This is a genomic window from Collinsella aerofaciens, from assembly GCF_015561195.1.
Classification (GTDB): Bacteria; Actinomycetota; Coriobacteriia; order Coriobacteriales; family Coriobacteriaceae; genus Collinsella; species Collinsella aerofaciens_AC.
In genome coordinates this window covers 57,672-115,342 of record NZ_JADMSU010000004.1, presented here as the reverse complement: position 1 = coordinate 115,342, position 57,671 = coordinate 57,672, and the positions used below count along the sequence as shown (strand labels likewise).

The 57,671-nt window shown below is 61.4% G+C and carries 42 protein-coding genes and 1 tRNA gene (2 of these 43 cut by a window edge); 33 read left to right on the top strand and 10 right to left on the bottom strand.

Annotation, left to right across the window (positions count from 1 at the left end; all coding sequences use genetic code 11):
- Positions 1 to 133: the 5' portion of an aminoacyl-tRNA hydrolase gene (pth, locus tag I2H81_RS05530; protein ID WP_006235792.1), read on the bottom strand. Its footprint begins 497 nt before the window's first position; only the first 133 of its 630 coding nucleotides appear in the window; its start codon is at positions 131 to 133; the stop codon falls past the left edge of the window.
- Between the two features lie 351 nt (positions 134 to 484).
- Positions 485 to 1,501, bottom strand: a complete 1,017-nt coding sequence (locus tag I2H81_RS05525; RefSeq protein WP_229108091.1) for an endonuclease domain-containing protein — start codon at positions 1,499 to 1,501, stop codon at positions 485 to 487.
- A gap of 266 nt (positions 1,502 to 1,767) precedes the next feature.
- Between I2H81_RS05525 and I2H81_RS05520 the strand changes: the two genes are divergently transcribed.
- Positions 1,768 to 1,971, top strand: a complete 204-nt coding sequence (locus I2H81_RS05520; RefSeq protein WP_195644862.1) for a hypothetical protein — start codon at positions 1,768 to 1,770, stop codon at positions 1,969 to 1,971.
- A 93-nt stretch (positions 1,972 to 2,064) separates the two neighbouring features.
- On the opposite strand, the gene I2H81_RS05515 is transcribed toward I2H81_RS05520, so the two are convergent.
- A complete protein-coding gene (locus I2H81_RS05515; RefSeq protein WP_089573682.1) occupies positions 2,065 to 3,051 on the bottom strand; it encodes a ribose-phosphate diphosphokinase in 987 nt (328 codons plus the stop codon).
- Between the two features lie 194 nt (positions 3,052 to 3,245).
- On the bottom strand, positions 3,246 to 4,658 hold the full coding sequence (glmU, locus tag I2H81_RS05510) for a bifunctional UDP-N-acetylglucosamine diphosphorylase/glucosamine-1-phosphate N-acetyltransferase GlmU (RefSeq protein WP_117746192.1): 1,413 nt from the start codon (positions 4,656 to 4,658) through the stop codon (positions 3,246 to 3,248).
- Positions 4,659 to 4,857: 199 nt separating this feature from the next.
- Here glmU and I2H81_RS05505 point away from each other — a divergent pair, with 199 nt between their 5' ends.
- From I2H81_RS05505 to I2H81_RS05495, 3 genes are read left to right on the top strand one after another with little or no spacing between them, the layout of a single operon-like run.
- A complete protein-coding gene (locus tag I2H81_RS05505) occupies positions 4,858 to 5,745 on the top strand; it encodes an energy-coupling factor transporter transmembrane component T (protein ID WP_271817480.1) in 888 nt (295 codons plus the stop codon).
- Positions 5,745 to 7,388 carry an ABC transporter ATP-binding protein gene (locus tag I2H81_RS05500; RefSeq protein ID WP_195644860.1) on the top strand — a complete coding sequence of 548 codons (1,644 nt, stop codon included), beginning with the start codon at positions 5,745 to 5,747 and terminating at the stop codon, positions 7,386 to 7,388. Before I2H81_RS05505 ends, I2H81_RS05500 begins: the two co-directional genes overlap by 1 nt.
- 4 nt (positions 7,389 to 7,392) lie before the next feature.
- Entirely contained in the window at positions 7,393 to 8,106 is a 714-nt protein-coding gene (locus tag I2H81_RS05495; protein ID WP_195644859.1) for a DUF6580 family putative transport protein, read from the top strand.
- A 535-nt stretch (positions 8,107 to 8,641) separates the two neighbouring features.
- Here I2H81_RS05495 and I2H81_RS05490 read toward each other — a convergent pair.
- A complete protein-coding gene (locus I2H81_RS05490) occupies positions 8,642 to 9,460 on the bottom strand; it encodes an exodeoxyribonuclease III (RefSeq protein ID WP_195404239.1) in 819 nt (272 codons plus the stop codon).
- 135 nt (positions 9,461 to 9,595) lie between these two features.
- Here I2H81_RS05490 and I2H81_RS05485 point away from each other — a divergent pair, with 135 nt between their 5' ends.
- From I2H81_RS05485 to I2H81_RS05470, 4 genes are all read left to right on the top strand, one after another.
- Positions 9,596 to 10,348 (top strand): NAD-dependent protein deacylase, encoded by a 753-nt coding sequence (locus I2H81_RS05485; RefSeq protein ID WP_195644858.1) that lies wholly within the window; start codon positions 9,596 to 9,598, stop codon positions 10,346 to 10,348.
- A gap of 94 nt (positions 10,349 to 10,442) precedes the next feature.
- Positions 10,443 to 12,185, top strand: a complete 1,743-nt coding sequence (gene folP, locus I2H81_RS05480) for a dihydropteroate synthase (protein ID WP_195644857.1) — start codon at positions 10,443 to 10,445, stop codon at positions 12,183 to 12,185.
- Positions 12,186 to 12,887, top strand: coding sequence for a hypothetical protein (locus I2H81_RS05475; RefSeq protein ID WP_195644856.1), 702 nt, complete (start codon positions 12,186 to 12,188; stop codon positions 12,885 to 12,887).
- Between the two features lie 251 nt (positions 12,888 to 13,138).
- Positions 13,139 to 14,335: an ATP-binding protein gene (locus I2H81_RS05470; RefSeq protein ID WP_195644855.1), complete on the top strand. Its 1,197-nt coding sequence runs from the start codon at positions 13,139 to 13,141 to the stop codon at positions 14,333 to 14,335.
- Positions 14,336 to 14,420: 85 nt separating this feature from the next.
- On the opposite strand, the gene I2H81_RS05465 is transcribed toward I2H81_RS05470, so the two are convergent.
- A complete protein-coding gene (locus I2H81_RS05465; RefSeq protein ID WP_195644854.1) occupies positions 14,421 to 15,194 on the bottom strand; it encodes a type III pantothenate kinase in 774 nt (257 codons plus the stop codon).
- Positions 15,195 to 15,390: 196 nt separating this feature from the next.
- Between I2H81_RS05465 and I2H81_RS05460 the strand changes: the two genes are divergently transcribed.
- The 9 genes from I2H81_RS05460 (at position 15,391) to I2H81_RS05420 (ending at position 31,591) form a co-directional block, all read left to right on the top strand.
- A tRNA-Met gene (locus tag I2H81_RS05460) sits at positions 15,391 to 15,467 on the top strand.
- 528 nt (positions 15,468 to 15,995) lie between these two features.
- Positions 15,996 to 18,026: a bilirubin reductase, long form gene (bilR, locus tag I2H81_RS05455; RefSeq protein ID WP_229108090.1), complete on the top strand. Its 2,031-nt coding sequence runs from the start codon at positions 15,996 to 15,998 to the stop codon at positions 18,024 to 18,026.
- A 449-nt stretch (positions 18,027 to 18,475) separates the two neighbouring features.
- Complete coding sequence (locus tag I2H81_RS05450) at positions 18,476 to 18,871, top strand: helix-turn-helix domain-containing protein (RefSeq protein WP_195644852.1); 396 nt, start codon at positions 18,476 to 18,478, stop codon at positions 18,869 to 18,871.
- Positions 18,872 to 19,158: 287 nt separating this feature from the next.
- Complete coding sequence (locus I2H81_RS05445) at positions 19,159 to 22,041, top strand: proton-conducting transporter transmembrane domain-containing protein (protein WP_195644851.1); 2,883 nt, start codon at positions 19,159 to 19,161, stop codon at positions 22,039 to 22,041.
- A gap of 12 nt (positions 22,042 to 22,053) precedes the next feature.
- The gene (locus I2H81_RS05440; protein WP_195644850.1) at positions 22,054 to 22,647 is read left to right on the top strand and encodes an NADH-quinone oxidoreductase subunit B family protein; all 594 of its coding nucleotides are present in this window, start codon (positions 22,054 to 22,056) and stop codon (positions 22,645 to 22,647) included.
- Positions 22,647 to 23,366 carry an NADH-quinone oxidoreductase subunit C gene (locus I2H81_RS05435; RefSeq protein WP_195644849.1) on the top strand — a complete coding sequence of 240 codons (720 nt, stop codon included), beginning with the start codon at positions 22,647 to 22,649 and terminating at the stop codon, positions 23,364 to 23,366. Before I2H81_RS05440 ends, I2H81_RS05435 begins: the two co-directional genes overlap by 1 nt.
- Before the next feature lie 5 nt (positions 23,367 to 23,371).
- Positions 23,372 to 24,460, top strand: coding sequence for a hydrogenase large subunit (locus tag I2H81_RS05430; RefSeq protein WP_195644848.1), 1,089 nt, complete (start codon positions 23,372 to 23,374; stop codon positions 24,458 to 24,460).
- A gap of 7 nt (positions 24,461 to 24,467) precedes the next feature.
- The gene (locus I2H81_RS05425) at positions 24,468 to 24,809 is read left to right on the top strand and encodes a 4Fe-4S dicluster domain-containing protein (protein WP_195644847.1); all 342 of its coding nucleotides are present in this window, start codon (positions 24,468 to 24,470) and stop codon (positions 24,807 to 24,809) included.
- 467 nt (positions 24,810 to 25,276) lie between these two features.
- Entirely contained in the window at positions 25,277 to 31,591 is a 6,315-nt protein-coding gene (locus tag I2H81_RS05420) for a Spy0128 family protein (RefSeq protein WP_195644846.1), read from the top strand.
- A gap of 607 nt (positions 31,592 to 32,198) precedes the next feature.
- Here the strand turns inward: I2H81_RS05420 and I2H81_RS05415 are convergent.
- Together I2H81_RS05415 and I2H81_RS05410 are read right to left on the bottom strand one after the other, a co-directional pair.
- Complete coding sequence (locus tag I2H81_RS05415) at positions 32,199 to 32,828, bottom strand: response regulator (RefSeq protein ID WP_195644845.1); 630 nt, start codon at positions 32,826 to 32,828, stop codon at positions 32,199 to 32,201.
- Complete coding sequence (locus I2H81_RS05410; RefSeq protein WP_195644844.1) at positions 32,825 to 33,970, bottom strand: sensor histidine kinase; 1,146 nt, start codon at positions 33,968 to 33,970, stop codon at positions 32,825 to 32,827. Before I2H81_RS05410 ends, I2H81_RS05415 begins: the two co-directional genes overlap by 4 nt.
- A gap of 199 nt (positions 33,971 to 34,169) precedes the next feature.
- Here I2H81_RS05410 and I2H81_RS05405 point away from each other — a divergent pair, with 199 nt between their 5' ends.
- The 6 genes from I2H81_RS05405 to I2H81_RS05380 all read left to right on the top strand — a co-directional run bounded on the left by I2H81_RS05405 (position 34,170) and on the right by I2H81_RS05380 (position 42,547).
- A complete protein-coding gene (locus I2H81_RS05405) occupies positions 34,170 to 35,108 on the top strand; it encodes an ABC transporter ATP-binding protein (RefSeq protein WP_055251488.1) in 939 nt (312 codons plus the stop codon).
- Between the two features lie 9 nt (positions 35,109 to 35,117).
- Positions 35,118 to 36,305, top strand: a complete 1,188-nt coding sequence (locus I2H81_RS05400) for an ABC transporter permease (protein WP_195644843.1) — start codon at positions 35,118 to 35,120, stop codon at positions 36,303 to 36,305.
- Entirely contained in the window at positions 36,292 to 37,497 is a 1,206-nt protein-coding gene (locus tag I2H81_RS05395) for an ABC transporter permease (RefSeq protein WP_195644842.1), read from the top strand. The genes I2H81_RS05400 and I2H81_RS05395 overlap by 14 nt, the downstream gene beginning before the upstream one ends.
- A 238-nt stretch (positions 37,498 to 37,735) precedes the next feature.
- Positions 37,736 to 38,449: an ABC transporter ATP-binding protein gene (locus I2H81_RS05390; protein WP_195644841.1), complete on the top strand. Its 714-nt coding sequence runs from the start codon at positions 37,736 to 37,738 to the stop codon at positions 38,447 to 38,449.
- Between the two features lie 8 nt (positions 38,450 to 38,457).
- Entirely contained in the window at positions 38,458 to 41,124 is a 2,667-nt protein-coding gene (locus tag I2H81_RS05385) for an ABC transporter permease (RefSeq protein WP_195644840.1), read from the top strand.
- A 217-nt stretch (positions 41,125 to 41,341) separates the two neighbouring features.
- A complete protein-coding gene (locus I2H81_RS05380; protein WP_195644839.1) occupies positions 41,342 to 42,547 on the top strand; it encodes a DUF362 domain-containing protein in 1,206 nt (401 codons plus the stop codon).
- 132 nt (positions 42,548 to 42,679) lie between these two features.
- On the opposite strand, the gene I2H81_RS05375 is transcribed toward I2H81_RS05380, so the two are convergent.
- On the bottom strand, positions 42,680 to 43,645 hold the full coding sequence (locus I2H81_RS05375) for an alpha/beta hydrolase (RefSeq protein WP_195644838.1): 966 nt from the start codon (positions 43,643 to 43,645) through the stop codon (positions 42,680 to 42,682).
- A 186-nt stretch (positions 43,646 to 43,831) separates the two neighbouring features.
- Here I2H81_RS05375 and trhA point away from each other — a divergent pair, with 186 nt between their 5' ends.
- From trhA to I2H81_RS05335, 8 genes are all read left to right on the top strand, one after another.
- The gene (trhA, locus tag I2H81_RS05370) at positions 43,832 to 44,515 is read left to right on the top strand and encodes a PAQR family membrane homeostasis protein TrhA (protein WP_195644837.1); all 684 of its coding nucleotides are present in this window, start codon (positions 43,832 to 43,834) and stop codon (positions 44,513 to 44,515) included.
- A gap of 110 nt (positions 44,516 to 44,625) precedes the next feature.
- Entirely contained in the window at positions 44,626 to 45,999 is a 1,374-nt protein-coding gene (locus tag I2H81_RS05365; protein ID WP_195644836.1) for a hemolysin family protein, read from the top strand.
- Positions 46,000 to 46,023: 24 nt separating this feature from the next.
- Positions 46,024 to 46,857 (top strand): cyanophycin synthetase family protein, encoded by an 834-nt coding sequence (locus I2H81_RS10390; RefSeq protein WP_229108089.1) that lies wholly within the window; start codon positions 46,024 to 46,026, stop codon positions 46,855 to 46,857.
- A 136-nt stretch (positions 46,858 to 46,993) separates the two neighbouring features.
- Positions 46,994 to 47,383, top strand: a complete 390-nt coding sequence (locus tag I2H81_RS05355) for a YtxH domain-containing protein (protein WP_099432470.1) — start codon at positions 46,994 to 46,996, stop codon at positions 47,381 to 47,383.
- Positions 47,383 to 48,138, top strand: coding sequence for a PRC-barrel domain-containing protein (locus tag I2H81_RS05350; RefSeq protein WP_117735883.1), 756 nt, complete (start codon positions 47,383 to 47,385; stop codon positions 48,136 to 48,138). The genes I2H81_RS05355 and I2H81_RS05350 overlap by 1 nt, the downstream gene beginning before the upstream one ends.
- Before the next feature lie 72 nt (positions 48,139 to 48,210).
- Positions 48,211 to 49,617 (top strand): polysaccharide deacetylase family protein, encoded by a 1,407-nt coding sequence (locus I2H81_RS05345; protein WP_229108088.1) that lies wholly within the window; start codon positions 48,211 to 48,213, stop codon positions 49,615 to 49,617.
- Positions 49,618 to 49,945: 328 nt separating this feature from the next.
- Positions 49,946 to 51,790, top strand: a complete 1,845-nt coding sequence (locus tag I2H81_RS05340; RefSeq protein WP_195644835.1) for a magnesium transporter — start codon at positions 49,946 to 49,948, stop codon at positions 51,788 to 51,790.
- Between the two features lie 74 nt (positions 51,791 to 51,864).
- A complete protein-coding gene (locus I2H81_RS05335; protein WP_117640528.1) occupies positions 51,865 to 53,061 on the top strand; it encodes an Nramp family divalent metal transporter in 1,197 nt (398 codons plus the stop codon).
- Between the two features lie 545 nt (positions 53,062 to 53,606).
- Here the strand turns inward: I2H81_RS05335 and I2H81_RS05330 are convergent.
- Positions 53,607 to 55,823 (bottom strand): acyltransferase family protein, encoded by a 2,217-nt coding sequence (locus I2H81_RS05330; RefSeq protein WP_195644834.1) that lies wholly within the window; start codon positions 55,821 to 55,823, stop codon positions 53,607 to 53,609.
- A 187-nt stretch (positions 55,824 to 56,010) separates the two neighbouring features.
- Between I2H81_RS05330 and I2H81_RS05325 the strand changes: the two genes are divergently transcribed.
- A complete protein-coding gene (locus tag I2H81_RS05325; RefSeq protein ID WP_195644833.1) occupies positions 56,011 to 57,006 on the top strand; it encodes a ribokinase in 996 nt (331 codons plus the stop codon).
- A 4-nt stretch (positions 57,007 to 57,010) separates the two neighbouring features.
- Positions 57,011 to 57,671 carry the 5' portion of a nucleoside hydrolase gene (locus tag I2H81_RS05320; RefSeq protein WP_195644832.1) on the top strand. It continues 314 nt past the right edge of the window, so 661 of the gene's 975 nt are visible here — the first part of the coding sequence; it begins with the start codon at positions 57,011 to 57,013; the stop codon falls past the right edge of the window.

Here is a 57,671-nt window from a genome sequence, read left to right as displayed (position 1 = left end):
ACGTGACACCGGCCTGACGGGCCAACTCGTCGATCGCCTTAAAACCGGCGTTGTGGCGGGTCTCGGCATATTCCTCGCCCGGGTTGCCAAGCCCGGCAACCATGCGAATCTTAAGCGGCTGTGCAGCTGCCATGTTCATCCTTTCGTTGATTTGTCGCCTGCTATGGTGAGCGACCCTGTTGCCGCTGTCAAATGGAGGGTAATTGAGGGCGTTTGGGCGCGTTTGGACGGCCGTCGAAATTAGAGGTGGACAGTTAGTTCAGATACGTATAAGTTCTGAAGACTCGAATCGTTCAATTCAATGCCGATACGTTGTTTTGGAGCCTTAGTTAGTCCATATGGCGCTGTTTTGAAGTCTACCCTGCCTTCAAATAGGGCGAATGGTATAGAGATAGCTGCAAAACAGTCTAATTCAATGCGTCCATTTATACGTATTTGAACTAACTGCCCAGCCCTGCTCGACGGCGCACGGGTGATTCGCCGTTTAGACCGGCGCGAGGCCGGTTCCGGCCCGCAGAGCGTTGAGCCAAGCGGCCTGACGCTTGCGATAGCCCTTGATACGGTACCGGAATCGGACTCCTGCGAGTCGATGCATCGTTTGGGCGAAGGCTTCGAGTGCAACAAGGTCTTTCATTTGGTCGCGATTGATAACCAGGACGTGGATGCCCATGGCCTTGAGGCCATTATTTCGATTGCCATCGTGGATGCGAGCGTTTTGAAGTTCATGCCCAATTCCGTTGTATTCGTTGTCGACTCCGGCTGCCGGGCAATATAGGTCGCAGATGGCATAGGGGATGCCCGAGGACATGTTGACCGCAAGAGTGTCGAAGTCGATTCGATGGTTGAGTAGCAGGCCTCCCATGGGCAGGCTGCAACATCCGAATCCGCCAAAGCGCATGGGCGCTCCGAGAACGGCAAACATTAGGGATTCGGCTGGGGATGCGGATCCAGCCCGGGCGAGTTTGACTGCCGTGCGAAACGAGGCGTATGAGCTACTTTTGGCGAACCGTGCGACCGCCTCGAGCTCTTCGATGGTCGTGGCGGGCTCGCATTTGTAGTGTGCCTGTTCATAGCGGGTTTCGTTCTGTTGTTCGGCCGCCGACTGGTTGCCCAGGCAATCAAGATCGCTCGTCGCTTCGTAGCCATCGCCCTTGGGCCAGATGTCGTCATGGGCAATGGGGTAGGTTGCCCCGGGAGGAAGGGAGTAAGTTCCGACCAGTTCCATGAGAAGCATCAAGGTTTTGGCGACTGATTCATTTTTAGAACAAAGCATGGCTGTCATGGCAGGAGACGTTGCGTAGATGTCGGCCTCGACGTGCATAATTGCACCTTCAGGAAGCGGAGCGGAGAGAATATGCTGAAGAAGTCGCTTGTCGGGGCGTCGGTTGCCTTCGTTTGAAACGAGAAGATCGAGCAGCTCGGAATCATCTTCATTCCAGGCGTCGAGTATCGAAAGTGCGCCAAAGTCTATCGCGTCATTATTGGGAATGCAGCTAGCCAAGGCCTGTGCTTGCTGTTCACTATCAATGGAGCTCCAGGGTGGGGCAGAGTACGCCCGTCGTGCGCGACGAATTGCGCGGAGGGCGGAGAAATGTGAAATCACGGTCGTCATAGCTATAACGTACTAAGTTGGCGGCAGAATGCGACCGCCATACCGTTCTTTTCGCTCAGCGGGGTGCTGGGCGCCATGAACGGCCGGGTGTTAGGAAATCGGTGGAATCGGTTGAGGGGATTGCAGGAAATTGAGCTCTGCCGAGAAGGTTGACGATGGCTACTGGACAGTTAGTTCAGATACGTATAAGGCGGCGGGCGTTCGAGGTGTTTCTAAGGGCCTCCGAGGGCGATTTGAAGATAATATATGCGGCGGTTGTACTCGAAGACGATGAGCTTCGGGCGGCATGGCATCCGCCGGGGAGCTCAGAAGGCTCCGAACGGACCTTTGGAGCTTTAAAAAATACGTATCTGAACTAACTGTCCAGGGCGGATTAGCGAGGAATAGAAAAAGGGTCGGAAGCGAGCTTCCGACCCTTTAAAAACATCAAAGATGATGCGATACGCGGCAGGCTACAGCGCGAAGTCGCCGCCGACGAGCGTGGAGACGGGCTCCTCGTGGTAAACGGCGGAGATGGCCTGAGCGAACTCCTCGGCGACCGAGATAGTTTTGATCTTGCCGCCGACCTCGACGGGGATGGCGTCGGTGACGACGCACTCGACGATGGGGGCATCGTTCAGGCGCTCGATGGCCGGACCGGAGAAGATGCCGTGGGTGGCGCAGACGTAGATGTCGCCGGCGCCCATAGCCTTGAGCTCCTTGACGTTGGCGCACAGGGTGCCAGCGGTGTCGATCATGTCGTCGTTGATGATGCAGGTCTTGCCCTTGATGTCACCGATGATGCCCATGACCTCGGCGGCGTTGTGGCGCGGACGGCCCTTGTGGGCGATGGCCAGGTCGCAGCCGAGCATGTCGGACAGCTTCTTGGCGGCCTTGGCACGACCCACGTCGGGGGAGACGACGACCAGGTTGTCGGTGTCGAAGTGCATGTCGTTGTAGTACTGGCCAAACAGCGGCAGCGCGGACAGGTGGTTAACCGGGATATCGAAGAAGCCCTGGATCTGACCCTGGTGCAGGTCGAGGGTGATGATGCGGTTGACGCCGGCACGCTCGAGCAGGTTGGCGACGAGGCGGGCGGTGATGGGCTCGCGCGGGCCGGCCTTGCGGTCCTGGCGGGCATAGCCGTAGTGGGTGATAACGGCGGTGATGGAGCGGGCGGATGCGCGCTTGGCAGCGTCGGTGGCGATGAGCAGCTCCATGAGCATGTCGTTGACGTTGCCGCCGGCCACGGACTGAATCAGGAAGACGTCGGCGCCGCGGACGGTCTCGTCGTAGCGGGCGTAAATCTCACCATTGGCGAACTGCTTTAGCGTAAGGCCCGAAAGCTCGACCCCAAGGTACTCAGCAATCTTCTGAGCGAGGGGACGGTTGGAGGAACCGGAATACACGCGGATGGACTTGCGCATATTCTCCGACTTCTCGGGATCATTAATCGGCATTACCCTTCTCCTTTATACATAGAATGCCATATAGATGCCTTGTTGCATTGTAACCGCGCGGCGGGGTTTATCGGGTCCTGATAACGTCTTTACCGCCAACGGACACGAACCGACCACTCATCCGGTTGCGCAGGTCACGATAGAAAAAAGGAGCCGCCCCCCATGGAGCAGCTCCTTTTGTGCTTGGTAAAACGTTATACCTCGTCGTCCTCGTGCAGGCGGCGGCGATAATCGGCGGCCCAGCCCTCAATATTTACCTGACGGGCGCGGCCCAGACCAAGTGCGTCGGCCGGGACCGGCTCGGTGATGACGGAGCCGGCGGCCACGAGTGCACCGTCGCCGATCTGGGCGGGCGCGACCATCATGGTGTCGGAGCCAATGAAGGCGTCCTTGCCGATGACGGTCTTGTGCTTGTGCACGCCATCGTAGTTGCAGGTGATGGAGCCCGCGCCCACGTTGACGCCGGAGCCCATGGTGGTGTCGCCGATGTAGGACAGGTGCGGCACCTTGGAGCCCTCGCCGATCGTGGACTTCTTGATCTCCACGTGCGTGCCGGCCTTGGAGCCGTCGAGCATGTGGGTGCCCGGGCGCAGGTAGGCGCGCGGGCCGCAGTCGACGCCGTTCTCGATGACGGCCTCGATGGCGATGGTCTCATCGATGGTGCAGCCGCTGCCGACGGTGGTGTCGGTGAGGCGGCTGTTGGGGCCGAGCTGGCACTCCTCGCCCACGGTGACGTGGCCGATCAGGTGCGTCTGCGGCCAGACGACGGTGTCGCGGCCGATGGTGGCGTCGGGGCCGATCCAGGCCTGCGTGGGGTCGATGAAGGTAACGCCCTCGGCCATCCAGTGCTCGTTGATGCGGTCGCGCGCGATGGCGGTAAGCTGTGCGAGCTGGATGCGGCTGTTGACGCCCAGGCCGTCGCGGTAGTCGTCGCAGTGGAAGATGGAGACTGCCTGGCCGTGGCCCTTGAGGATCTCGAGCATGTCGGGCAGATAGTACTCGGACTGCGCGTTGTCGTTGCCGATCTCGTCGATGTGGGCGGCGAGCTGCGCGCCGTCGAAGGCGTAGCAGCCGGCGTTGCACTCCAGCAGTGTGGCGGCCTGCTCGGGCGTGCAGTCCTTCTGCTCGATGATGCGCTCGATCTGACCATCGGCGCCCAGCTTGATGCGGCCGTAGCCAAAAGGATCAGGCGGGGTCATGGTCATGACGGTGCAGGCGAGCTCGCCGGTGGCGACGGTTTGCGCGAACTTGGCGACGGTGTCGGCGGTGATGAGCGGCAGGTCGCCGTTGAGCACGACGACGGGGCCTTGCGTGATGCCACAGGCCTCGAGCGCGACCTTCACGGCATGACCGGTGCCCAGGCGCTCGGTCTGCTCGACGCACTCGACCTTGGTGGCGCTGTTGGCGTAGGCGCCGTCGATGAGGGCGCGCATCTCGTCGGCGTGGCTGCCGATGACAACCACGACGCGGCTGCAGCCGGCCTTGATGGTAGCGTCGACGATCCACTGGACCATGGGCTTACCCAGGATCTTGTGCGAAACCTTGCAGTGGTTCGACTTCATGCGGGTGCCCTCGCCGGCGGCGAGGATAATTGCAGTTGCGTCCATGTGATCTCCTGTTACGTTATAGAGACGTGTGTTTGGAAACGATACACGGCGCAATATGATACCGCAGGCATATGACGAGCGCGTAACGATTGGTTTGCGGCGGTTGAGGCTTGCGCCGCCGGCGTGGCGTTTGCACTGCTTGTGTGCGGCGTTGGCGGTGCTGCGGAGCTGTTGTTTGAGCGAGGGGACGGGGGTGCCCGTGGACAACATACGAGAGGAGTTTGGCGGCGAGCCCGTCGCGGCATTCTCGATGTCGCATCCGGCTGTGCCGGCACTCTATATAGTGCTGACGCTGGGGCTCACTATGTTCTCGATGCAGCCGGTACTGATTGCGCTGTCACTTGCGGGCGGGCTGGCGTATGGATTTGCGACGCGTGGGGCTGCCCGCACGCTGGGTGCACTTCGCTGGCAGCTGCCGGTGATTTTGATCGTTGCGGTGCTCAATCCGCTGTTTAGCGCCTTGGGCTCGACGGAGCTGTTCCGTATTGGCATGCGCGCGGTGTATCTGGAGAGCATGGTATACGGCCTGTGCATGGGCGGGCTGTTTGTGGCGAGCGTGTTGTGGTTTGAGGCCGCGGCATCGATGCTCGAATACGACAAGGTGCTTGCGCTGCTGGGCAATGCCGCACCGGTGATTGCGCTTATGATCTCGATGTGCATGAGGCTTATCCCGCAGTTTTTGCGCCGCGGTCGTACGGTGCTGGCGGTGCAGGATGCGATTGATGTGCCGGGCCGCGCGCCGGCCGACCCCGTGCGTTCGCGTTTGCGGGCATCGAGTGTGTTGATGGGCTGGGGCATGGAAGATTCGCTGGAGCGTGCGGACGCGATGCGCTCGCGCGGGTGGGGTGCCGCGACGCGTCGTACGACGTATGCGAGGTATCGACTGGGGCGCAGCGACATTGCCGCGCTGGTTGGGCTTGCGTTGTTTGGCGTGGCCACGGCGGCAGTGGCGTGGACCGCGACGACGCAGTATTCGTTTTATCCGCAGCTCTCGCTGCCGGCGCCGTGGCCGGGCTATGTCGTGTACGCTGCCTGGATGGTGCTGCCTTGTGCGTTGCATGCGATTGATGAGAAGAGGTTTGGCTGATGGCTCGGTTTGATAGGAGCTCGGCGGCGGGTGTGGCATATGGCTCGGCCGCGCCGGCGATTGAGGTGCGAGGCCTTAGTTTTGCCTATCCCGGGGCCGAGGCACCGGTGCTCGAGGGGCTTGATTGGCGTGTTTCCCAAGGTGCGTTTGCGTTGCTTGTTGGCGGTACCGGTTCGGGCAAGTCGACGCTGCTGTCGCTGCTCAAGCCCGAGATTTCGCCGGCGGGTACGCGCTCCGGCGAGCTGCGCGTGCTGGGCGAGAACGTTGCCGACATGGATGTGCGGGCATCGGCGGAGCGCGTGGGTTATGTGTTTCAGGATCCCGAGAACCAGATCGTGTGCGAAACCGTGTGGCACGAGATGGCGTTTGGCCTGGAAAACTTGGGCATGTCACGTGACGAGATGCGCCGCCGCGTAGCCGAGACCAGCTATTTCTTTGGGCTGGAAGATTGGCTTCACCGCGATACTGACACGCTTTCGGGTGGTCGCAAACAGTTGCTGTCGTTGGCGGCCGTTCTGACGCTACGCCCGCGCGTGCTGCTGCTCGACGAGCCCACGTCTCAGCTCGATCCCGTTGCCGAGAAGAATTTTCTGCACGCGCTGTTTCGCGTGAACCGTGAGCTGGGCTGCACGGTTGTTGTGGCGACGCATCAGCCGCGGCCGATGCTCGAGTATGCGACGTGTGCGTACCGGATTGAGGGCGGCCGCGTGCGCGAGGTGGCGGATATGGCTTCTTTGGGACGCCGAGAATCGCTGTTTTCCGATGACATGTTGGGGTGGGGTGCCATCCGATGTGCAAAAACAGGAGTATTCAGCAGGCGTGAGGACAGTTTGGGCTCTCTGGAGTCGCCCGTGGACGTATCGAGCGCGAAAAAAAGTTCGGAACCGGACAAATCGTCCGAATTTGTGGCGCAAACGTCGCTCAAGAACGGCTCGGAAGCCTTCCCGCGCACGGATGGAAGCAGAATACTCCAAAAAATGCACGCTGGGTCGGCTACCACCCTGGCAGGGAGCTGGTTTCGCTACGATCGCGCGGGTGGTTGGGTGCTGCGCGGGCTCGATGCGTCGTTTTCGGCTGGCGCGGTGCATGCGGTTGTTGGCGGTAACGGCTGCGGCAAGTCGACAATGCTTTCGGTGCTGGCGAAGACCGCCAAGCTGCAGCGCGGCCGCATGGTGCGCGGAGCGGCCTCGGCGGCGCTGCTGCCTCAGAATCCCAAGGCGTTGTTGGTTGCCGAGACGGTGCGCGACGAGCTGATGGAATGGGCTTCGACCTGCGGGTACGGCGAGGATATGGCGCGGGAGCGCGCGGTGAGTCTGGGGCTCGCGGGCTTAGGGGAACGCCACCCCTATGACCTTTCGGGCGGACAGCGCCAACTGCTTGCGTTGGCAAAGCTACTGCTAATCGGCCCCGAACTGCTATTGCTCGATGAGCCCACCAAGGGTCTGGACCTGGCCAGCCGCCGCATCATCGCCCGCGCCCTGCGCGACCATGCGCGGGCTGGCGGCACCGTCATCATGGCAACGCACGACCTGGATTTTGCCGAGCAGGTAGCCGACGACATCGCCATGATGTTTGACGGCGAGATTGCCTGTATGGAGCCGCCCGCCGACTTTTTTGCCGACAACGTGTTTTATAGGGCGTGATGGGATGACGGACTGTCGTTTCTCGCGCTTGCTTGCAAAACTGGAGATCCCGCTGCTGCTGGCAGTTCCTGCGGTGATGGCTGCGGCGTTGCTGGCAGGTATTGAGCAGGCGGCGCTTGCCATGCTTGTCGTGGTGGCACTGGTGCTTGCGCTGTTCTTTGCGGGTTACGAGGCGTCGCGCCCGGGCCTGCGCCAGATTATGCCCACGCTGGTGTTGGCGGCGTTGGCCGCGGCGGGGCGCATCTTGTTTGGCCCCATTCCCGACTTTAAACCGGTGAGCGCCATCGCCATTATCGCGGGGGCGACGCTTGGTCGCCGCAATGGTTTTATGGTTGGCGCGTTGGCAGCGCTGACCAGCAATTTCTTTTTTGGACAGGGCATGTGGACGCCGTGGCAGATGTATGCCTGGGGTCTGGTGGGCTATGTTGGCGGCGCGCTGGCGCATGCGGGTGCGTTCGACCGCGCCGACGGCACCGTGCGCATGCCAGCACTGCTGGCGTACGGCTTTGCGTCGGGCCTGCTCTATGGCGTCGTGATCAACGCGTATGACATCATTGGTTTTGTACAGCCGCTCACTTGGGCGGGTGCCGTGGCGCGTCTTGCCACGGCAGTGCCGTTCGATATTACGCACGGCCTTGCGACCTGCGTGTTTTTGGCCGCCTTGTACAAGCCTTGGCGCCGTCGCATTAACCGTGTCGTCGTGAAATACGGGCTGTAGGGCTGGTTGCGTCGGGGCGGGAATCAATACTGCTTCGGTGCCATTTTAAAACTATGCCGGTTTACGGGGCTAGATTGGCGCAGGCAGACCATGCCGGCTTTTTTGAAATAGAGCAAGCCGTTCACCTGCGGTTTTATTATCTCGGAATTGCGTATGGTTGGGGGTTCGCGATTCAGCCCCGTAAACCGGCATAGTTTTGGAATGGCCGGCTGATATGACGGGCATCGTGGCCCTCAGAGAGCCAAATTGATCCATTTTCTTCCGTCCCCAGATGTCCCCAGGGAATCAGTTGACGGCGCTTGCCACGAAACTGGCCCATCTACTACGTTTAGCTTGATACCCCCGACCATGACCGCGTTTTATGAAAAACCGCAGGCTTTCTACCTGCGGTTTTCTTTTTGCGTTGTTCGCTGTGGTTGAGGGTGGTGGCTTAAACGTAGTAGATGGGCGTGTTTCGTGGCGGATGGGTCACGCGGATACCCTCACGAGGCCCAAAATGATCCGTTTTCCTCCGTCCCCAGGGGATCAGTTGGGGCTAGAGCTCTAGCGTGAGGGTGACGGGGCAGTGGTCGCTGCCGAAGATGTCGCCGCGGATGCCGGTGTCGCGTACGTTGTCGGCGATTGCGTCGCTTACCAGGAAGTAGTCGATGCGCCAGCCGGCGTTGTTCTTGCGGGCATTAAAGCGATAGCTCCACCAGCTGTAGACGCCCTCGACGTCGGGGTTTGCCGTGCGCCAGGTATCGGTAAAGCCGGCGTTGAGTAGCTCGGTGAACTTGCCGCGCTCCTCGTCCGAAAAGCCCGCGTTGCCGCGGTTGGACTTGGGGTTCTTAAGGTCGATCTCCTCGTGCGCCACGTTAAAGTCGCCGCAGGTCACGACGGGTTTGCCGGTCTCGCGCTCGAGCGCGTTCAAAAAGCCGCGGTAAGCATCGTCCCAGGCCATGCGCACATCGATGCGGGCGAGTTCGTTTTGGGCGTTGGGCGTATAGACGTCGACAAACCAAAACTTGTCGAACTCGAGCGCGCAGACGCGGCCCTCGGTTACGGCTTGGGCGACGAGTGCGGCCGCCTCGCCTTCGCCGGCGTAGGGCAGCAACGCATCGGCGCGCAGCACGCGCAGCGGTTCCTGACGGCTAAAGACCGCAGTGCCCGAATAGCCTTTACGCTCGGCGTAGCTCCAGGTTTGGTGATAGCCGGGCAGGTCAATATCGACCTGGCCTTCTTGCAGCTTGGTCTCTTGCAGCGCCAGGATATCGACGTCGAGTTCTTGCGCGATCTGGATAAAGCTCGGGTCCTTTTTGAGCACGGCGCGCAGTCCGTTGACGTTCCACGAGGCGAAAGTGTAAGTCTGAGGCATGGTGTCCTTTCGACGGGGTTAGCAGGCTTAAGATTAGCGCAACAGGGGCGGGGTGGGCTCCGCGCATGCTGACTTAAAGGCCGCATGCTGGGACGTCGCCCAACGCTGCCCGACTAACAAGGACGGAGGACTCATATGACGCAGGCAATATCGGACCCCAGGCAGGCCTCCGCCGCGCTGGCGGAGCTGTTCAATACCCACGAGCGCGTGGTGTTCTTTGGCGGCGCTGGTGTTTCCACGGCAAGCGGCATTCCCGATTTTCGCAGCGTGGACGGCCTGTATCACCAGCAGTTTGCCTATCCGCCCGAGACCATGCTGTCGCACGGCTTTTACGAGACACATCCGGCGGAGTTCTTCGACTTTTACCGAACCAAGATGATCGCGCTTAACGCTAAGCCCAACCGCTGCCACACCAAGCTGGCCGAGCTGGAGCGCGTCGGCAAGCTTGATGCCGTGGTGACGCAAAACATCGACGGCTTGCATCAGATAGCGGGCTCGCAGCGCGTGTTTGAGTTGCACGGATCGGTCCATCGCAACATTTGCCAGTCGTGCGGAGCGGTCTATAGCGCCGAGTGGATTTGCTCGCGCGAGCACGAGGACGCCGCGGGCGTGCCCGTGTGCCCCGCGTGTGGTGGTCGCATCAAGCCCGATGTGGTGCTCTACGAAGAGCCGCTCGACGAGCATGTGTTGACCGGTGCCGTTGCCGCCATCGCCGCGGCCGATGCCCTCATTGTGGGCGGGACCTCACTCGTGGTGTATCCGGCGGCAGGCCTTACGCGATACTTTACCGGCGATACGCTGGCCATATGCAACCTTGCTCCCACCGATCAGGATGCAAATGCCGACCTGCTGATTTCTTGCGACATCGCGGCCGCGTTTGCGTTCTAGCCCGCGCGCGCGGATACAATAGAAAGACTGAGTGCAAAGCGACCCCGCCGCCAGCCCCCAAGCTCGGCGGCGCGGGCATTTTAGGAGGATGTTCATGGCGAACGACAGCAAGACATGGCGGTGCGGAAAGTACGAGCTCAGCTTTGACCGTCCGCGCATCATGGGCGTCCTCAACGTGACGCCCGATTCGTTTAGCGATGGCGGGGAGCACTTCGACCCGGACGCCGCGATCGAGTATGGCCTGGCGATGCTCGACGCCGGCGCCGACATCATCGACGTGGGTGGTGAGTCCACGCGCCCCGGTTTTACCCCGGTCAATCCCGACGAGGAGGCTCGCCGCGTGCTGCCCGTGGTGCGCGCGCTGGCCAAGGAGGGCGCCATCGTCTCGATCGACACGCGTCACGTGGCGGTTGCCAAGGCGGCCGTGCGCTGCGGCGCCTCGATCGTCAACGACGTGACCGGCTTCACCGACCCCAAGATGGTCGAGTTTGTTAAGACGAGCACCTGCGGCGTCATCGTGATGCATGCCGGCGAGGTCGCCGCGCCCGCGCGCACGCACGCAACGGTGCAGCTCGATACCTCGGCAGCGGCGTTTGTTGCCGAGAAGGCACGCGAAGCGGCTGCCGAGGCCGCGCGCGAGGCCGAGAAGCCGGCCCGTCGCCGTCGCGGCAAGTTGCTGGGCGAGCCTAAGCCGGAGGCCAAGCTTCCGGGCGGCGTGGTGCAGCCCTCGTTGCCGTTTGGTGAACCGGAGCCCACGTCTGAGCCCGCAAGCGAGCAGGAGGCGCCCGCCGTCGAGCAGGCTACTGCCGCCGAGACCGTCGCACCCGCGCCCGAGGCCGCGCCCGCAGCCACCGAGGCCGCATCGGAGCCCAATGACCACCTGGCCGCCATGATGCGCCGCAGCGCCCGCCGCGAGGAAGCCTACGTGCCCACCTCGCAGCTCCGCCGCTTCACCCTGCCCGATTCGGCGCCCATCATGCGCCGCGTCATGGGCTTTCTGTCCGACCAGGCCCGCGCGCTCATCCACGCCGGCGTGTCGCGCGACCGCATCTGCATCGATCCCGGTCCGGGCTTTGGCAAGACGGCCAACGAGGACATCGTCATCCAGCGCGAGACTGCCAAGATGGCGTCACTGGGCTATCCGCTCATGTGCGCCGTATCGCGCAAGCGCTTTGTGGGCTCCGTCTCGGGCGTGACCGAGGCCGCCGAGCGCGATGCCGCTACGTTTGGCGTGTGCCTGGGCGCCATCCAGGCCGGTGCCAACATCGTGCGCGTGCACGACGCCGCGGGTTTTGCGCAGTTCCTGAACGGCTACTGGGCGGTTGCCAAGCCGCAGCCGCGCCGCGCGTTTGTGGCCGTGGGCTCCAACCTGGGGCATCGCTGTGACAACATCCGCGCCGCACGCGACATGATCGCCGAGATTCCACTCACCTGCGTGTCCAACTCCTCCAAGATCTACGAGAGCGAGCCGGCCTACGAGACGCGCCAGGACGCGTTTGCCAACGCCGTCATCGAGATCAAGACCGAGCTGGCGCCGTTGGTGCTGCTCGACGAGCTCATGAAGATCGAGGCCGAGCTGGGCCGCGACCGTTCCAAAAAGGCCAAGGCCAACGGTCCGCGCACCATCGACCTGGATCTGCTGTGGATGGACGGCGAGACCCACGGCGGCAAAAAGCTGCGCCTGCCGCATCCGCTGATCGGCGAGCGCGACTTTGTGCTGGTGCCGCTCGAGGATCTGATGCACGATCCGGCGCGGTTCTTCCGCTACAACGGCGTCGAGGTCAAGGAGCCCGAGGACCGCGTGGGCCATATTGTGGGCGAATTGGGGCGTATGTAGATGATTGAGATGAACGCTGCAGTCGCTGGCACCGAGCTCGACGCGGCGCGTGACGCGGGCCGCGAGGGCGTGTCCGCGGGCTGGTGCGCGTGGAGCGCGGGCGATGCATCGCTGACGTTTTCGCTGGTTGTGCGCCCCGATGTGAATATGCACGCCTTCCACGGCCTGCCGTTTGTGGCCGCAATGGGCATGATGGACGCGCTCGCGGGCACAGCGTCGACGCCGGGCCTGGGCCTTGCCGGTAAGGTGGGTATCCAGTGGCCGAGTGACATCGTGTGCGGTGCGCCTGCGTTTGAGACGTCACTCGCGCGTGTTGCCGTGAACGGCGGTGCCGGTGCTGCGGGCATGTTTGCCGCGGTGACGGTTGATATTGAGCGTGCGGCGCTGGGTGAGCTTGGTGTGGATATGGCAGATGAGGCGCTGATCGAGGCATTGGCCGCCGCCGTGCTGGTCCGCGTGGACACCTGGGCGGTTGCCGCCAACACACCACAGGGCGCTGCCGGCCCGCTGGCTCCGGTGCTGGGCGAGTACTTTGACATGGTGCCACTGCTGGGTCGTCAGGTCGCGGCGGTGTCGCCCAACGGTTTGCCGCTTGCGGTCGGTGTGTTTGCGGGCCTGGACATCTGGGGTCGCGCGACCATTAAGACCGACGCCGGCGAGCAAGAGTTTCCGCCCGAGGCCGTGCGCATTCGCGGTCTGTAGCGCGGAGCGCCCGCGCTCAAAGATAGCGATGACAACAAGACCCTCCTCGGCTGTGCCGGGGAGGGTTTCGCTTGTCTGGTGAATGGGTTGCCAGCGCCCTATTCCTCAAAACTGAAAATCTTTCGATTTTGAGGAATAGAATTAAGCCAGCTCTGCCTTTAACGAGGTATATTCGTTGTAGAGCCTATTCCTCAAAACTGAAAAATTTTCGTTTTTGAGGAATAGCGATAAAAGACCGCAGGGAGGCACCAATGAAACTCATCAATAGAACGTCATATATGGACACGTTGACGAGCCTTATTGGCGTACCGGACATCAAGGTCATAACGGGCATTCGCCGTAGCGGTAAGTCAAAATTGCTCGAGGCCCTCCGCGATTACGTGGAGGCAAATCTGTCCAATTCGAATGTCATCCATATCAATTACAACCTCGACGAGTTCGAGGGCCTGCTCGAATATCATGCCCTGCTCGCCTATGTGAAAGAGCATCGAGTGTCCGATAAGCAAAACTTCCTGCTTATCGACGAGGTTCAGATGTGCGACGGCTTTGAACGCGCGATCAACAGCCTCCATGCATCCGAGCAGTACGACATCTTCATCACCGGATCGAACGCCTTTTTGCTGTCGAGCGATCTGTCGACGCTCTTTACGGGGCGCACGTTCGAGATCGAGGTTTTCCCATTCTCGTTTGAGGAGTATCGCTTCTATAGTGACGAGGGCGAGGTCGATCGCGACTTCGATGAGTACGCGAGAACCGGCGGTATGTCCGGCTCTTACCCTTATCCACTGCAGGAGCAGCGCTACCAATATCTCTCCAATGTCTTCAAAACGCTCATCGTGAGGGATATCGTGCAGCGGCATAACGTGAGAAACGAATCGGCACTGCTGCGCATTGCCGATTACATGATGGACAACGTCTCCAACATAACGTCGGCACGCAACATTACAGATGTTTTGAATGCGGATGGGCTAAAGATTACGAACAAGACGGTCGGCACGTACATGGGGTACCTGTGCGATGCGTTTGCCTTCTATAAAGTTTGTCGGTACGACATTCGCGGCAAAAAATACCTTAAGAGCGGCGAGAAGTATTACCTGGCAGACCACGCGTTCAAATACGCACTGCTTGGTACACGTGATATGGATTGGGGACGCGTATACGAGAACATGGTGGCCATCGAGCTACTGCGCCGCGGATACGAGGTATACGTCGGTGTGCTCTATAAAAAGGAAATAGACTTTGTAGCAATCAAGCGAAGCGAGAAGCTCTACATTCAGGTGAGCGACGACATCAGCTCGGATAAGACGTTTGAACGCGAGATTTCGCCACTGCTGAGCATTGGCGATGCGTATCCCAAGATGATTCTTGCCCGCACGCATCACGAGGCCACGGATCGCGATGGGGTGCAGATCGTGGACCTGGCGAGGTGGTTGTGCGGCGAGGCTTAGCAAAAAATCCTATTCCTCAAAACTGAAAAATTTTCGATTTTGAGGAATAGGATTGGAGGCTAGTTGCTGCGACCTGGCGTTTACTCTATCCCAGCTCCTGCATGCGGCGGTAGATTTCGCAGATACCCTTGATGGTGAGCTGTCCGTCGACCACGTCGAAGGCATCGGTCGAATCGGCGACGATGCCGGCGAGACCGCCCGTGGCGATAACGGTGGCGTCCTCGCGGCCCAGCTCGCGCTTCATGCGCGCGACCAGGCCCTCGGCCATGGCGGCGGCGCCCATCACGGCGCCGACCTTGATGCACTCTTCGGTGTCGCGACCGATGGCGTGTTCGGGCGCCTCGAGCGGCACGCTGGCGAGCTTAGCGGCACGGGCGGCAAGCGCGTCCATGGAGATGCGGATGCCCGGCGCGATCGCCCCACCAATGTAATAGCCGTCCTCGTCGATGACGTCGATATTGGTTGCGGTGCCAAAGTCCACCACGATTGCCGGCGCGCCGTAGAAAGTCTCGGCCGCAACGGCGTTGGCGACGCGGTCGGCACCTACGGCCTGGGGACGCGCCGCGCGCAGCTTGGTCACGGCGGCCGTCTGCGGTCCGATGACGATGGCGTCCGCGGCGATGCGGTCGGCAACGGCGTGCCACTCGCGCGAGAGCTGCGGCACCACGCCAGCAAAGGCGATCGCGTCGACCGCGCCGAGCGAGAGGTCGTACATCTTAAAGAAGCCCATCAGGCGCACGTGGATCTCATCGGCGGTGTAGGAGCGGTCGGTGGGCATGCGCCACGACTGCACCAGCTTGTCTCCGTCAAACAGGCCCATGGCCGTCTGCGTGTTTCCCATATCGATAGCGAGCAGCATGTCTACTCCCGGTGTCGGCGTAAAAGGACGCGCACCATTGTATACGTGCCGTCGCCGGCGCTAGGCTGCGATTCGTTTACGGTGATAGGGGCTGAGGGGTTTAAATATGAAGGAATTATGCTCTACGAGATTTTCCTTGCCGTTTACCGAACTCCCGCGTAATATTCTTTCTTGCGCACATGAGGCGCCCAGACATTGCGGGGTGGAGCAGTCTGGTAGCTCGCCGGGCTCATAACCCGGAGGTCGTAGGTTCAAATCCTGCCCCCGCGACCAAGAACTTGCAGCTCGTCGGCTTAGCCGGCGAGCTTTTTTGTTATTCCGGGACCGTGTTTTCGGTCCAATTCTCGGCCTCTCAAACAAAATCTCAATCTGTAACATTTAGACCCGATTTGGGCGGCTAGGTGTTACAGATTGAGATGTTTCGGCAGGACGGTCTCCGTTTGTCTAGATCTGTAACACGAGGGACGGATTTTGCCGAGTTGTTGTTACAGATTGAGATTTTCCGGCAGGCGGGTTTGGTTTGTCTCGATCTGTAACAGGTAGGGGTCAAAAGTGGGCCTAGCTGTTACAGATCTAGATTGTTGAGGATAGGTCGAGAGGAATATCTCAATCTGTAACAGTAAGGCCCGGTTTTGCTGGGTAACTGTTACAGATCGAGACAAACCGACGGGCCGCCCCGCCCCATCCACCTGCCGCTACCTGCTATCCGCCGATTTCCGTTGTGCTGCTGTGCCCCCATGTCATATCCTCTAGACAGCTACGCGGCATCATCGCCGCCGCGCCTACAAGAGAGGAATGTCCATGACCACACCTGCATCCAAGCTGCTCCAGCCCATTACGGTTGGCCCCCTTGAGCTCAAGAACCGCATTATGTTTCCGCCGCTGACCACCGGCTACGAGGAGCGTGACGGTTCCATCGGCGAGCGCAGCCTGGCTTTTTACGAGCGCTTGGCCCGTGGCGGCGTGAGCTACATCGTCATCGGCGACGTCGCTCCCGTCATGACCGCAAGCCCCACGCCCAAGCTGGCAACCGACGCCCAGATCCCCACGTTTAAGGCGCTGGCCGACGCCGTCCACAAGCACGGCGCCAAGGTCGCGCTGCAGCTGTTCCACCCCGAGTACGATGTGCCCGGTGTCGGCCGCATGGTCATGGGATCCATGGCCGCCGCCAAGGCCGCGCAGGAGGCCAAGGCCGCCGGCGACGAGGAGACCTTTGCCGCCAAGATGGCCGAGTCCAACGAGATCCGCAACCAGGCCTACGCCAAGCTGCATCACGACATGCAGCACTTTGTGAACGAGGCGAGCGTAGAGCAGCTCACCCAGATCAAGGAGGCCATCGCTGCCTCGGCCGCTCGCGCACAGCAGGCCGGGATCGATGCCATCGAGGTCCACGGCGACCGCTTGGTGGGTTCGCTGTGCTCGGCCATCCTCAACCAGCGCACCGACGAGTACGGTGGCTCGTTCGAGAACCGCGTCCGCTACGCGCTGGAGGTTGTCGCTGCCATTAAGGAAGCCGCGCCGCAGCTGATGGTGGAGTACAAGCTCCCCGTGATCATGGAGAACCCCGACGGCACGCCGCGCGGCAAGGGCGGCCTGCAGCCCGACGAGGCCTGCGAGTTCGCCAAGCTGCTCGAGGGTGCGGGCATCGATATGATTCAGGTCGCACAGGCCAACCACACCGGCAACATGGGCGACACCATTCCGCCCATGGGTGCCATGCCCTACAACTGGACGCTGCCCGTGGCCGAGCGCGTCAAGGCCCTGGTCTCCGTGCCGGTGGCAACCGTGGGCCGCGTGGTTTCGGTCGAGGCCGGCGAGAAGATTCTGGAAGACGGCGCCGCCGACATCATCGCCTATGGCCGCTCGCTCATGTGCGACCCCGACATTGCGCTGAAGGCCGCCACGGGTGAGCCCATCCGCGAGTGCCTCAACTGCAACAAGGGCTGCGTCGATGCGATTCAAGACCGCAAGTACATCTCGTGCGTGCTTAATGCCGAGAACGGTGACGAGGCGACCATCGCCATCAAGCCGGGCGAGGGCGACAAGAAGATCGCCGTGGTGGGCGGTGGCATCGCCGGCCTGGAGGCCGCACGCGTGGCGGCCAAGCGCGGCTACGACGTGACCATCTACGAGTCGAGCGATCACTTGGGCGGCCAGATTGTGCTGGCGGCTGCGCCTCCGCGCAAGGACGAGATCATGCGCTCGGTCGAGTACTACGAGAAGATTCTGCCTGGCCTGGGCGTGAAGGTCGAGCTCAGCCATGCCGCTACCGCTGAGGACCTCAACGCCGCCGACGCCGCGATTGTTGCCGTGGGCGCGCACGACGTGGTCATCCCCGTTCCGGGTGCCGACTCGGAGAAGGTCGTCTCGAGCTGGGACGTGCTGGCCGGCAAGGTGGAGCTCAGCGGGCGCGTCGCCGTCATTGGCGGTGGCCTGGTGGGTACCGAGACTGCCGAGTACTTGCTGCAGCACGGCTGCGAGGTGGCGATCGTGGAGATGCTCGACAAGATTGCCGCGGGCGAGTCCGAGACCATTCTGCCACTGATTATGAGCGACTTTGCCGCCCACAACGTGGAGCAGCACGTTAAGACCCGCCTGACCGCCATTACCGACGAGGGCGTAGAGGCCATTCGCACCGCCGAGGACGGCGCCGAGGAGCCGGTGAAGATCGCCTGCGATTACGTGGTGATGGCCGTGGGCTCGAAGGCCAACGCGTTTGACCTGGATGGCGTGACGGTGCCCGTGACCTGCGTGGGAGACTGCTCGGGCGAGCGCACCGCCGACATTGCGAACGCCATTCGCACGGCGTATCACGCGGCCAACGAGCTGTAGTTGAACATCGCGGCTAGGCGGGGCGGTAGCACGGATCCGCCTCGCCCGGCTGTGCCCCGTCGGGTGTCAACCGGTGCGGGGCCTGCAAGCGCAGCAGGCCCCGCCCTTTTTGTTTTGCTCCGGTGGATGGCAATGCGCGGTAATCATGAGGAGTAAGGACGTCTACTGCCTTGCTGATTACTCAAAATTATTGAGGGAGGGGTTAATAACTATATCCTCTATGCCAAAGGACATAAAGAGATGCCAATTTTGTTGACAAGCGAATGACGATTAGCTGCGAGTCAGCTACCAGCGTAAATAATCGATAAAGAAATGTCGTAAATTGGTGCCAAATGCCCAGATAACACCGCGTCTATTTTAATTAACTGCTTTGAGCAAACAGTAAAATGCTACTATCTAACTTGCACGTAAGAAAGCAGATTAACGGTTAAGGCTAAGAAGTGGCAGGTATGTCGGAAGCAACAAGGACTCGCACGCATGCGCCCGAGGTTAGGCAGCGCGCCGTCGAGATCCTCCAAGAGGGGGTCGGTCATCGCGCCCTCGCCGCGGAGCTTGGCATTCCCCAGGCCACGGCTCGTCAGTGGGCCCGCGCGTATGCCGTGGGCGGTGCCGACGCCGTTCTCAACGCCGGTTCGCATCATCACACCTATTCGTACGAAGTTAAGCTCGCCGTGGTCAAGGACCGCTTGGAAAACGGCTTAACGGTTCGCGAGGCCATGATCAAGCACAAGATTCCCAGCGAGTCTTCGGTCAAGGCTTGGTGCCGCCGGTATCGCGAGAGCGGTGAGTCCGCGCTGGTTGATAAGCCGCGCGGTCGCAAGCCGCGCGTTAAAAAGGCGGAATAGCGAACGGGATGGTGCGCCCACAGGGGCGCATTTTTCTTGCCGCGCCAACTTTTTGGACCGTCGTGAGCCTACTGGAACATCCTCCAAAGTGGTTAATAAACCGCGCGCAGTGGCCCGTGCGCCCGCCGCCGCGATAGGGGGAGCGTCGCCTCTCTGCTCCAAAGCGGACAGACTCCTTACCCCGTACGCCTAAAACTCCCCAGTTGACCGAAAACCCGCCGCCGCTACTCCTCAACTGAGCTATAACGTTAAACAATTGCAGCGTTTTTGCATGGTGGAGTGATGGTATGACGCTACTGTATTTCCTTACCCTGTTTCCGCTGGTACCGGCGCTGGGCATGCTGCTCGCGCGCGGTGACCGCGCCCGCGATGCGGTAGGGCTTGTAGGCTCCGGCATTATTATGGCGGTGACGGTTGTAGTCGCCGTCATGTTTTTTGGCACGGGTCCGCAGAGCTTTGAGGTGGCACCGGGCACCTCGCACGTGCTCTCCATCATCAGCTCCGTCATCGACGTAATTCTGTGCGCCGTCATCCTGTACAACGCGTTCAAATATAGGAACGCGCTTACCGGTGTGCTCGGCGTGGTGCAGCTGGTGGGTTCGGTTGCCTTCGCTGCCATGACGCTGCCCGTGGCCGAGGTTGTCACCGCCACGCCGCTCTACCTGGATTACATGAGTGTGATCATGGTGCTTGCCGTCGGCATTGTCGGCAGCCTTATCTGCGTGTACGCCCTGGGCTACATGAAGGACTTCCAGGCCCATGACGAGCACGAGGCCGCGCTGCGCGGGCAGACCGCGCCCGACCGTCGCCCGCAGTTCCTGGCGCTCATGTTCCTGTTCCTCTCGGCCATGTTCGTCATCGTGACGAGCGACAACCTTGAGTGGCTGTTCTGCGGCTGGGAAATCACCACCGTGTGTTCGTTCCTTATGATTGGCTACACGCGTACGCCCGAAGCCATCAAGAACGCCTTTACCCAAATCATCCTCAACATGCTGGGCGGCATCGCGTTTTTGGCCGGACTCATGTACCTGCACGTTAACGGCATGCCGCTGACCATCTCGGGCATGATCGAGCTTTCCGGCACCGGAACCGCGCAGTCCGCGCTGCTGGTGATGCCGGTCATCCTGTTGTCGCTCGCCGCACTCACCAAGGCCGCACAGATGCCGTTCCACACTTGGCTGTTGGGTGCCATGGTTGCACCCACTCCCACGAGCGCCCTGCTGCACTCGTCAACCATGGTCAAAGCCGGCGTGTTCCTGATGGTCAAGCTGAGCCCGCTCTATGCCATCTATCCCGTGACTGGCTTTATGGTCACGAGCGTGGGTGCCATCACGTTTTTGCTCGCTGCCCTCATGGCCATCTCGCAGAGCAACGCCAAACGCGTGCTCGCGTACTCCACCATTTCCAACTTGGGCCTTATCAGCGCCTGCCTGGGCGTCGGCGCGCCCGAGGCCGTGTGGGCCGCGATCTTCCTGATCCTGTTCCATACGGTGGCAAAGTCGCTGCTGTTCCTGTGCGTGGGCACGGCCGAGCATCATATCGGCAGCCGCAATATCGAGGACATGGACGGCATGTTCAGCCGCATGCCGCACCTGACGCGCCTGATGATGCTGGGCATTATGGGCATGTTCGTGGCCCCGTTTGGCATGCTCGTGTCCAAGTGGGGCGCCCTGGTGGCGTTTGCCCAGACCGGCAACGTGCTCATGATCATGGTGCTTGCCTTTGGCTCGGCCGCGACGTTCTTCTTCTGGGGCAAGTGGCTTGCCAAGCTTTCGGGCGTCGACCCCACGGCTCAAAACGTTGAGGTCAATGTCCATAAGACCGAATGGATGGCCCTCAACACCATCGCCGCGCTGCTGATTCTGTGCTGCGTGGCGTTCCCGGTTATCTCGAGCGGTCTGGTGTCGCCTTACTTGGCCATGGTGTTTGGCCGCGTGCCGTACGTTATTGGCAAGGACGCCATGTATCTGATGGTGGTTATCGTGGCGTTTATCGCCGTGGTGCTGCTGACGTCGTTCCGCGTGAGCAATAAGCCGCACGTCAACGTGTACCTTTCGGGTGTGGGGACCGACAATTACCGCCATTTCCGCGGCTCGATGGGACACGAGGTGAAGGCCGAAAAGCGCAATTGGTACTCGGAGGACGCCCTTGGCGAGAAGCGTATTGGCCCCGCGGGTAGCGTCGTGTGCTGCAGCATTATCTTGTTTGCGCTGCTGTGTTGCGTGTGGATTGGACCCGAGAGGCTTGCCATGAGCGCGCCCTCGGTGCTGCGCGGCAAGTATTTCGAAGGTTCGGGTGTCGTGGGCATCTTTATTGGTACCGTGGCGTTTGCCTTGATTGCGCCGCTTGTGGGTGGCCTGGTTGACGGCCTTGACCGTAAGCTTTCGGCTCGCATGCAGGGCCGCGTGGGTCCGCGCCTGCTGCAGCCCTTCTACGACGTTGCCAAACTGCTGCGCAAGGCCCCTGCCAGCGTAAACACCATGGACGATACCTATATGGCATGTGCGCTCATCTTTACCGTGGTAGGCGGCGGCATCTTTGTGTCGGGTTCCAACACGCTGCTGTGCGCTTTTATGGTGACGCTCGCCGCGATCTTTGTGGTGCTGGCGTCCGCCTCGACGCAAAGCCCGTTTGCGCAGGTCGGCGCCGATCGCGAGTTGCTGCAGGTTATGAGTTACGAGCCCGCCGTTCTGCTGATGAGCGTGGGCCTCTACCTTGCCACCGATAGCTTTGATTCCATCGCCGTGACCGGGCAGTCGGCGCCCATCATCGTGTACAGTGCGCCCATTTTCCTGGCGCTGCTTGCGGTGCTCACCATCAAGCTACGCAAGTCGCCGTTTGACCTTTCGTACTCGCATCACGCGCATCAGGAGATTGTCCAGGGCGTCGCGACCGAGATGAGCGGCGGCACGCTGGCCAAGATGACCCTTATGCACTGGTGCGAGACCGTGCTGTTTTTGATGTGGGTGGGCATGTTCTTTGTTTGGGACAACCCGGTGAGCTGGGTCGTAGCCCTGGTCGTGATGGCCGCGACGTATTTTGTCGAGGTGCTGATCGACAACACCTTCGCCCGCAGCACCTGGCGCAGCTGCTTTAAGCTCGGCTGGGGCGTGGCGCTGGTGTTTGGCCTGCTCAACCTTATGCCTATCCTCGTCGACGTGTTTATTTAGGAGGCGGCATCCATGGATCATAAAATGTCGCGCTCGCCGTGGGTTATTCATTACGACGGCTCGAGCTGCAACGGATGCGATATCGAGGTGCTGGCCTCGCTTACCCCGCTGTTTGATGCGGAGCGTTTTGGTGTGGTCAACACCGGCAATCCCAAGCATGCGGATATCTTTTTGGTGACGGGCTCGGTCAATGCCCAGAACCTGCCCGTCGTGCGCCAGATCTACAACCAGATGCTCGAGCCCAAGTGCGTGGTGGCCTGCGGTATCTGCGCGTGCTCGGGCGGCGTGTTCCGCGATGCCTACAACGTGATCGGCGGCGTGGACCGCGCGATTCCCGTGGACGTGTACGCGCCCGGGTGCGCCATTCGCCCCGAGACCGTGATCGATGCCATTGTTGAGGCATGCGGCATCCTGGACCAGAAGGAGGCCGTGATGCGCGCCGGCGGCGACCCGCTTACCGTGGGCGGTGCCGCTACCTGGGATGGTGGCGTTGAGCTGGGCGAGGACGGGTTTGTGGCCGCGGGGGCCGGGGCTGATGGCGCCGGTGGCGGCGACACGGCCGCTGGGACGCCCGCCGCGCCCATCGCTGCAAAGGAGGCCGAGTAATGCAAAAGGCAATCTATACCACCGTCGGGATCGACGAGCTCCTGTCGCATGTCCAGGCGCTCAAGGGCGTCGGCGCGCGCTTTGTGCAAATGCACGCCGAACGCAACGTCGACGACGGCTCGTATCGCTTGGTCTATACGTTTATCAACGTTCGAGCTGCTCAGGAGCATATTGCGCAGGACGGCAGCTATGCGATTGAGAGCCTGGTAGTCGAGGGCATCGACCAGTACCAGGAGATTCCGTCCATCAGCTCGTATTACCCCGCGGTGTTCCCGTTTGAAAATGAAGCGCACGACCTGTTTGGTCTTGCCGTTACCGATATGCAGATCGACTTTAAGGGCTTTTTCTACCAGGTCTCGACTGCCGAGCCCATGAGCGTTATCACGCCCGAGGTGAAGGCCGCGCGCGAGAAGGCCATGAAGGTCCGCGCGGCTGCCGAGGCCAAGGCGCGCAAGGCCGCTGCCGAGAAGGCCGCCGCGGCTGCGGCTGCTGCAGGGGAGGGCGTTGCGGGCGCCGGCGATGCTGCGAGCGTTGCTGCCGTCCAGCCCGCTGCGGCTGCCGGCTCCGATGCTCAGCACGATGAGGCTGCTGCGAAGGCTGCGCTCAAGGCCGCCGAGATGGAGGCAAAGCTCGCCGCCATGGATCCCGAGAAAGCGGCCAAGGTCCGCGCGGCGCTTGCCGCCAAGGCCGCCCGCGACAAGCAGAAAAAGGAGGCGTAAGGTCCATGGCACATCGCTCCGTCATTCCGTTTGGCCCGCAGCACCCGGTGCTGCCCGAGCCGCTTCATCTGGACCTGGTGATCGAGGACGACCGCGTCATTGAGGCAATTCCGCAGATCGGCTTTGTGCACCGCGGACTCGAGAAGCTCACCGAAAAGCGCGACATGCATCAGTTTGGCTACATCGCCGAGCGCATCTGCGGCATTTGCGCCGTGGGTCACAGCTGCGGCTATGCCAGCGCCTGCGAGCGCATGCTCGACATCGAGGTGCCCGGCCGTGTGCAGTATATCCGCACCATTTTGCACGAGCTTTCGCGCATCCACTCGCATCTGCTGTGGCTGGGCCTGCTCGCCGACGCCTTTGGTTTTGAGGCGCTGTTCTATCGGTCGTGGACCCTGCGCGAGCAGATTCTCAAGATCTTTGAGAGCACGTGCGGCGGACGCGTGATTCTGTCGATTAACGAGATCGGCGGCCTTAAGCACGATATCGAGGACTCCGAGCTGGCGGGCATTGTCCAGACGCTCGACGCCATGCGCCCCGACTACGAGGCCCTGGTGCATACGTTTTTGGACGACGACAGCTGCGGCGAGCGTCTGCATGGCGTGGGCGTGATCAGCAAGAAGGACGCGCTGGAGCTTTCGATGGTCGGCCCGTTTGGGCGCGCCTCGGGCGTGGACTATGACGTGCGCATGTTTGGCGACGGCGCCTATGCGGATCTGGCTGCGTTTGAGCCAATTGTCGCTACCGATGGCGACTGCTATGCCCGCTGCCAGGTGCGTTGCGCCGAGGTCACGCAGGCTATGGACATCATCAAGGAGCTTGTGGGCAAGATTCCGCACGACGGTATCGGTGGGCGCACCAAGCTTACGCCAGCCGACGGCGCGCGCGGCGAGGTTGTGATTGAGCAGCCGCGCGGCGAGGCGTATTACTATGTGCGCGGCAACGGCACCAAGAACTTGGACCGTTTCCGCGTGCGCACGCCGACGTCGCAAAATCTGGCGGGTCTGACGCATGCGCTGCAGGGCGTGCTCATTGCCAACGTGCCCATGATTATCCTGACCATCGACCCCTGCATTAGCTGCACGGAAAGGTAGGCACGGCATGAGTTTGCTGACATTTGCCAAGACGGCCTTGGGTTCTATGGTCAAGCAGCCGGTAACGGTGCGCTATCCGCAGGAGAAGCTCGCGGCACCCGAGCGCCTGCGCGGGCATATCGTCAACGATATGGACGTGTGCATCTGCTGCGGCATGTGCGCGCGCCGTTGCCCGGCGGGCGCGCTCGCGGTCGATCGCAAGGGCGGGACGTGGTCGATCGACCCGTATGCCTGCGTGGTGTGCGGCGAGTGCATCGAAAGCTGCCCCAAGCACTGCCTGACTATGGACATCGCCCGCACTCCAGTTGCGGCGGACAAGACTCCCACGGTAGAAACCAAGCCGGAATAGCGCGAAGACGGGGCCGGTGGGGCATAAATGCCCCACCGGCCCCATGCTTAAGCGCGCGGGCGAGCCGCCGCGAACAAAACTATGCCGGTTTACTACGATAAATCGCCTACCCCCAACCACGCCGCATTTGGCAAAATCAAAACCGCAGGTAGACGGCTTGCAGTTTTGCGAAAATGTCACGCGTGGTCGGGGATCTCATTTTTATCGTAGTAAACCGGCATAGTTTTGAAATGTCACCATATCCGTAACAGCCCTTGATCTCCCGTGGACGGAGGAAAACGGATCATTTTTGCCTGATGACTCCGAGTCGCACCCGTTTTCCTGCGAAAACGCCGTGTCTCAACTTTGGTGAGACATTTGTCTCACGCCCAAAACCGAATCTGGAACATGTGTCACCTGCCCTAATTGTGTCTCATTCCGTAACTTTAGGCTGATGCAAGGTCTGAGACCGCGAGAAGGGAGACGCGATGAGTAAGTACACGAGGGGTCTCTTGGCGGTGATACTGGCCGTAGTGCTGGTGTTGCCGGCGGCAGCATTTGCCATGCTGCCCGAGGCCAACGCCAGGTCCAGCACCGGAATGGACGGGCCGACAGTGAGCGGACCGACGGTCGTCGACCCCGACACCAGCGGACGCTGGGAAAAATGGGCGGCCGGCCACGGCGGCAATAAGGTGACGACTCAAAACGTCGGCCGAATCTGGACCGACAAGACGGTTGAGGCAACCGGAGAAAACGAAGAGTCGGATTTCTTGACTACGCTTTCGGCTATGTCTTCGACATCCAATTCAACCGTGACGGTTACCACGCCGCTTGACATCGTGATGGTGCTGGATGCCTCTGGCTCGATGAATGATCCTATGGGCGGAGGCGACAAGACCGAGCGTATCGAAGCGCTGAAGAACGCTGCGAACAGCTTTATTGATACCATCGCCAAGCAAAACGAGGGTATCGAGGGCGTGGATAGGCAGCATAAGGTTGCCATTGTTAAGTTTGCGGGTAATGAGACCGATAAGGTTGGAAACGACACGTATCGCTCCGGCGGCCATAGCTACAACTACTCGCAGACAATGCAAGGGTTGACGGCGTGCACGGTTGGCGGCGCAAAGAGTCTTAAGGAAACGATCGATTCCATTAGACCTGCTGGCGCTACGCGTGCCGATTATGGTATGAAACAAGCCGAGAAAAACATCAAAACTTCTGGCCGTGCGGACGCCAAGAAGATTGTTGTGTTCTTTACCGACGGCACGCCAACGAGTTTTAGCGACTTTGATTCTAAGGTTGCCAACGATGCCGTGACGGCTGCCAAGAACATGAAGGACGGCAAGGCCACCGTTTATACCATCGGTATCTTTAGCGGAGCGAATCCCAGTGCAGACATTCAAGATTTAGGAACAGACGAAGCGAATAAAGCGAACAAGTTCATGCAGGCCGTGTCGAGCAACTATCCCAATGCTACGGCATGGGATGCTCACGGTGCGCGCGCGGAGAACTCCGACTTCTACAAGTCGGCGACCAATGCCGACGAGCTCAAGAAGGTCTTCGACGACATTTCTAAGGCCATTACGTCGGAGCCGCCCCATCCAACCAAAATTGATAAGGGCTACGACGCGACCAAGTCCGGCTATATTACGTTTACCGATGAGCTGGGCGACTTTATGCAGGTCGACGGTTTTATATACAACGGCACGACGTTTGACAAGCCGACAAAGACCGAGGACAACGTCGACACCTACACGTTTACGGGTGATGCCGCGAACCTGGTCATCACCGTTCAGCATGCCAAAGAGGACGAGCCCCAGACCGGCGATATCGTAACGGTCAAGATTCCTGCGTCGTTGATTCCGCAGAGCCACTTTAAGAACGAAGACGGCAAGCTTTCGGTCGACAACGCTAAGCCCATCCAGGTGAAGTACGCCTCGAGCGTGAAGAAGGTTGCACTCGACAACCTGTTTACGCCCGAGAAGCTAACGGGGCTTAAGGATTACATCGAGCGTAATAGGACCGTTGACGAAAACCGCGCCAAGACCGTTAACTTCTACGCGAACAAGTGGGCTGCCGGCGCTCTGGGTAATACGGTTGCGACCTTTGAGCCCGCCGACACCAACCGCTACTACTACTTCCAGAAGCAGACGCCTATTTTCACGGATGAGGGCTGCACGACGCCGGCGACGGGCTCCCTGGCTGATAACGCCACCTATTACTATAAGGATGAGTTCGAGGAGCAGGGCGAAAACGACGAGGCCAAGCCCGCCACCGCCGTCATCGAATTTATCGGCGGCGACGCCGCGAAGTTCGACGGCGCTATTGTTCCCGATGAGAACGGTAACTTGGTGTTTACTGTGGGAACCGCACGCCTGGCCTTTATCGATGAGCTCCACACCACCAAGGAGAGCGTGGGCGGCAACAAGACCGGCACCGCGACCGACGTTCTCAACCCCAAGTGGAATAACACGTCCGCCAGGGCGACCGCGACGCATGTCAATTCCTATCTGGGCAACAACGGCAAGATTAGCTATAGGTACGACATGACGCCGACGACGGTGGACACCAAGGCCGACTTCGGCCTGACCAAGGTGCTCGAGGGCCGCGCCTGGACGAAAGAGGACGCGTTTGAGTTTGAGCTGACGTCCGAGAACAACGCCCCGATGCCCGAGTCCGCGACTGAGCCCGTGACTGTGTCCGTGACCAATGACGATCCGAATGAGGTCAAGGCGGCCATTAACTTCGGCACGATCGAATACAAGGCACCTGGCACGTATGTCTACAAGGTCAGCGAGAAGAACGCTGGGACCACGGTTGACGGCGTTGCCTACAGCGAGAATGTCGCGGAGATCACCGTGACGGTAACGCCCAACAAGAAGGGCGAGCTCAGCGCTGACGTGAAGGTGACTTCGGGCAAGACCGAGTTCAAGAACACCTACACTGCGAAACCTGTTGAGTCCAGTGTCACCGACAAGATTGCCGTGACCAAGTCCCTGACCGGGCGCGACTTGGCGGCCGGCGAGTTCAGCTTTGAGCTCCGCGAGCTCAAGGGCGAGGATTCTAAGCTTATCGAGACCGTTACAAACGACGCCAGCGGTAAGGTGAAGTTCAAGGCCATCAAGTACACTGAGGTCGGCCAGCACACCTACAAGCTGAGCGAGGTCAAGGGCAATGCCGGCGGTATCACCTACGACGACGCGGTCTACACCATCGTGACGACCATCAGCGATAACGGCAAGGGCCAGCTGGTGGCCACGCACGAGCTGAACGACGCCAAGGACGACAAGGACGCCGAGAGTATCGAGTTCAAGAACGCCTACAACACGAATGCCGCCGAGGCACCGCTTGCGGGCATCAAGAACCTGAAGGCCGCTGGCGGCCTGACCCCGGCCGGCATCACCGGCAAGTTCACCTTTACCGTGACCGGCGAAGATGACGCGCCCATGCCTACGAGCACGAGCGTGACCAACGGCGCCGACGGCAAGGTCGACTTTGGCAAGATCACCTTTACGCTCGACGACCTTAACAAGGCTCTGGTCGATAAGCCCGAGAAGCGCGAGCACACCTTTACCTACACCGTGACCGAGTCCGGCGAGGTGGCTGGCGTGACTAACGACGCTAAGTCTTCGCGCACTGTTTCCTTCACCGTGACCGATGACGGCAAGGGCAATCTGAAGGTTTCCCGCAAGCCGGACGGCAACGCGGCCTTCACGTTCACCAATACCTATAGCGTGACGCCTGTCGACTCCAGCGTCACAGACAAGATCACCGCGAAGAAGGTCCTGGACGGGCGCGGCCTCAAGGAAGGCGAGTTCTCCTTCGAGCTCGTCGAGGGCGAGGGCAAGGACGCCAAGGTCGTCGCCACCGGCACCAACGACGCCAAGGGCAACATCTCGATGGGTGCCGTGAAGTACGACAAGCCCGGCAAGCACCCCTACACGCTGCGCGAGGCCAACGGCGGAACCACCAGCAAGGGCATCACTTACAGCGTAGCCAAGTTCACCATCGAGACCATCATCACGGACAACGGCGACGGCACGCTCAGCGCTAAGCACGAGCTGAAGGATGCCAAGACCGCCGAGTTCACCAACACCTACAGCGTGGCCCCGACCGATGCAGACCTCGACTTTGGCCTGAGCAAGGCCATCGACGGTCGCGAGTGGACGGATGGGGACGAGTTCAGCTTTACTATCGCCGCCCCCGATGGTGCCCCGCTGCCCAATCCTGCAACCGTAACCGTGAGCAAGCACGACGCGAAGGACGGCATTGCCGCCATCAAGTTCGGCAAGATTCGCTACACGGCTGCCGGAACCTACAAGTACGAGATCCACGAGAACGCGGGCAGCACGGTCGGCATGACGTATGACGCCCATGTCGCGACCGCCGAAGTGACTGTGACCGAGGACGGCAACGGTACCCTGACCGCCAACGTCACCAAGAAGGAAAACGGACGCTTTACCAACACGTATCGCACTGAGCTTAACTACACCGCGGCCGGCGGCCTCAAGCTCAGCAAGAGCCTCTCCGGACGTCCCATGACCGAGGGTCAGTTCACCTTTACCGTGAAGCCCGCCGACGAGGCTTCGGCCGACGCGCTTGACCTGCTGCCCGGAGTCAACGAATTCAAGTCCCCTGCGACGACAGAGGGAGCGGTCGGCCTGATCGACATCCTGGCTGGCCATGAGGTCAAGTTTACGCAGGCTGACGCCGGTAAGACCTTCACATACACCGTGGCCGAGGAGAACGACCGCCAGCCCGGCTACACCTACGACGACGCCGTGCGAACCGTGACGATTGCTATCGCCGATGACGGCGCCGGTACGCTTGCCGCCACGACGACCGTGTCTGGCGGCCCCGAGGGCACGCTGCCGACCGAGTACAAGACTGGTGCCGCTGCGGTCGAGAGCGCTGTGGTCCCGTTCGTCAACCGCTATAGCGCTACGACTGGTGGTACCGCTGCTCAGGTCGTTGCCACCAAGACCCTGACCGGTCGCCCGATGGCCGACGGCGAGTTCTACTTTGGCATCGCCTACGCAGGTGAGAAGGAAGCCATTGAGGGTACATGCACTACCAACGTTAATGGGCATGTAAGTTTCGGTTCCCTGCATTACACCACCGAGATGCTCGCCGACTTGGTAAACGCCAAGCGCGCTATCCGCACCGATAAGGATGCCAGGCTTGCATGGACCATCGGTTACACCGCCTTTGAGTTCACGCCGCAGCTCGCGGCCAAGGGCATCACGGCCGCAACGCCGAGCTTCAGCTTTAAGGTTATCGTCGTCGACAACGGCGACGGTACCCTGACAGCGGAGCCCGTCTACGACGGCGTCAAGCCCGAGTTCAAGAACGTCTACGGCGCCGATGCCGTCGATGCCGCACTCACCGGCACCAAGAAGCTCCAGGCAGCCGAGGGCCTGACCCCGGCCGACATCGCGGGTAAGTTCACCTTTACCGTGACCGCCGACGAGGCTGGCGCCCCGATGCCCGAGCACAGGACCGCAACCAACGATGCGGCCGGTAACGTGGACTTTGGCAAGATCAACTTTACGCTCGAGGACCTCAACCGCGCCCTGGGCGTGACGACCGATGCTTCTGACGACGTGTCGAGCGACGCCGAGGCCAACGCTGATGAGGCCGAAGCTGACGCCGATGAGAACGGCGCCGAGGTCGATGGCGACGAGTCCGACGCCAACGACGAGTCCGAGCCCGCAGCTCCCACCGCCCCGCGCTCGCACACCTTTACCTACACGGTGACCGAGTCCGGTAGCGCCCCTGGCGTGACCAACGACGCCAACGCCACGCGCAAGGTTTCCTACACCGTGACTGACGACGGTGCCGGACACCTGAGCGTCGTGCGCGAAGGCGACGACGGTGCGGCCTTCACGTTTACCAACACGTATAGCGTAACGCCCACCGATTCTGTCGTGACCGATCAGGTCAAGACGGTCAAGCGTCTGACCGGACGCGACCTTGCAGCTGGCGAGTTCACGTTTGAGCTGCTCGAGGACGGCGTGACTGTCGCTAGTGGCACCAACGACGCCAACGGCAACGTTACGCTGAGCCCGATCCACTATGAGGCGCCCGGCACGCACACGTACACGCTGCGCGAGGCTTGCCCCAACGCGCTCGGCCTGTACAAGGGCGTCACCTATGACGGCGCGACCTACACCGTCGTGACCACCGTCACCGACAACGGCGACGGCACGCTGACCGCGACGCACAAGCTCGAGGGAACCACCGAGTCGGCTGGCTTTACCAACAAGTATCACGCCATGCCCACGCAGGTCTCCATCGGCGCCATCAAGGTGCTCGAGGGACGCGAGCTCAAGAAGGACGAGTTTAGCTTTAAGCTCGTTGGCGAGGACATCGAGTCCACCGTCACCAACGATGCCGACGGCAAGATCAACTTCGACAAGTTCGAGTACGACGAGCCCGGTACGTACGTCTACACCATCAGCGAGGTCAAGGGCGACGAGGCCGGTATGACCTACGACAAGTCCGTCTTTACCGCGACCGTCAACGTGGTTGATGACGGCGAGGGCAACCTCAAGGCGAGCGTTGCCTATACCAAGGGTGACAAGAGCGTCGAGGGTATCGTGTTCAACAACACGTACAAGAAGCCCGAGACGCCCGTGCCGACGCCCGATCCCGGCACGCCCAAGACCGTGACGAACATCGTCAAGACGGTCAAGGGTTTCCTGCCCACTACGGGTGACCAGCAGGCCGCTGCACTGCTCATGGCATTTGTTATTGCCATGGCTGGCGTCGGAGCCCTGGTCTGGGGTATCCGTAAGCGCTAGGCACGCTGGCAGCGCTCGGGGCCAAAAGGCCCCGGGCGACCGGCGGGGAGCCAGAACATAGCCCCCACCCCCACCCCCAGCCGTCACGGAGGTATCTCCCTCCTCCGTGGCGGCGCTTTTGTGCGTAGGCGAGAAGGGCTTGCCACGAAATTGGCCCATCTACTACGTTTAGCCCCTTACCCCCAACCATGCCAAAAAACGCGAAAACAAAACCGCAGGTAGAACGCCTGCAGTTTTCTGGAAAACAGGGGTATGGTCGGGGGTATCGAGTCAAACGTAGTAGATGGGCCGATTTCGTGGTTGGCGCCGCCAAATGATCCCCCGGGGACGGAGGAAAACGGATCATTTTGGTCCCGCGAGACTTGCGGAGGTACTCGTGCGGGGCCGCTCGAACAAAACTATGCCGGTTTACGGGGCCGGATTCCGAATCCCCAACCATACCGAAAAGCGTGAAAATAAAACCGCAGGTAGACGAGTTGCCATTTTGTGGAAAACGCGAGTATGGACGGGGTTCCTGGGTTTAGCCCCGGAAACCGGCATAGTTTTGAAATGGCATTAAATCGATGGCAGCCATTTTGCTATGCCGGAGCGGTCGGCCGTTGGGTAATTACCCTCGCAGGTAGGCGATGGCGATTTGGGTGCGGTTGCGCAGGCCCATTTTGGCCAGGATCGAGCTGATGTGGTTGCGCACCGTGCCTTCTCCCATATAAGCCGTGGCGGCAATCTCCTTGTTATCGAGGCCGCGGGCGATGAGCTCGGCGACTTCGAACTCGCGGTCGGTCAGGCTGGCAAAGGCTGCGGGCCGGCGGGGCGTGCCCGTCTTGTCGCCCATCCCGTCAAAGTCAACATCTTCGATCGCCTTGCCCTCGAGCACGCGTTTGCCATCCATGACCTGCGCCAACGCTGGCGGAATGGCGGCGACATCGGTCTTGATCAGGTAACCGCGGGCGCCCAGCTTGAGCGCCGACACAATGTACTCGTCATCCGAGAATGTCGTCAGAAACACCACGCGTGCCGCGGGGTCGTGCTCAAGGATTTCGCGCGCCGCCGAAAGGCCGTCGCGCCCTGGCATCTGAATGTCGAGCAGCGCGATATCGGGTGCGAGTTCGGCGTAGAGTGCCACCGCGTCGTTGCCGTTGGCGCCGGTGCCCACCACCTCGATCTGTGGCTGGGCGCCCAGGATAATCTTAAGCGAATCGACCACCAAGCGGTCGTCGTCGACAACGATGAGCCTCATCGGGCGTCATCTCCTTGTTGTTTGGGGATGGTGGCAAACACGCGCCAGCCGGGGGCGCCGGCGCGCGGGCCGGCGGTGAAGGTTCCGCCAAGCGCCTCGACGCGCTCACGCATGGAGACGAGCCCCATGCCTTCTGCGACGTTGCTGCTGCTTGCCGGGGTCGCGTCTGCGCCATCATCGGTAACGATGAGCTGGTAAAACGACGGATGCTCCATGCACCGCACGGTAATGGTTTTGGCATGGGCGTGGCGCATGGCGTTGGAAAGCGCCTCGCGCAGCACCGCCGCAAAGCAGTTGGCGACGTTGGCGGGCGCATGCTCGGCCAAAACCTCAAGCTCAATCTGCGGACCGCTGTCCGAGCGCGCGCCTTCAACGATGCGTTCGAGCTGCACGGAGAGGTTGGTCGCATTGTCATTGAGCGCGTGGACGCTGGCGCGCACGAGCTGGAGCGCCTCGTCAACGGTGTATTTGACGTCGGCGAAATCGGCGGCAACGCCGGGCTCGTTGGCATGGACCACGCGCAGGGCTTCGGTTTGAAGCGAAGCGCGCGTGAGCTGGTGGCCCACGTTATCGTGGATCTCGCGCGCGATGCGGGCGCGTTCGGCGAGCGTCGCGAGCTCGACTTCGTAGTCCTGGCGGTCGGCGAGGTCGCGGTTGCGCGCCTCGAGTGCCAGGGCGCGTTCTTGCAGCTTGTCGCGGGTGCGACGCATGCGTTCCTGTTCGCGCTCCAGCTGCGCGGTGCGCAGCGACAGCAACGTGGCGGCGACCGAAAGGATGGCGGTTAGCAACAGCGTTCGGGTGGTGAGCGCGCCGCCGCGAAGGTCCGCGACGAGCGCACAGGCAAACACGGAGCCAATCGCCAGCGCGGGCCAGATGCGTTCACGGCGCACGCGCCGCGCGATGTCATAGAGGGCGAGAGGCGCAAACGGCACAAACGGCGGTATGAAGACGGCCGCGATGATGTAAACGTAGCTCGCGGCCTCGCTTGCACGGCGCGTGCGTTCATCCTGTGCCACCTCGGCCAGCGAGGTGGCAATAACGCCAAGGCAAAACGCCGCGACCAGGCGAGCGTCCACAGCAAGGCCCGTGGCGGCCGCAATACAGCACGCCAGCACGATCGATTTGTCGAAAAGCCTGTTCATACGGGTATTGTACGCGAAGCCGCGCATGGTGGAGGGGCCGCCTGCGCAACCGTGACATTCCTCCCGCGTGGCAAAGCGGGGGCGTCGGCAGGCCGGCGACCAAGACCCCCCGCACTCGTGACAAAGCTCACTGGTGCGCGCCGCCCGCTCCTGCGATGATGCAATCGTACCGGGCCGCAAGCAACAGAAGGGCCGCCTCATGACAGACATCGTCCACGTCGAAAACCTCGTCAAGCGCTACGACGACCTTATTGCGCTCGACCACTTTAACCTGAGTATCGCTCCCGGCGAGATCTTTGGCCTGCTGGGCCCCAACGGCTCGGGCAAGACCACGTCCATCAACTGCATCCTGCAGTTGCTCGCCTACGACAAGGGCACCATCGAGCTGTTCGGCGAGCGCATGACGCCCGCCCGCTACGACCTCAAGCGCCGCATCGGTGTGGTGCCGCAGCAGGTGGCGGTGTTCGACGAGCTCACCGTGCGCGAGAACATCGACTATTTCTGCAGTCTCTACGTCAACGACCGCAAGCGCCGCCGCGCGCTGGTGGACGAGGCGATCGACTTTGTCGGCCTGGGCGACTTTACCAAGTTCCGCCCCGGCAAGCTCTCGGGCGGCCTGGCGCGTCGTCTCAACATTGCCTGCGGCATCGCGCACAAGCCCGAGCTCATCTTTTTTGACGAACCCACGGTGGCGGTCGACCCGCAAAGCCGCAACGCCATCCTGGAGGGCATCTGCCGCCTGCGCGACGAGGGCGCCACGGTGGTGTATACCAGCCATTACATGGAGGAAGTCGAGCAGATCTGCAGCCGCATCATGATCATGGACGGTGGGCGCGTGCTGGCGCAGGGCACTAACGACGAGCTCAAGCGCATGATTCAGATGGGCGAGAAGATTGTAATCGAGGTCGGCGAGGTTCCGAGTGCGGCGCTCGGTGCCGTCGCAAGCCTGCCGCACGTTCTGGACCTTTCGGCAACGGCGGGACAGCTCACGTTTTCGTGCGAAGCGAGCCCGCACAACCTGACGGACATTCTCGATGCGCTGCGCTCGCATGACGTGCCGCTCGGCCGCATCTATTCCGAACCGCCGACCCTCAACGACGTGTTCCTCGAGATCACCGGCCGCGAGCTGCGCGACTAGGGGGCGGCCATGTTCAACACCATCATCACCACGGTCAAGACGCTGCTGCGCCGGCCGAGCACGTGGGTCTGGGGCGCTCTCTTTCCTATCGCGCTTTCCACGATGTTCATGTTTATGTTTGCGAACCTCAGCTCCGACGGCAAGGTCGATCCGGTGCCGGTGGCCGTCGTGGCGGACGAGGCCTGGGATGCCTCGACCTTTAAGGACGTGGCAGCTTCGCTTGCCAAGGCGGGCGACGATCAGCTGCTCGATGTGAGCGAGTACGAAGACTTGGCTGCCGCGCGCAAAGCGCTCAAGGCCGGCGAGGTCGCGGGCATCTATACGGTTGATGCCGCAGGCACGCCCAAGCTCACGCTGCTTTCGAGCTACGACAGCTCGCGTGCCACGTCGGTGCTCACCGATCGCAGCATTCTGGAGACGGTGGCGAGCTCGTATACGCAAAATGCCGAGCTCATGAGCCAGATTGCCCAGGACAACCCGGCGGCGCTCGCCGACCCGGAGGCGGTTGCGCGCGCCCTGTCGCTCGAGGGCGGCACCCGCCGTGTGAGCCTTACGCGCACCACGCCCGACGGTACGACCATCTACTATTACGCGCTCTTTGGCCTGGTCGCGATGATGTCTGCCGAGTTTGCCGCTTTGAGCGTCACCGATTTGCAGCCTAATCTGTCGGGTCTTGGCGCGCGCCGCTGCGTGGGCGGCGTTTCCAAGACGGCGTCGCTGGCCGGCATCTTTATCGGCTCGTGGCTGGTCTCCTTTACCTCGATGGCGGTTGCGATCGGCTACGTGCGCCTGGTGGTCGGTGTCGACTTTGGCGGGCGCGAGGGACTGTGCCTGGTGGGCGGCGCTGCGTCCGCGCTTGCCGCCACGGGTCTGGGAATCTTTGTGGGCACGCTTCCCGTTAAGGGCGGCAAGGCGTCCAAGTCGGGCATCCTCACAGGCTTTGCCACCACGTGCGCCTTGTTCGCCGGCCTCTACGGCGAGCCGGCGATGGCGCTTGCCGACGACGTCGCCCGCGCCTGCCCGGCCGAGTGCTGGCTCAACCCCGTCAAGCTCATCTGCGATATGTTCAATCGCCTGTATTTCTTTGAGGACCTGGGGCCCTTCGCCGTCCGCGCCGGCGCGCTCGTCCTGATGGCCCTGGTGTTTGTCGCCGCCGCTACGCTGATCTTTGGAAGGAGCCGCTATGAGCACCTTTAAGACCGCGCTTCGCATGGCGCTCGCGCACCCGTTCTACCTGCTCATCTATACGGTGTTCATCTCGCTCATGGGCGTATTCATCGCGGCCTCGGTGAGCTGGAACTCGTCGCAGCTTACCGAGTACGAGCCCTACGACACCAACGTGATCGTGGTCGACCGCGACAATAGCGACCTTTCGCGGGCGCTTACCAAGCACCTGGGCTCACGCTTTGACCTGGTCACGGGCGTCGGCGACGACACGTACGACCTTGCGGATGCGCTCGCCAAGAGCAACAGCGCCAAGGGCAGCGCCGATTGCGTGTTCTTTATCCCGGAGGGGTTTGAGGACGATCTTGTTGCAGCCGCCCGTGCGGGGGAAGCCCTGCCCAAGCTCGACGTGACCTATGGTTCTGGCACCATGGCGGCGGCGCTCTCGTCTGCCGAGGCCTCGCGGTGGGTCTCGCTCGCAGGCGCTGCGGCGGCGCTTGAGCCAGCTGTCTCCAACGGTGACGTCGCCAAGGCTGCTGAGCATGCTGCCGCCAAGCGTGCCGAGGTCCAGATTGAGCAGGTCAAGGTCGACTCGACTGCCGCCGCCACGCTCGAGTCGTATTTCAACTTTGGCGCGTACGCGATCATCTCGTCGGTCATCGTGTCGGTGGGATTGGTGTTCTCGGGCATGAACGAGCCCGAGCGCGTGCGCCGCATGGAGGCCGGCCCGGTCTCCGAGCGCCAGCGTTCGCTTGCCGTGTTCGCGGCAGCCGCGGTGCTCACCGTCTGCATCTGGTTTGTTTCGAGCATGATGGGTGTCGTGGGCTTTGCCGGCGCGGTCGCCGAGGTCGGCGTGGGGCGCGTGTGCCTGGCGCTGGCGGCGACGTTTGCCCTGGCGTGCACGCCGCTGGCCGTCGGCTTTACGCTGTCGAGCCTGGGCGCTCGCGAGGAGTTGCTCAACGGCGTGGGCAACTTGCTCGGCTTGCTCATGACGTTTTTGGGCGGCGCCTGGATGCCATTGTCGCTGATGGGTCCGGCCGTGCAGACGGCGGCGCACTTTGTGCCGACGTATTGGGTGAGCGACGCGATCGGCAAGGCGCTTGCCTCGGACCTGACGTCTGCCGCGCTGGGCGACATCGCCTGCGACCTGGGCGTCACCGTGCTCTTCGCCGCCGCCATCGCCGCCGTAGGCCTAGCCCTCGCCCACAACAAATCCCACGCCTAGCCACCTGGTCATTGGGGACAGTCTTTGCCGATTCGCCGGCAGGGCTGGCAGGGACTGTCCCAATATGTCGGCACTTGGACCACTCATTGGGGACAGACTTAAATGAGCGATTTCACTCATTTAAGTCTGTCCCCAATGAGTAGGTTGGAAAATAGTTCGCGCACGTCGCTTAAAAATAGTTCGCCGGGGTTTACTATTAGCCTAGAAAAGTAGCAGAAGGCTAACAACGGGGGATAGCATGGCGACAAAGCAAGCCTATGTCCAGGTCAAAGGGCTCAAGAAACACTATGGCGACGGTGATGCACGCCTGACGGTGCTCGACGGCATCGACACGTCCATCAACCGCGGCGAGATCTGCGTCATGCTGGGGCCCTCGGGCTCGGGCAAATCGACGTTCCTCAATCTCATCGGCGGCCTGGAGGATGCCGACGGCGGCTCCATCATGGTGGACGGCTGCGACCTCACTGCGCTCAAGCCTGCCGATCTGGGCGAGTACCGTCGCCGCGAGCTGGGCTTCGTCTTTCAGTTCTACAACCTGGTGCCCGACCTTACCATCAAGGAAAACATTGAGGTCACGGCGCACCTGTCCAAAAACCCGCTCAATGTCGACGACCTGCTGCGTTCGCTGGGCCTCTACGAGCACCGCAACAAGTTCCCGCGCCAGGTCTCTGGCGGCCAACAGCAGCGCTGCGCCATCGGCCGTGCGCTCGTCAAAAACCCGGGCCTGCTGCTGTGCGATGAGCCAACGGGCGCGCTCGACTACAAGACATCCAAGGAAATCCTGCAGCTCATGGAGGACGTCAACCGCACCTACGGCTGCACCATCATCATTGTCACCCACAATGCCGCCATCGCGCGCATGGCCAATCGCGTGCTGCGCCTGCGCGACGGGCGCATCGTCGAGGATGAGCTCAACGAGTCACCCGTCGCGGCCGCCGAGCTCGATTGGTAGGCGGCGCCATGACACCTCTCGCAAAACGTCTCCCGCGCGAGCTGCGCCGCAATATCGGCAAGTACCTGGGCATCTTTTTGCTTATGTGCGGAAGCATCGCCCTTACCTCGGGCTTTTTGCTCGCGGCGTATTCCATCGGTTGCCTTATCGACGACATGCGCGATGCGTACACGATTGAGGACGGCCGCGTGACCACCTCCTTCGAGGCCACCAAAGACCAGCTCAAGGCAGCCGAGGATGCAGCCGGCGACGTCGGCGGCGTTACGTTCTACAAGAACTTCTCCATCGACGCCATCATCAAAAAGACCGCCGGCGACGACGGCACCAAGCGCACGCTGCGCACCTATGCGCACCGCACCAAGGTCGATATCGCGTCCTACTGTGAGGGCAGGCAGCCCAAGACGGACGATGAGGTGGCAATCGACCGTGTTTTCGCCACCAACAACGACCTCGCCATCGGCGATAAGGTCGAGCTCGAGGGTCGCACCTACATCATCTGCGGCATCATGACCCAGCCCGATAGCCAGGCACTGTTCCTCAACAATTCGGACTTCACGGTGAACACCATCACGTACGGCGTGGCCGAGGTCACCGACGCCGGCTTTGCCGCGCTTGAGGACGCCGGCGGCGCGCCTGCCTACACCTACTCCTTTACCTTTACCGATCGCGACCTTCCCACCGCGGATCGCATCGATGCCGAGCAGGATATGGTCGAGGCGCTGACCGATGCCGATGCGCGTGTGGACGATCTGATCGATGCCGATTCCAACCAAGGCATTGGCTATGCGCGCGACGACGTGGACGGCGACTCCATGATGTGGATGACGTTGCTCGACATCATCATCGTGATCATGGCATTTGTCTTTGTTGTGCTCACCGACGCCACCATCGAGGAGGAGAGCGCCATCATCGGCACGCTGCTCGCCAGCGGCTATCGCCGCCGCGAGATCGTGCTGCACTACCTCACGCTTCCCGCCATCGTGGGCGTGGTCGCGGCGCTTTTGGGCACCGCGCTCGGCGTTGCGTTCTTTACCGAGCCCATGCGCGGTCTCTACTACGGCTCGTACAGCCTGCCGCCCTTCCAGGTGTACTGGAGCTGGGAAATCTTTGTGAAGTGCGCTGTGGTCCCCGCCGCCGCGCTCATCCTCATCACGCTGGTGGGTCTGCTCCGCAAAATGGGCAAGACGCCGCTGCAGTTCCTTCGTCACGAGGCGAGTGGCAAGTCGGGTACCAAGCGCGGTCTGCAGCTGCCGGAACGCATGGGCTTTGTCTCCCGCTTCCGCCTGCGCGTCTTCCTGCGCAACCTGGGCAACTTCGCCACGCTCTTCGTGGGCATCGCGTTTGGGTCGCTGCTTTTGCTCTTTGGCCTGGCGATCCTGCCCACGATGACGCACTATGCGGACAACCTGGAGACGAGCCTGGTCGCCGAGCATCAGTACACACTCAAGGCGCCGCTGGAGCTCGAGGGCACTACCGAGGAGCGCGAGCAGTGGTCGGCACTCGAGCGCTTGCAGTCGGTTGACGGCGCGCTGCTTTCTGCCGCCCAGGATGCCGATGACGAGCTTGACGACGCGGCCGATGCGGCGCAGACGGCAGCCGATGCCGCGACCGCATCTCCGTCTGCCGAGAGCCTGACCGCAGCGCAGGATGCGCTTGCCAAGGTCCAGGACAAGAAGGATGCGCTCTACGCGCGCCTTGACGATCTTGCCGATGCCCTCGGCTGCAACCGCGATGAGGCCATCGATCTGATCGACAAGGCCTCTAAGATCGACACTGACAACGACGATATCCACCCGGTCAATACGACCGACAACGGCGCGGGCGCAATCGCGCAGGCCGAGAAGTATGCCGTTTACCAGCTGCAGTACGACCGTGGTGACGGTAATGGCGAGGAAACGATTTCTGTCTACGGCATCTCGTCCGATTCGCGCTACTGGAAGGGCCTCAACATCGGCGATGGCCGCGTCGTCTTTGGCGGCGGCCTGCTCGACAAGTTTGGCTGGAGCGAGGGCCAGAAGGTCACACTCAGCGACAAGTACGAGGGTGAGCATTATTCCCTTGAGTACGCGGGTAAGGACTGCGTCTGGGGTTCAAAGTCGGACATGAATATCTATATGAGCATCGACGACTTTAACGAGCTGTTCGGCAACGACGCCGCCTACTTTAACGGCTATGTGAGCGACGAGAAGCTCGACCTCGACGCGCGCTACTTTGCCGGCGACACCACGCCCGACGACATGCGCGCCGTGGGTGACCAGTTCATCGGCATGATGAGCAAAATGATCGGAATGATGATCGGGCTCGCGGTGTTTATCTTCCTGCTGTTTATGTACCTGCTGACCAAGGCTGTTATCGATCATAGCGCCCGGTCGATTAGCTACATGAAGGTCTTTGGCTATCGCGATAGCGAGATCTCGCATCTGTACATCCGCTCGATCACGCTGTGCGTGGCGGTGTCACTCGTGCTGAGCCTGCCGGTCATTATTGGCTCGCTGACCGCGATTTTCCGCTCGATGCTGCTCGCCTACAACGGCAATATCGAGATCTACGTGCCCGCTTGGTCCATGGCTGCATGCGTCGGCATCGGCTTTGCGACCTACCTGGTCGTGGCACTGCTGCACACGCGCTCTATCAAGCGCGTCAGCCTGGCCGAGGCCCTCAAGGTGCAAGAGTAGCAATTGGGGGCGTTCTTAAACGACTAGTCGTTGGAGACAGTCTTTGCCGATTCGCCGGCTCGCCGGCCGGACTGGCAAGGACTGTCCCTGGCGGCACTCATTTAAGTCTGTCCCCAATGAGTGCCTAACGACTCGGTGTTGTGCTTGACTTCGACCCTACTTTAACGGGTACCATCCTCTATGTCTGTAACGCCATATAGACCGAGGGGATAGATCTATGACCGCAACCGCACCCGCGGCACCGGCAAAGGTGTACTTCACCAACCTGCGCACGCATGCTCGCGAGAGCCAGCTCGACAAACTCAAGCGCCTCATTCGCCGCGCCGGTATTGAGCAGATCGACTTTGAGAACAAGTTCGTCGCCATTAAGATTCACTTTGGCGAGCTGGGCAATCTGAGCTTTTTGCGCCCCAACTACGCCCGCGCCGTCGCGGATGTCGTCAAGGAGCTGGGCGGCAAGCCCTTCCTCACCGACTGCAACACGCTCTATGTGGGTAGCCGCAAAAACGCGCTCGAGCACATCGATACCGCCTATCAGAACGGCTTTACCCCGTATGCCACGGGTTGCCAGATCATCATCGCCGACGGCCTCAAGGGTACCGACGAGGCGCTCGTCCCGGTCGAGGGCGGCGAGTACGTGCGCGAGGCAAAGATCGGCCAGGTACTCATGGATGCCGACATCGTGATCAGCCTCACGCACTTTAAGGGTCATGAGCAGGCCGGCTTTGGCGGCGCCATGAAGAACCTGGGCATGGGAGGCGGCAGCCGTGCCGGCAAGATGGAGCAGCATGCCGCCGGCAAGCCGAGCGTCGATACTACCAACTGCGTAGGTTGCCGTGCCTGCGAGAAGATTTGCGCGCACAGCGCCATCACGTTTGACGGTACGCGTGAGCGCGAGCTTGCCAACGGCAGCACCCGCACGGTTCGCGTGGCTACCATCGACCACGATCGCTGCGTGGGCTGCGGACGCTGCATTGCGGCGTGCAACCAGGACTGCATCAAGCCCGACTATGACGCCGCGGCCGACGTACTCAACTACAAGATCGCCGAGTACACCAAGGCCATCGTCGACGGCCGCCCGAGCTTCCACATCTCGCTCGCCATGGACATTAGCCCCAACTGCGACTGCCATCCCGAGAATGACACGCCCATCGTCAACGACATCGGCATGTTCGCGAGCTTCGACCCGGTCGCCATCGACCAGGCCTGTGCCGATGCCGTCATGGCATCTGAGCCGCTGCCCAACACCGAGCTCACTGACAGCGCGGCCAAGATGGAGCACAATCACGAGCATCTGGAGGGCGAGCAGGCCAAGGATCCCTTCTGCATCACGCATCCCGACACCGACTGGCGCGCGTGCATCGCGCATGCCGAGAAGATCGGCCTGGGCACGAGCAAGTACGAGCTCATCGAGGTCAAATAGCGCCTAGCTATTGGACAAAACAAGCGCCTTTGTAGCACAACTGTTAGTAAAAGCCGCCCGTGAGCACAGTGCCCACGGGCGGCTTTTTGGAAGTGCTAGGGGGTCAGATAGACCAGTAAACCGCCCTATTTCCTAAAAATTCTCGTCGAGGAAGTCGTCGACCGTATTCCAGTAGAGCTCGGGGTCGACTTGCGCGCTCTTGGCGTGGGTGGCGCCGTGGATGGTGAGCTTTTGCTTGACCCTGCTGGCGCACGCGTCGTAGTTTTGGTCGAGCATGTCGTACGGCACAAAGGTGTCCTGGTCGCCGTGAATAAACAGCATGGGAACCGTCGCGTGTTTGAGTTGCTCCACACTGCTCGCCTTATGAAAGTCGTAGCCCGCGCGCACGTTGCACACCAAGTTTGCTACATCGAGCAAGGGAAAGCTGGGCAGGCCGAACACGTCCTTGAGCTGCAGGGAAAACTCGTCCCAAACGCTTGTATAACCGCAGTCCTCGATAATGCATTTCACGTTGGACGGCAAAGATTCCCCCGCGACGTTCATGGCGGTCGCCGCGCCCATCGATTCGCCAAAGACCAGGATGCGCGCCTCGGGGTCAGCTTGAACGATTCGCTCGATCCATACGACGATGTCGAGGCGCTCGGGCCAGCCCATGCCGATATAGTCGCCGCCGGAGCGCTCGTGGGCGCGAGCGGCGGGCGCGAGCACGTTCATGCCGCGGTCATGGAATCGTTTGGCGTATCGGGCCATACCGATGGGCTCATCGGTGTATCCGTGTAGGCAGATAGCGTAATTGTGCGTGCTCTCTGGGGCGGCAAAATACCAAGCGGCAAGTTCGGTTCCGTCATCTGCGGTGAGGCTGCTGCTCTCGCGGTTCTCTTTAAACCATGCCCGCGCCTCGGTTCCCTCGGCATCCGGCTGCTCACTTTCTTTTTCGTCCTTGCCGTCCTGCATCATCTTCATGGTGTAGGGCGCTTGGGGATTCAGGGCAAAGTCGAACAAGAAGTTGCCGGCAAACCCCAGCAGCGCGACAACGAGCACCAGCGCAACGATGCCGGCTATCTTGAGCTTTCGATGGGAACGTGCGTTTTGAGACATAAGAAGCTTTCCTATAAGATGTTAATACATCAACATTTAATGCAAGTGCATTATGGACGTTCACCGTTGATGCGTCAACAGGCAAAGAATGGGTAAACAAAGGGTCACGTATGGTGCAAATTTCGCACGCACCCAGACGCTTTGATATAGTGTTGAGAACTCTTTACGTTGGAGGATGTAACCGGCATGTCCGATTCGAGCGACAGTTCCAAGCCGCGACCCAAGGCCGCGGCCGTTCCGCAGTACACGGTGGGCGAGGAGATCATGAACTCCGTCACCCATGGTGTCGGTTGCCTGCTGGGCATCGCAGGTCTTGTGCTCCTGATCGTATTTGCCGCTCTTCGCGGTGGCGGTCCGGCGCATATGGCCGCGGCAATCGTCTACGGCGCCAGTATTATTCTCGAATACCTTGCCTCCACGCTCTACCATGCGATTCAGCCCGCGGGCGCCAAGCGCGTGTTCCGCATTATCGACCACAGCTGTATCTATCTGCTCATTGCCGGCAGCTATACGCCGTTTTGCCTCATTACGCTGGCAAACGACGGTGGTCCCGTGCTGTTTTTTGCCGTATGGGCCATCGCCATCGTCGGGATCGCCCTCGAGTGTTTTTTGCGCGAGCGCCAGCCGCATTGGGTAAGCGGCCTGGTCTATCTGCTGATGGGCTGGCTCGTCGTCTTTAAGCTGCCCGAGCTCGTGTCGCTGCTCAACCCCGTGGCACTTGCTCTGCTCGCTGTCGGCGGCGTGTGCTACACCGTGGGCGTGCCGTTCTATATCGCCAAAAACGTGCGCTATCTGCACAGCGTGTTTCACCTGTGGGTGCTCGCCGGTAGCATCTTCCAGTTCATGGCGGTGATCCTCTTCGTAATCTAGCGACCACGCCTGCGCGCCCGCGTCCTCGTTTGGGCGCCGGCGCCATTGCCGTATCCGCCATCAACGTTTTAACCTGACGTCCCGAATCTTGGAGGTTCGAGAAACTCCCGATGGACATAACCATCTCCCTTATCACCACCCTCGTTTTGACCCTCATCAACGGCTACTTCTCTATGTCCGAGATGGCGCTCACCACGGCCAAGCGCGCCGTGCTGGAGCACGAGGCCGAGGAAGGCGACAAGCGCGCCGAGCGTGCTATTAAGCTGGCTGCCGACTCCGACCAGCTGCTCGCCACCATCCAGGTCGCCATCACGCTCGTGGGCTTCGCCTCGTCCGCCGTCGCCTCGACGAGCCTGTCCGACCCGCTCGCCACGTGGCTCATGAGCTTTGGCATCGCGCCGCTCTCCGCCATCGCGCGCGGCCTGGCGCCGGTCATCATCACCGTCGCGGTTGCCTTCGTGTCCATCGTGATCGGCGAGCTTGTGCCCAAGCGCATCGGCCTGGCCAATGCCGAGGGCGTGTCCAAGCAGGTCGTGGGACCGTTGTCGTTTTTCCAAAAGATCGCCCGTCCGCTCGTGTGGCTGACTGGCGCTTGCTCCGATGGCCTGGCCCGCATCCTGCGCATCAAGAGCGCCGACGACCGTCAGAACGTCTCTGAAGAAGAGATCAAGTACATGGTCTCGGAGCAGGACGACCTGCTCGACGAGGAAAAGCGCATGATCCACGAGATCTTCGACCTGGGCGACACCGTTGCCCGCGAGGTCATGGTGCCGCGCGTGGACACCACCATGTGCGAGGACGACGAGACGGTCGCCAGCGTGCTATCCACCATGCGCCAGACCGGCTTCAGCCGCATCCCCGTCTATCACGAGGACCCCGACAACGTCGCGGGTATCGCGCACATCAAGGACCTGATCCAGCCCGCGCTCGACGGCAAGGGCGACCAGCCCATCGCCGGCTTTTTGCGCGACGCCGCCTTTGTGCCCGACACCAAGGACATCCTGCCGCTGCTGTCCGAGATGCAGACCTCGCACGACCAGATCGTGGTGGTCGTGGACGAGTACGGCGGCACGGCCGGCATCATCACCATCGAGGACATCGTCGAGGAGATCGTCGGCGAGATCGAGGACGAGTTCGACCCCGACAACAAGTATCTCACGCGCCTTTCGCGCCGCGAGTGGCTCGTTGATGGGCGTTTTTCGTGCGATGACGCGATTGAGCTTGGTTGGCCGCTCGAGGAAAGCGATGATTATGAGACCATCGCCGGCTGGATCTTGGAGCTTTGTGACTCGGTGCCCGACATCGGAGAGGTGTTTGAGGTCGCGGGGTACAAGTTTAAAGTGCAGTCGATGCGTGGCCAGCGCATCTCGCTCATTCGCGTGATCGCTCCGGCCGAAACCGATAAGAAGGATTCCGAGTCTTCGGTAAACGAGCCGACGACGTCGGGTGCGGGTTCCGCGAATCCGCACGACGGCGACGAGTAGGGCAAGGAAGAGTAGGGGAGAGTTATGGCAGGCCTGTTCAACATCCTTAAGGTCACCGTCAGTGAGGACAAGATCTGCGCGCATGTGCTGGTGAACCCCGGCATGCCGCTCATGACCTCGGAGGACATCGAGGCCACGGCGCGCGTGTACTACCTGGTGCCCGCGATTGCCAAGCACCTGTGCCTGGGCGATTCCGGCCGCGAGTTCCAGGACTGCATGGGTCAGACCGAGCTCTGCCACCTGCTGGAGCACGTGACGGTCGAGCTCATGAACGAGACCGGTCTTGCCGGTAGCATCTCGTGCGGCCGCACGCGCGTAAGCGAGCATGACGAGCGTGTCTTTGAGGTCGAGCTTTCGTGTCCCGACGACGCACTGGCCATCGGTGCGCTGTCGTCGGCCACCTTTATGATGGACTGGGCGTACCTGCACGCCGACCAGCCTGCCCCCGACGTGGAAGGCACGGTCGCGGGCCTGCGCAACCTGGTGCTGGGCATGCGCGCCGAGGCCGAGGGCAAGGATCCTCACGAGGCCGTCGCCGCTGTGAACGGCGAAGATGCTGCCGAGGACGAGGGCGCTGACGAGGGCGATGTGCCGGTCGACGCCGAGCCCGTTGCCGATGCGATCGCCGAGCCCGTTCCCACCGAGCCCCAGGGCGTCCCCAACTTTGACGACGAGCCCCAGGTGGCGATTGATACCGAGGGCGCGGTTGCCGAGAACCACGAGGCCTCTGCTGCCGTCTTTGGCGGTGCGGCGACGGTTCCGGCAGGACCTGCGCATGAGGGCGGCCTGCCGCTCGTGGACGGCGCCGGCGAGGACCCGGGTGCCACGGTGGCCATGCCGGCTATGCCTCAGGAGTAGGCCTACGCGTTTATCACCATCACGTACCTGCGCCTTTGCCGTACGCAGATGAGCGGAGCGGCAAGTGATGCGCTGCGGGTATAATGGACAGCATTCAAACGGTGGGCACCGACGTGCCCGCAGGAGAGGAATGATCATGGGTAAGACTTTCAGCTTTGTCTCCGGCGCACTTTTTGGTGCCGCTGCCGGCGCTATTATCGGCGTTGCTCTGGCCCCGCGCTCGGGCGCCGAAACCCGCGCCATGGCTGCCGATATCGCCAACGACGCCTGGGACAATATGCGCGACACCTACGAGCACAGCGCCGAGGAGGCCCGTGCCGCGGTGAATGACTTTGGCCCGATGGTCGACGCCAAGACTGACGACCTGCGCGCCAAGGTCGACCTGGCCCGCGAGCGCATGGATCAGCTGCGCGAGCAGCTCAACGACGCCATTTCGGGTGGCAACGTGACGCCTGCCGCCGACGTCGTGGTCGAGAACGCCGTCGAGGCTGATACCGAGGCTGCGGAGCCCTCGACCGAGGCATAATGCGCGCCGGGGATTTTGTCGGCGCCAAGATCTATCGTAAGCCTACCGAGGACAAGCGCACCAAAAAGGACGGCACGCCGCGCAGCCCAAAAAAGCTCGGAAAGATTCACTTTCCGGTCTTTACCCCGGGCGGTACGCGCGTGGTCGGCTTTATGGTCCGCCAGTCCGATATCGCGGGCATGATCGAGCGTCCCGACCGATTCGTAGCGCTCGACGCCATTGGTGTCTACGAGGGCGCCATTGCGGTCGATGACGTCAAGGACACGTACGATGCCGCCGCCGCCAAGCGCCTCGACATCAACCTGGACGATTGCATTATCTGGGTCGGCATGGACGTGCGCACGGAATCGGGCGACGTCGTGGGCTATTGCTCGGACGTCGAGTTCAAGCCGCGCTCGGGCATCGTGCAGGCATTCTATGTGACCGCCGGTGCTGCTTCGAGTGTTTTGGTTGGTGACACGCAGGTGCCGCCGACGATGCTGCGCGGCTACGAGAACGGCGCGATGATTGTCTCGGACGAGGTCAAGTCGCTCGGGTATTCGGGCGGTGCGGCTGCTAAGGCCGCCGAGGCCAGCGTCGTGGTGGGCGACAAGGTCAAAAAGGGCGCCAAGGTGCTCGATGACAAGGGATCGGTCGCCGTGGACAAGGGCAGTCGCGCACTGGGCAAGCAGCTCGGCAAGACGCGCGGCATGTTCAAGGCCTTTAAGGACGAATACCAAAAGGCGAGCGGAGGCTCGTCAAAAGCTACAAAATAGCGACGTACCAAATGATGGGAGGCAAGCCGGAGACCTGTTGCTCCGGCTTGCTGTGTTTATGGGGGAGGGCATATGCGCCAAAACGGATCCAACTTAAACGGGCGTTCGGGTGCGCGTCCGACGGCGCGCCGCGACCTGGGGCAGCTGCCCAGCGGTCAGCGCCGTCGCCGCCGTAAGCCCGGCGCGATGTACCTCAACCATAGCCGCGGGTTTAGCGATCGCAGTGCGCGCATCGGCAACGGGCGCTCGCCGCGCCGACCGTCCCGTCTGCCCTATGCGCTCATCGCCGTGGGTTGTGCGCTCGTGCTGTTTATCGCTGCCGTCGTGGGCTACGTCAACCGCAGCGTGGACGTGGAACTCAACGGGCAAAAGACCGCGGTGCGCGTGGGCTCTACGCTGCAGAATCTCATCGACGACCAGGAGTTGACTGACACCTACGACGCAGGCGACCTGCTGGCCGTCGATGACAGCGTGCTCAAGCGCCATGGCGGCGAAAAGCTGTCGGTTAAGGTGGACGGCAAGCGCATAAAACAGGGCAAATGGGATAGCCGCGAACTTGAGGGTGGCGAGAAGGTGACGGTCAAGGATGGCCGTAACACCTACGAGAAGCATGAGGTTCAGGCTACGGTTATCGAGCCCAAGCTCAAGGTCGAGGGCACGGGTGCTATCGAGTATGTGCAGACGTGGGGCGTCCAGGGCCGCTCCGAAGTGTGGGTTGGTGAGCAGTCGGGCAAGACGCAGGACCGCGGCGAGGTTGTGCCCGCCACCGATTGCGTCGTTGCGTGCGCCAGCGTGGCGCCCAAGGGCAACGAAAAGTACGTGGCGCTGACGTTTGACGAGGGTCCGAGCGGTGCGACCAAGCAGATTTTGCAGGTGCTCAAGGAAAAGAGCGTCACCGCGACGTTCTTCCTTTCGGGCGATGCCGCGGAAGCCTCGCCCGCTACTGCCAAAGCGATTATCGATGCCGGGTGCGAGATCGGCTCCAACAGCTACAGCGATGATTCGCTCAAGGGCGAGGATCGCGAGACGGTGCGCAAGCAGATCACGAAGGGCACCGAGGCGATTAAGTCGGCGACCGGCGTCGAGACGATGCTTTTGCGTGCTCCCTACGCTGCCTTTGACGAGCAAAACTGGATTGATGCGATGGACCTGGTCTCCGCCGTGGTTTCGTGGAATATTGACTCGGGCGACTGGCTGCTCAACGGTGCCGACGAGCAGGTCTCAACGGTGCTCGATTCGGTGACGCCGGGCAATATCGTGCTGCTCACCGATAGAGACGAATGCGCCGAGCAGACGCTCGAGGCGCTGCCGCAGATCATCGACGGCCTTGTCGCCGACGGCTACAAGATCGTGACGCTCGGCGACCTGGTTAAGACGGACACGTCGCTGAGCAAAAAGCTCACCTCGCTGACGAAGGTCACCATGCCCAAGGACGCCGTGTTCCCCCAACTTGCCGAGGACGATGACACCACAGAGTAGTCATTGGGTAGTCGTTTAAGAACGTCCCCAATGGCTATGTCACGGATACGTCAGCGTTTGGTATGCCTGCAATGTGCAGCGCATAAATTCGATGCCGCAGGGCGATGCTGATGCTATAGTTACTGCGGTTAATGAGGGTCAAGAGAAAGGCTACAGGTGAAATCCAAACCTCGACCATACAGTCGATGATCCCATGCAGGTGCTTTTTGCGCATGCACGGGGTGTAAGCGTCGAGCGGCGTGCCGCCCGCGCATGCGTATACATATCCAGAAGCCCCCGGACGCCGCACGCGCGGCCGCGTCCGGAGGAATAATGATGGGGAGCACCATTGAATTATCTGAGTGAGATGCTCAAATTGCCGGTCTTGGACGTCGACGGCGAAAAGCTCGGCGTGGTCAACGATTTTGGCATTGCTACCGGCGAAGTTTTTCCGCACGTGACGTCGCTCGCGTTCCGCGGCCCCGGCAAGACGCCGTTTATGATCAGCTGGCGCAAATGGGTCGACCGTATCGACGAGACGGGTGTACACCTTAAGGCGTCGGCCACCGAAATCCGTTTTTCGTACCTGCAGCCGACCGAGCTGTTGCTGGCGCGCGACGTGCTCAACAAGCAGATCGTCGACACGCAGGGCATGAAGGTCGTGCGCGTCAACGACATCAAGTTTTCCATGTCGGGCGAAAACCAGCTGCGCCTGCTGGGTGCCGAGGTCGGCGCCCGCGGTCTGCTACGCGCCATCAGCCCCGCGCTCGAGCATATCGTCGAAGGCTTTATGAAGCACTTGGGCAAGCCGCTCAGCGAGGACATCATCGCTTGGTCCTACATGGACCTGCTCGACCGCTCGACTAAAAACATCCAACTCTCGGTGTCACACAAGACGCTCGGCGAGCTGCACCCTGCTGACATCGCCGACATTATCGAGCAGCTCGACCCGCGCCTACGTGCGCAGGTGTTTGCGCAGCTCGATACGGCACAGGCCGCCGAGGCCATCTCGGAGTTCGATGACGACGAGCTTATGACCGAGATGCTCGAGGGCCTGTCCGACACGGACGCATCGTCGATGCTGGCCATGATGGACCCGGACGATGCAGCCGACCTGATCGACGAGCTCGATTACGAGAAGGCCGAGAAGCTCCTGCGCCTGATGGGCGTCAAGGAGGAGAAGGCGATTCGTAACCTGCTGGGGTATGAGGACAACACCGCCGGCCGCATCATGACCTCGGAGTTTGTCTCCCTGCCCGCCACGGCAACGGTCGGTGACGCCATCGAGGCGATTCGCGAGCTCGACGAGGACTTCGAGAGCGTCTACTACGTCTATACCGAGGATCCGAGCGGCATGCTGACCGGTGTGCTTTCGCTGCGCACGCTGATCGTAGCCGATCGCGACGCCACGCTGGGTCAGCTGGCCTATCGCGACCTGGTCTACGTGTCGCCCGACGAGGACCAGGAAGACGTGACGGACGAGATGACCAAGTATGACCTGGTCGCCATCCCCGTCTGCGACGAGAACCGTCACATCCTGGGTATCGTAACCTTCGACGACGCCATGGACGTTATCGCCGAGGAGCATCAGGAGGACCTGCAGATCGCTGGTGTCGGCTCGGGTGACAGCGCGTCCGACGACTCGACGAACGTGCTCAGCTGGTTCGTGCATCGCCAGTACTGGGTTGTTGTATGGGGCATCGCGTCGTGCATCATGGCGACCGTGCTGGGAACGGCGCTCGGCTCCGCGCATCTGGTGGTGTTCCCCATGTGCGCCATGCCGCTCGTGCTGCTGGCGGCCTCGCGCATGGTGTCGTTCGTCAAGAACTACTTCCTGGAGTATGACGGTCACGACGACGAGCCCAAGCCGTATCTGGGGTTCTTCTTCCAGAGCACGGGCATGGGCCTGATCCTTTCGCTTGTTACTTACCTGTGCGCGCAGCTGGTGCGCACCGCCGCGTTCCCCGATGCCTCTATGTTTGAGGAGCAGCTCTTTACCGGGTGTTTTAATATCGCTGCCATCATTTGCCTGGTTGGCAACATGAGTGCCGTGATTTACCTGATGGTGCTGTTCTGGCGTGACGAGCATGACCTCAACACGTCGGGCACCGCCATGAACGTTATTGCCGTCATGATCTCGTGTGTGGCGTATTGCATCGCCGCGGTGCTGCTCGCCATGTCAGTCATGGGTTAGGTGGTCGCGTGCAAAATACCAAGCAAAAATCGGGCACCAAGCAAAAGCTGACCATCGCGGCCATCTTTGGCGCTATGGGTCCCGGTCTGCTGGCGGCGCTTTCGGGCAATGACGCCGGCGGCATTGCAACGTATTCCAGCGCGGGCGCCAGCTATGGCTACAAGATGCTCTGGATGCTTCCCGTCATGACTGTGCTGCTCATCGTGACGCAGGAGACCGCGGCGCGCTGCGGCTGCGTCACGGGTAAGGGCCTGGCATCGCTCATTCGCGAGCGTTTTGGCGTGCGCAAGAGTGTACTTGCTATGGCGGCGCTGTTGATCGCCAACACGGCTGTGACCATTTCGGAGTTTGCGGGCATCGCCAGCGGTCTTGCTCTCTTTGGCGTGCCGGCGAGCATCTCGGTGCCGTTGGTGGCGCTGCTGGTATGGATGCTTACCATGTCGGGTAGTTTCCAGCGCATCGAGAAGATTCTGCTGCTGGTGAGCTGCGTGTTCGTGACCTATATCGTCGCCGCGTTTATGGCTGGCCCCAACTGGGGTGAGGTCGCGGTCGACCTGGTCGTGCCTAACATTCAAAATGACCCCAGCTACGTGTCGCTCGTGGTCGCAACGATCGGTACCACCATCGCGCCGTGGATGATTTTCTTGGCGCAGAACAACGTGGTCGATAAGAACGCGGGCGAGGACGACATCGTGCTGCAGCGTATTGATACCGTGAGCGGCTCGATCGCTGCTGATATCATTGCGGGCTTTATTATCATCACGACCGGCACGGTGTTGTTCCCGGCGGGTATTCAGATTAGCGATGCTGCCGATGCTGCCCGCGCGCTGGAGCCCATCGCGGGCCAGTGGTCTACGGTGCTGTTTGCCTCGGGCTTGGTCGCGGCGAGCTTCTTGGCTGCCTGCGTGCTGCCGGGCGTTACGTCGAGCGCTATCTGCGAGGCATTTGGCTGGGAGCGCGGTGCCGACCGCAGCTGGGACGAGGCCCCGGTCTATCGCGGCATCATTACGGCCATCATCGGTATCTCTGCCGTGCTGGTGCTTATGCCCGGTGTCGATCTGTTCCAGATTATGATGACCTCGCAGGTCATCAATGGCGTGCTACTGCCCGTGGTTCTGGTGTTCCAAGTGGTTATCGCCGCCGACCGTCACATTATGGGCGCCAACCGCAACGGCCGCGTGTGGAACGTGCTCACTTGGGCGACTATCGCCGTGATTACGGTGCTGACGGTCGTCATGTTTGTGTTGCAAGCGATGGGCTACAGCGCTTAGCGCCTCTTTTGGACTCCAAACAGGCCGCTGCCATGGGTTGCGGCCTGTATTTTGCCTGTTATAGGGGGTTAGTAATATGTGAGTGGACAAAAAATGCCAAATATGAGTACTGTTGTCTGGCCGATAGCATTTACTACCAAGAAAATAATGAACATAGTTAAGAATCTGTTTATTAAAAGCGAGTCTCCAATTCCTAAGCCGGCCATTCTGGTCAACTGGAAGGCTCGCGCGCTACCGCATGAGCGCCATTTTGGGTGGTTTTGCCTGCTACTAAAACGGTAACAGTACTCATATTTGCCACTTTTTGTCCACGACCTCTTGGAGTCGGCTAGAAAAGAGTGATTTTGGGTTGTTTGCTGCGGGTGTGGGCTTGGAAACAACGCTCGGGGTGGCGAGGCGCCCAGAATTCGGTCGCAAGGAGGGCGTTCCTCGGCTGTGCCAGGAGTGCCTCCGGGTACCGGTACAAAAGGAGAGTCCCTAACTGCCGCCGGGGGCGTCGGCCGTGGCCGACGCCCCCGGCGGGTGTAAGCAGATTTGGCTGTGTGCTACTTGTCGGTGCCCAGCTTGTGTGGCTTGTAGGCGAGGGCATTGACGAGTGCGTCGGCGGCGGACTTGACGGCTGCCGGCTGCGGATCGTTGACGTGGTCCTCGGGGTGCACGGGCAGGTCTTTCTTGACCGCATCGTGAATCAAGTTGAGGTACTCAGTCACGCCAGTGGTCGACAGGTGCGTGCCATCGCCATCGAACAGGTCGTTGCGATTGGCACTGTATCCGTACCAGTCGATAACGCGCACGTTCTTGTAGCGCGTAGCGGCGTTGGCGATGGCCTGGTTGGTAGAGCCGACCCACGGCTGCGGGCTGCGCGTGTTCACAAACACCACAATACGCTTGTCTCCTGCATCGGTCATGATGGCGTCGATCTGGTCGTCGGTTACCAAGCCGTTGGTGCCCAGTGCAAAGACCACGATCTTGCCGGCAAGGTTCTGTTGGAGATAGCCCTCAAATGTCGCGCGGCCCGCATCAAACTGGCGGCCCTTTTCGGCATCGATATGGCTGTGCGGGAACACGCCGTCAAAGGAATCAACGGCGCGCAGCGACACGGAGTCACCGATCATCAGCAGGTCGTAGGATCCGTCGGGGAAGCCGTCGTTGTCCTTGTCGGTGTCGTCGGCTGCCTGTTGGTCCGTTGGCGCGGTGTTCTTGGCTTCCTTGTTGAGGACTTCGGCGCCCTCACCGCTCAGTGCGGAAGTCTCCGGCACAAAGATCAGGCCGCCCAGCGCGATAACAAGCACGATGCCGCAAGTGGCGCACGCGGGAATATGCGCGCGCACCCAGTTGGCGGGCGTGGTGGTGCCATCGCGGAATTCGGATACGGTGCGCCCAAAGGCGCCCTTTCTAAACGGCGTCTCGATAAAGCGATATGAGCATTCGGCTACGGCGACCACCAACAACACCTGCAAAATGTACTGCCACCACGGCGTATCGTTGATGTTGGCGACCGGGTTCATGAGCAACAGTAGCGGATAGTGCCACAGGTAGATGCTGTACGAGCGCTTGCCAACCCACACGAGCGGCTCGGCGGACAGTGCGCGGGCAACCATTCCCTGGGGTTGCACGCAGGCCGCGATGACCATGAGCGTGAGGATGGAGCATAACAGCGTGCCGCCGCGATACTGGAACGCGGTGTAGCCGTTGGTGAGCGCGACCATGGCGGCAAGGCCAACCAGACCCACGACGCCCAACATATCGATGGATGCGGGCGAGGACCAAAAGCGCACGAGGGCGCTCGGCTGTGCCGGGACGGTTTCGGCTGCGTTGTCGGCCTTCTCGCCAAGCTTGCCCTCGGCGTTCTTGCCGTGCTTGGCGGCGCCAGCCAGGCGATTGAGCCCCAAACGATGAGCGAGACGCACCGGCGCCAGGTCGCAATCGGGGATAAAGGCCATCCAGGCGCCCAGCAGCAGCGAGAACACGCGGGTGTCGGTGCCGTAGTACACGCGGCTGGGGTCGGCGGCGGGGTTATAGAGCACCATCATGGCGATGGCGGAGACGGCAGCCAGGCCCAGAACCACGCGGCGCGTGTTGGGCTTGCTCATGTGCATGGATACCATAGCGAGCAGCAGCGGGGGCCAAACCAGGTAGAACTGTTCCTCGATGGCGAGCGACCAAAAGTGCGTAAGCGGCGAGGGGTCGCCCAGGGCATTGAAGTACGAGACGTTTTGGGCAATCTGCCAACAGTTGTTGAAGAACAGCAGCGACGGCAGGATGTCGGGGCGCATCTTGGTGAGCATCACGTGGTTAAAGATGGTGCACAGCGCGCAGGTCACGAACACTACCGTTACCACGGCGGGGACCAGGCGACGGATGCGGCGAATCCAGAAGCTCTTAAGGTCGATGCGGCCGGTCTTGGCGACTTCGTTGAGCAGCAGGCGCGTGATCAGATAGCCCGAAAGCACAAAGAAGATCGTGACGCCAAGCAGGCCGCCCTGAGCCCACGTGAGGTTGAGGTGATAGAGCACCACCGCGACGACGGCAAGCGTGCGCAGGCCGTCGAGCGCAGGGATGTAGCGGGACTTGGGGCGAGCAGGCGTCTGCTCCGCGGCGGGAGTGTTGGCGCGGCCCGCGTTGTTGGCAGAAGCGCGATGGGGGCTTGCGGTGCGTCGCGGCTCGTTGGCACGGCGCTCGCCCTTCACGCGTTCGTGCGGCGCCGGCTCGTTGCCCGTGCGGCGTCGACCGCGCGAGCCCGATTGCGAGAATCGTTCCATAAAACATCATCCAATGACGAGAATAATCAGCACGTATTCATTGTAGCTGCCTGCCCCTGTGAATGCTTGCTGCTGGCGCAAGCTCAAGCGCGCGTCCACATCAAAGTGGACTAAAGTTATAGGGGGTGCGAGAGTGCACAATCGTTGGTCGACGGTGGGCGCAAAGCCTGAAGACGAGGAGGTTTCCATGGCGGATCACAGCATCGTTGCGGTGTTCGGCAGCATGAACATGGACCTTTCGGTGGCGTGCGAGCGCATGCCGCGTGCGGGCGAGACAGTCGGTGGCAGCGGTTTTATCACCAACGCTGGTGGCAAGGGCGCTAACCAGGCCGTCGCTGCTGCGCGCATGGGTGCGCGCACGTGCATGATCGGCGCTGTTGGGCGCGATACCTTTGGCGATGCGCTCGTGGCAGGGCTCCAGGATGCCGGCGTGGGCGTTGAGTTCGTGGCGCGTCGCGATGACGTGGAGACCGGTACCGCGACTATCATTCGCTGCGAGAGCGACAACCGCATCGTGCTGTCGCCGGGCGCCAACCATGCGCTTGCGGGCGAGGACGTTGCCCGCGCACTGAGGAGCTTGGTGGCCGACGAGCTCGACGGCGATGCCAGCGAGATTGCCCCGGCTGCCGGAAGCGTCTTTATCGCCCAGGGCGAATGCGATCTGATGGCAACGGCCGCGGCGCTCTCTTGCGCTCACGAGCTGGGGTTCTATACGATCTTTAACCCGGCGCCCGCCTGCGATCTGCCGGCAGGAGCGTGGCCAGCGGTCGACCTGGTCTGCCCCAACGAGACCGAGTGCCAGGTGCTGACGGGCATTCTGCCCACGGATGATGCGAGTTGCGTCGCCGCGCTCAATGCGCTGCTCGACAAGGGCGCCGGGGCTGCGGTCATCACGTTGGGCGGCGCCGGCTCGGTTACGCTCGGCGATGGCGGTGAGCCGCTGCGCATGCCGGCGCTTTCGAGCGCGGTGGTCGATACGACGGCCGCGGGCGATACGTTTATCGGCGCGTTGGCGGCGGCTCGTCTGGAGGGCCTGCCGCTCTTTGAGTGCATGGCGGCGGGCGCTCGCGCCTCGGCGGTGACGGTGTCGCGCCTGGGCGCTCAGCAATCAATTCCCACGCGTGCGGAAGTCGAGCACAATTTTGGTTTAGACGGTTTGGATGTAGACGGAGAAGCGGAGTAGAACAATGGCAACCAAGAAGCTGATCCTTGATCTGGATATGGGTGTGGATGATGCGATGGCGCTCGCCTATGCCATCGCGAGCCCCGAGGTGGAGCTCGTCGGCATCACCACGTGCTTTGGCAACGTGCGCGTCGAGCAGTCGGCGCACAACTGCTTGGCGGTGCTCGACCTGTTGGGTCGCCCCGAGGTTCCGGTATACCTGGGCGCCGATCGTCCCATGAAGGCGACCGAACCCTACACGCCGCCGGCGTCCACCACGCTTATCCACGGCAAGAACGGCATCGGCGGCGCAAGCGTGCCCGCCTCGCCGTACGAGCCGGTGGGCGCGACGTTGGCCGATGGCAATGCAGCGGTCGATTACCTGATTGATGCCGCGCGCACCTATGGCCCCGATCTGATCTACGTGGCGACCGGCCCGCTCTCCAACCTGGCGCTTGCCTTGGAGCGCGATGCGGCGGCGATGATGTCTATCGGTCGCGTGGTCGTGATGGGCGGTGCGCTTACTGTGCCCGGAAACGTGAGCGCGGGCGCCGAGGCCAACATGGCAAGTGATCCTGAGGCGGCCGATGCCGTGCTGCGTTCGGGCCGCAAGCTCACCATGGTGGGCTTGGATGTGACGCACCGCGTGGTGCTCACGCGTCGCGACGTTGCCGGCTGGACGGGCT

Bases quoted from the DNA above. Each gene is read 5' to 3' on its own strand.
- I2H81_RS05335 (WP_117640528.1), top strand. From the start codon at position 51,865: ATGGGTCCCGGTCTGCTGGCGGCGCTTTCGGGCAATGACGCCGGCGGC.
- I2H81_RS05380 (WP_195644839.1), top strand. From the start codon at position 41,342: ATGACCGCAACCGCACCCGCGGCACCGGCAAAGGTGTACTTCACCAAC.
- I2H81_RS05385 (WP_195644840.1), top strand. From the start codon at position 38,458: ATGACACCTCTCGCAAAACGTCTCCCGCGCGAGCTGCGCCGCAATATC.
- I2H81_RS05475 (WP_195644856.1), top strand. From the start codon at position 12,186: ATGATTGAGATGAACGCTGCAGTCGCTGGCACCGAGCTCGACGCGGCG.
- I2H81_RS05365 (WP_195644836.1), top strand. From the start codon at position 44,626: ATGGACATAACCATCTCCCTTATCACCACCCTCGTTTTGACCCTCATC.
- I2H81_RS05465 (WP_195644854.1), bottom strand. From the start codon at position 15,194: ATGCTGCTCGCTATCGATATGGGAAACACGCAGACGGCCATGGGCCTG.
- I2H81_RS05330 (WP_195644834.1), bottom strand. From the start codon at position 55,823: ATGGAACGATTCTCGCAATCGGGCTCGCGCGGTCGACGCCGCACGGGC.
- I2H81_RS05345 (WP_229108088.1), top strand. From the start codon at position 48,211: ATGCGCCAAAACGGATCCAACTTAAACGGGCGTTCGGGTGCGCGTCCG.
- glmU (WP_117746192.1), bottom strand. From the start codon at position 4,658: ATGGACGCAACTGCAATTATCCTCGCCGCCGGCGAGGGCACCCGCATG.
- I2H81_RS05405 (WP_055251488.1), top strand. From the start codon at position 34,170: ATGACAGACATCGTCCACGTCGAAAACCTCGTCAAGCGCTACGACGAC.
- I2H81_RS05395 (WP_195644842.1), top strand. From the start codon at position 36,292: ATGAGCACCTTTAAGACCGCGCTTCGCATGGCGCTCGCGCACCCGTTC.
- I2H81_RS05445 (WP_195644851.1), top strand. From the start codon at position 19,159: ATGACGCTACTGTATTTCCTTACCCTGTTTCCGCTGGTACCGGCGCTG.
- bilR (WP_229108090.1), top strand. From the start codon at position 15,996: ATGACCACACCTGCATCCAAGCTGCTCCAGCCCATTACGGTTGGCCCC.
- I2H81_RS05410 (WP_195644844.1), bottom strand. From the start codon at position 33,970: ATGAACAGGCTTTTCGACAAATCGATCGTGCTGGCGTGCTGTATTGCG.
- I2H81_RS05435 (WP_195644849.1), top strand. From the start codon at position 22,647: ATGCAAAAGGCAATCTATACCACCGTCGGGATCGACGAGCTCCTGTCG.
- I2H81_RS05500 (WP_195644860.1), top strand. From the start codon at position 5,745: ATGGCTCGGTTTGATAGGAGCTCGGCGGCGGGTGTGGCATATGGCTCG.
- I2H81_RS05485 (WP_195644858.1), top strand. From the start codon at position 9,596: ATGACGCAGGCAATATCGGACCCCAGGCAGGCCTCCGCCGCGCTGGCG.
- folP (WP_195644857.1), top strand. From the start codon at position 10,443: ATGGCGAACGACAGCAAGACATGGCGGTGCGGAAAGTACGAGCTCAGC.
- I2H81_RS05470 (WP_195644855.1), top strand. From the start codon at position 13,139: ATGAAACTCATCAATAGAACGTCATATATGGACACGTTGACGAGCCTT.
- I2H81_RS05520 (WP_195644862.1), top strand. From the start codon at position 1,768: ATGGCTACTGGACAGTTAGTTCAGATACGTATAAGGCGGCGGGCGTTC.
- I2H81_RS05375 (WP_195644838.1), bottom strand. From the start codon at position 43,645: ATGTCTCAAAACGCACGTTCCCATCGAAAGCTCAAGATAGCCGGCATC.
- I2H81_RS05350 (WP_117735883.1), top strand. From the start codon at position 47,383: ATGCGCGCCGGGGATTTTGTCGGCGCCAAGATCTATCGTAAGCCTACC.
- I2H81_RS05325 (WP_195644833.1), top strand. From the start codon at position 56,011: ATGGCGGATCACAGCATCGTTGCGGTGTTCGGCAGCATGAACATGGAC.
- I2H81_RS05430 (WP_195644848.1), top strand. From the start codon at position 23,372: ATGGCACATCGCTCCGTCATTCCGTTTGGCCCGCAGCACCCGGTGCTG.
- I2H81_RS05420 (WP_195644846.1), top strand. From the start codon at position 25,277: ATGAGTAAGTACACGAGGGGTCTCTTGGCGGTGATACTGGCCGTAGTG.
- I2H81_RS05490 (WP_195404239.1), bottom strand. From the start codon at position 9,460: ATGCCTCAGACTTACACTTTCGCCTCGTGGAACGTCAACGGACTGCGC.
- I2H81_RS05355 (WP_099432470.1), top strand. From the start codon at position 46,994: ATGGGTAAGACTTTCAGCTTTGTCTCCGGCGCACTTTTTGGTGCCGCT.
- I2H81_RS05400 (WP_195644843.1), top strand. From the start codon at position 35,118: ATGTTCAACACCATCATCACCACGGTCAAGACGCTGCTGCGCCGGCCG.
- I2H81_RS05425 (WP_195644847.1), top strand. From the start codon at position 24,468: ATGAGTTTGCTGACATTTGCCAAGACGGCCTTGGGTTCTATGGTCAAG.
- I2H81_RS05390 (WP_195644841.1), top strand. From the start codon at position 37,736: ATGGCGACAAAGCAAGCCTATGTCCAGGTCAAAGGGCTCAAGAAACAC.
- I2H81_RS05440 (WP_195644850.1), top strand. From the start codon at position 22,054: ATGGATCATAAAATGTCGCGCTCGCCGTGGGTTATTCATTACGACGGC.
- I2H81_RS05415 (WP_195644845.1), bottom strand. From the start codon at position 32,828: ATGAGGCTCATCGTTGTCGACGACGACCGCTTGGTGGTCGATTCGCTT.
- I2H81_RS10390 (WP_229108089.1), top strand. From the start codon at position 46,024: ATGGCAGGCCTGTTCAACATCCTTAAGGTCACCGTCAGTGAGGACAAG.
- I2H81_RS05450 (WP_195644852.1), top strand. From the start codon at position 18,476: ATGTCGGAAGCAACAAGGACTCGCACGCATGCGCCCGAGGTTAGGCAG.
- I2H81_RS05495 (WP_195644859.1), top strand. From the start codon at position 7,393: ATGACGGACTGTCGTTTCTCGCGCTTGCTTGCAAAACTGGAGATCCCG.
- trhA (WP_195644837.1), top strand. From the start codon at position 43,832: ATGTCCGATTCGAGCGACAGTTCCAAGCCGCGACCCAAGGCCGCGGCC.
- I2H81_RS05515 (WP_089573682.1), bottom strand. From the start codon at position 3,051: ATGCCGATTAATGATCCCGAGAAGTCGGAGAATATGCGCAAGTCCATC.